We start from the raw sequence: 57671 nt of genomic DNA, 5'->3' as shown, positions 1-57671 counted from the left end.
GAAACGGCCCACTTCGGTGGGCCGTTTGCTTTGCGGATTTCTGATGATGGGTAAGCACTGGGCCAGCAGGCAGATAGCAAAAGACCCAAACAGTGTTTGGGTCTTTTGTTGATGTCGGTGCAGGTAAAAACTACTCCTGCTCCTTGTCACGCTCCAGTGCCCGCTCCACCAGCGGCTCTGGCAGGCTCTTGGTCACCTCCACCCCCAGCTCGCGGAAACGCTCGACCTGCGCAATCAGGTTGCCACGGCCGTTGACCAGCCGTCCCATTGCCTTGTCGTAGCTCTCCTGCGCCTTGTGCAGGCTGCCGCCCATCTGCTGCATCTCCTCCACAAACAGCCGCAGCTTTTCGTAGAGACGACTGGCCCGCTCGGCAATCTGGCGGGCATTCTGGTTCTGCCGCTCGTAGCGCCACAGGTTTTCGATGGTGCGCAGCGCCACCATCAGGTTGGTGGGGCTCACCAGCAGGATGTTGTTGTCGAGGCCGTAACGCACCAGCGAGGGATCGGCTTCCATGGCAGTGAGGAAGGCGGGCTCCACCGCCACGAACATCAGCACATAGTCGAGGGTACGCACCCCGGGCAGCTGCTGGTAATCCTTGCGGCCCAGCTCGCGGATATGGTTGCGCACCGAGGCGACGTGCTCCTTGAGCGCCACCGCCTTCTCCAGCTCGTCATCGGCGTTGTACCAGCGTTCGTAGGCGGTCAGCGACACCTTGGCGTCGATGATGATGTCTTTTTCCTGCGGCAGGTGGACAATAACGTCGGGCTGGTAGCGCTTGCCCTTCTCCACCTCGATATTGACCTGGGTGTGGTACTCGTGGCCCTCGCGCAGACCGCACTCGCTGAGGATCCGCGCCAGCACCACTTCACCCCAGTTGCCCTGCTGCTTGCTGTCGCCCTTGAGGGCGCGAGTCAGCGCCGCCGCCTCTTCGGTCATGCGGGCATTGAGCTCGGCAAGGCGCTCCAGCTCGAACTTGAGGCTGTGGCGCTGAGCCGTCTCTTGGGCGTGGGTCTCCCCCACCTGACGACGAAAGCCCTCGAGCTGCTCTTTGAGCGGGGTGAGCAGCAGATCGAGGCTATTCTGGTTCAATTCGCGGAAGTTGCCAGAGTTTTGCTCGAAGATCCGGTTGGCGAGATTCTCGAACTGCTGGCTGAGGCGCTGCTCCGCCTCCTGTTGCAGTTGCAGCTTCTCGGCGGCGGCCAGCCGTTCGCTGCGCAGGGTCGCTTCCGCATCCTTGAGGCGGGCGGTGAGCTTGATCAGCAGTGTCTGCTGCTGATCAAGCTTCTGCTGGCCCTGCATCCGCTCATCCTGCAACTCGTCGAAGCGATCCTGCAGCGCTTGATAACGCTCCTGCGCCAGCATCAGCTCCTGAGCCTGCGCCGTGGCTGCTCGCCGCCCGATCAGCCAGCCAAGCCCGAGGGCCAGCACGGCGGCGGGCAGCAAGATCCCCCAGAGCCCGGGGTCGATCATTTGCGGCTCCGCTGACGCAGGAAGAGTTCGAGATAGCGGTTAACCAAAATCCAGATCACCACGTAGATGAGGTAGGCGGCCAGCACCACCCACTTGTGGGTGTTGACGCCGGTATCGAGCTCGGCGAACTCGATATCCTTGATGCGGCAGTAGGCCCACATCAGAAGGGGAAAGACATAGAGCAGGGACGCACGCCAGAGAAATAGCCACATATGATTTCATTCAACCACGTAAAAAGACCCGCCTAGCTTACACAAGGGCAACTGCGCTTGCGATCCTGACGGCCGCTATTCTCTGGCCTGCTTCCCGAAACTTCGATAAAATTAACCCCTAATAGGTATCAGGGGCGAGCATGACTCACTATTTCCTCCGTTGGCTGACACAAGGTTGGCAAGCTTCCCGCAAGCCCGCCGTGGTTTGCCATGAAGCGCGCCCGCCATGGGCCATCGAGGAGTCCCAGTACCTCTCCCTCTGCACCCGCTGTGGCGAGTGTTTCAAGGCCTGCCCGCGCGGTCTGCTCAAACCGGCCACCCAGGAGGAGTACGAGGGGAGCCCCATCGCCGGTACGCCGGTACTCGATCTCGCCTGTGGCCAGTGCAGCTACTGCGGCAGCTGCGCCAGAGCCTGTCCCACCGGCGCCCTCGACCTGCAACTGGGCCGTCAGGTGCAGACCCGGGTGCAGATTGAAGAGAGTTGTCAGGCACGGCAGGGCTTCTACTGCCTGCTCTGTGAAGATGCCTGCCCGCAACAGGCGATCAAGGCCACGGCCGATGGCATCAACGTCAATATGGATGCCTGCAATGGCTGCGGTGCCTGTGGCCTCGCCTGCCTGCACGGCGCCATTACCCTGATCCGCCAGCCAGGCAGTCGTTAAAAACCACCTGCGTACAAAAGCAAAAGGGGCCATCAGGCCCCTTTCACATCTTGTTCGTTATCCCGCGCCCCGTCAGGCCATGGTCACAATAGTCTCTTGCTCGATACCCAGCAGGTGGCAGAGACGATTGGGATCGCGCACCGCATCGGCCAGAGTGTACTCACCCAGCACTTCGAGGAAGGCGTTCATGGCGCGGCGCAGAATGCCCTGAATGCGGCAACCACCGGAGAGACGGCAGTTCTCGCGCTTGCAATCGACCGGACAGAGCACATGCTCCATGTCCATCACCACATCCCGCAAATTGATGGAGACCGCCGAGCGACCGAGGCGGATGCCACCATGCTTGCCGCGTACCGTCTCAATGTACCCCTTGATGCCAAGCTGGTGCACAATTTTGACCACGTGGTTGCGAGAGATGCCGAAGGTATCGGCCACTTCGGTAATGGTCGACAGACGATCCCCCGGCTGAACCGCCAGGAAGGTCAGGGTACGCAGGGCGTAGTCGGTAAATCGTGTCAGTTGCATGGTCGCACTTGCCTCTTACTACAAGCCAGGAATCAGGACGACAACATTGAGCTAAGAGGCAGGAGACAACCGGTTTGCCTCTGTTTGCCCATTGGTTCGCCAGAGGGGGGCCTGTCTCTTAATCTGAGTTGCGGAGTGACAGGTTAAGAGCAGCACAACCGGGTGTCGATGAAGATGCACATAAATCGACACTTTCTTTGATTGATCGCAAACTTGCCGGGTTAGCCCGGCGTTTGCCCACTTTATGGCTGGTAAATCTCCCGAATAGTTCCCCTTACCAAGCCCCTTCGACCAGCAGCCATATGGCCTGCGAACAGCCCCTCAATCGACAGTCAAGGAGGTGGTTCAGTGGGGTTGTTTCAGCCAGTTTTTCAGGGCAACCGAGGGGATGGAGCTCTCGGAGGCGACAGCAAATGCGCCCCAGTCCACCGCGCACTGCAACGCATCCTTGATCGCCATGCCCCGCGCCAGACCGTGGATCAATCCACCAGCGAAAGCATCCCCTGCCCCCGTGGTATCGACCACCGAAACAGGACGGGCGGCAACCCTAATCTGCTCATCGCCGTGGATGGCCACTGCGCCCGCCTTTCCTTCGGTCAGCACCAGCCATTCGAGCTGCTCCCCCGCCAGCTGGCGGGCATGTTGCCAGGGGTCGCTCACCTCGCCGAGATCGGAGCGGGAAGCCACCAGCACATGGCAGGGACGGCGCGCTTGGCCGCCCTTGGGATACTGGGCCACCACGAAGCTCTTGCCGAGCATCTGGCGCATGTAGCTGATGATGGCGGTGCCGGGATAGTTCACATAGAGGCAATCCACCCCATCAAGAGACAGATCGCCAGGCAGATCGGGACGCCGCGGGCGGCGCAGTATGGTACGCTCGCCGGTGGAGTCCACCAGGATCAGCAGCTCGCCGGTCTCGCCGCCAAAGCGCTCCACATGGCTGCAATCCAACCCGTAACCGGCCGCCTGCTCCAGCAGCCAGTCGCCGGTCTCGTCCAGCCCGATACGGGAAGCAATGGTCACCTCGTGGCCCGCCCACACCAGCCCGATGCCGGTGTTGGCGGCGCCACCGCCGAGCCTGCGCCCCTGATCCACATATTGCAGCCGGGCCCCCGCCACCAGAGGTTCGGAGAGGGAGAGCACATGATCACAGTTGAGATTGGCAAGCAGCAGAATGCGGGACATAGAGACCTCGGACGATGGAGATAGCCCAAAAGAGACAGGCTGAACCCCGAGTAGAGCCCAGCCTGACAGAAGAGACAACCGGCAGCGATCGGGAATCCGATCGGGATCAATAGATGGGCAGCTCCACCCCGGCCAGCAGCTCGTCGATGCGCGCCTGGGTCGGCTGCTGCATCACGCTCTGGATCACCTCCTTGGTGAGGTGGGGCGAGAAGGAGCTGATGAAGTCATACATGTAGTTCTGCAGCAGGATGCTCTTGCTGAAACAGATCTGCGCCGGACAGGGTTTGAACAGGTGCTCCAGATTGATGGAGACCAGCCCGGGGCTGTCGGTGTCGTTGGCCACCAGCGAGGAGATGATGCCGATGCCAAAGCCCAGCTCCACGTAGCGCTTGATCACCCCGGCGTCCATCACCGTCATGTAGTAGCTCGGGGTGAGACCGGCGGCATGGAACACCTCGTCCTGCACCTGACGGCCAGTGGCGCCACTCTCGTAGCTGAGGATCGGGTAGTGGCAGAGCTGCTCCAGGGTCGGCTTCTTCACCTTGGCCAACGGGTGATCCTGCGGCACCACCAGCGAGAGAGTCCAGAGGTAGGCGGGCAGCGCAATCAGCTCCTTGTCGAAGCCAATCTCGTGGGCAACGATGGAGAAATCGGAGTAACCCTTGCTGATCTGCTCCTTGCTCGCCGACATTACCGGATGGAGGTGGAACGAGATCTTGGGATACTTCTTGGTGAAGTAGGTGACCGACTTGGGCAGCAGGTAGCGGGCGATGGTGTGGGTGGTGTGAATATTGAGGGTGCCCACGGTCGGGTCCAGATACTCGCGGGAGATCGCCTTGATCTTGCTCTCGATATTGAGCATCGCCTCGGCACACTTGATGATCTCCTCCCCCACCGGCGTAATGCGGTGCAAATGCTTGCCACGGCGCTCGAAGATCCGCACTCCCAGCTCGCTCTCCAGCAGGCCAATCTGTTTGCTGACCCCCGGCTGACTGGTGAAGAGCGCATCAGAAGCCACGGACACATTGAGGTTGTGGTCCCGGATCGCGATCAAATACTTCAATTGCTGTAGTTTCAAGGCGTCACACTCTCACACTGGTTTGGCTCAGACAGGTTTGGCTCAGGCCGGGACGGCAATCAAGCCAGACAAACAGGCCGCCACATGGGCGGCCAGTGTACCATCCGATCCCGACATCTCAGCGCTTGATCCTTCATTTTGCTACAAAATCTAGCATCCGAAGGGGTGGCTGACAAACCGGGCTCAGGCCGCGCCAGCCCGCAGCGGCAGGATCCCCAGAAACTGCAGCAGCCACTGCATCATGGTCGCCGAATCCACCTCACCCTCCAGCGAGGAGAGGCTGCTCTGGTAGCGCTCGTCGGGCAACAGGCCACGGCGCCGCTCGATCAGCGCCCGGTTGTACTCCACCGAGAACTCAGGATGCCCCTGAATGGCGACGATGTGATCACCCTGCAAAAACATGAAGTTGGGACAAAAGTCGTTGCCCGCCAGTCGGGTTGCCCCCGGCGGCAGCAGGGCCACCTGATCCTGATGGCTGGCCAGAATGCGGATCTGATCTCGCGCCGGCGCCATCCAGGGCTCATCTGCCAGCATGGGGTGCACCGACACTCCCAGCCCCCACCCCTTGGTAGACTTCACCACCTCGCCGCCCAGCGCCTGGGCGATCACCTGATGACCGAAGCAGACACCGGCCAGCTTGACGTCGGCATCGTGCGCCTGGCGGATCCACGCCCGCAGTGCCTGAATCCAGGGAATATCGCTGTAAGCATCGTGGCGCGAGCCGGTGATGAGCCAGGCATCGCACTCGTGCAGATCCTCCGGCAGCTCCCCATCGAGAGCCGACCAGACCCGAAATTCCAGTTCGGGGGCCAGGGCCGCAAAGCCCCTGATAAACATCTCGGAGTAAACGGGGCCAAAACGATCCGCCAGATCGGGATCGAGCCGGTCACAATCGAGAATTCCCAATCGCATCTGTTGTTCCTTTACAGAGTTCGCCCCCGCCAATCATCGACCGGCGGGGGCAAGAGGTTAGGCCATGAGCACGCGCCAGCGCGTCACTTCATGGTCGGCATGGAGAACTCGGCACCACTGCGCAGGCTCTGGGGCCAGCGCGCCGTCACCGTCTTCATCCGGGTATAAAAGCGAACCCCGTCCGGCCCGTGCATGTTGAGCGGCCCGAAGATGGAGCGCTTCCAGCCGCCAAAGCTGTGAAACGCCATCGGCACCGGAATGGGAACGTTCACCCCTACCATACCGACCTGCACCCGCGCCGTGAAGTCCCGCGCGGTATCGCCGTCACAGGTAAAGATGGCGGTGCCGTTGCCGTACTCGTGCTCGTTGATGAGGCGCAACGCCGTCTCGTAGTCCGGCACCCGTACGATGGAGAGCACAGGGCCGAAGATCTCCTCGCGGTAGATACGCATCTCTGGCGTCACCTCGTCAAACAGGCAGCCCCCGATAAAGTAACCCTCGTCGTGGCTCAGCGTACGGCCATCGACCCGCAGCGCGGCCCCTTCGGCCACACCCTGATCCACGTAGCCGCGCACCTTGGCCAGATGCTCCTTGCTGATGAGCGGCCCCATCTCGTTCTCCGGGCTCTGGCCCAACCCCGGGCCCACCCGCAGTTTTTCCACCAGTGGCGTCAGCTTGGCCACCAGGGCATCGGCGGTCTCGTCACCCACCACCACGGCTACCGAGATCGCCATGCAGCGCTCGCCCGCTGCCCCATAAGCAGCCCCCATCAGGGCGGAGACCGCCTGATCGAGGTCCGCATCCGGCATCACCACCATGTGGTTCTTGGCACCGCCCAGCGCCTGCACTCGCTTGCCATGGGCCGAGGCGGTGGCATAGATGTACTGGGCAATAGGGGTGGAGCCGACAAACGAGACGGCACCGACCCGCGGATCGGTCAGCAGCACGTCCACCACCTCCTTGTCACCGTTCACCACGTTGAGCACGCCGTCCGGCAGACCGGCCTCCTTGAGCAGCTCGGCCATCCGCAGCGAGAGGGAGGGATCCTTCTCGGAGGGCTTGAGAATGAAGGTGTTGCCGCAGGCGATGGCGACCGGGAACATCCAGAGCGGCACCATGGCCGGGAAGTTGAACGGGGTGATGCCGGCGCAGACCCCCACCGGCTGCATCATGGAGTAGCTGTCTACCCCGCGGCCGACGTTGAGGGAGTGCTCCCCCTTGAGCAGATGGGGAATGCCGCAGGCAAACTCCACCACCTCCAGCCCGCGGGTCAACTCCCCCTGCGCATCGGAGAAGACCTTGCCGTGCTCGCGACTGATGAGCTGGGCCAGCTCGTCCCTGTGCTGCTCCATCAACTCCTTGAAGCGGAAAAAGACCCGGGCCCGCACCAGCGGCGGGGTTTGTGACCAGTCGACAAAGGCGCGCTCGGCGATGGCGATCGCCTCCTGACACTCGGCGGCGCTGGAAAGCCCCACGTTCCCCTGCTGCTTGCCGCAGGCGGGATTGAAGATGGCCCCTTGCCGCTCGCTGCGACTCTCCTGCGGCTGGCCGTTGATGAAGTTGCTGACCCTGTATGTCATGTATCCTCCGTGATAACTGATGCAGTAAATGCGTTGAGCAAATCAACGCAAGGCCCCGCCAGTGCGGGGTCATCAAATGGGTTAAGGTTGGGCCTGCAGGGCATCCTGCAGCAGGGTGAAGAGATCGTCGATCTGGCTGCGCTCGATAATGAGAGGTGGCGACAGAGCGATGATGTCGCCGGTCACCCGGATCAGAGCCCCCTTCTCGAAGCAGCGCACGAACACCTCGTAGGCGCGTTTGCCCGGTGCATCCGGCATCGATTCCAGCTCGATCCCCGCCACCAGCCCGTAGTTGCGTACATCCTTCACATGCTTGCAGCCCTTCAGCGAATGGGCCGCCTCCTCCCAGTAGCCAGCCAGATCGGCGGCGCGGCTGAGCAGGTTCTCGTTGCGATAGATCTCGAGGGTCGCGAGCCCTGCAGCCGCAGCCACCGGATGGCCGGAGTAGGTGTAGCCGTGGAACAGCTCGATGGCCCCCTTTCCTGCCGCCATCATGTCGTCATAAATGTGCTTCTGCACCAGCACCGCGCCCATGGGGATGGCACCGTTGGTCAGCCCCTTGGCGCAAGTGATCATGTCGGGAATGACATCGAACTCCTGCGCGGCGAAGGGGGAGCCAAGGCGACCGAAACCGGTGATCACCTCGTCAAAAATCAGCAGGATGCCGTGCTTGGTACAGATCTCGCGCAGCCGCTTGAGGTAGCCTTTGGGCGGCATCAGCACACCGGTGCTGCCGGCGATGGGCTCGACGATCACCGCCGCGATATTGCTGGCATCGTGCAGAAAGACGATCTTCTCCAGCTCGTCGGCCAGCGCCACATCCTCCTCGGGCAGCCCTTTGGTAAACGCATTTTTGGCGATGTTGAGGGTATGCGGCAGATGATCCACCCCGGTCAGCAGGGAGCCGAACCACTTGCGGTTGCCGGGAATGCCCCCCACCGAGATGCCGCCAAAGCCGACCCCGTGATAGCCACGCTCGCGGCCAATCAGCCGGGTGCGGGTGCCCTGACCGCGCGCCCGCTGCCAGGCCAGCGCGATTTTGAGCGCGGTATCGACCGACTCTGAGCCGGAGTTGGTGTAGAAGACATGGCCAAAGCCCTTGGGAGCGATCTCCACCAGCTTGTTGGCCAGCTCGAACGGCAGCGGGTGGCCCATCTGGAAAGTGGGGGCAAAATCGAGGTGGGAAATCTGCTGGGAGACCGCCTCGGCAATCTCGCGCCGACCATGGCCCGCGTTGCAACACCAGAGTCCGGCTGTGCCATCCAGTATCTTGCGGCCATCCTCTGAGTGATAATACATCCCCTCTGCCGACTTCAGGATACGCGGCGCCGCCTTGAACTGCTGGTTGGCGGTGAACGGCATCCAGAACGCGGACATGTCGGAGGGCGTATTGATGTCGCTGATCGGTTTCATGGTCACCTCATCCTTAAGGTGTTTAGCAACTATCGGCCAATGCCTATTAAATTAAACACCTGAATCCATAAAAAAGGGCCCGTTATCGCCCTGTCTGGTGCCACCCCTAGCTAGACGCATCAGCAGGGTGGTATAAGATATTTAACACAATTTTAATAATAGTAAACAGTCAAGGAGTGTCTATAGATGGATATCGGTCACCGCCTCAAGGCGGTTCGCACCAAGGCAGCCCTCTCCCAGCGCGAGCTGGCCAAGCGCTCCGGTGTGACCAACGGATTTATCTCCCAGATCGAGAAAAATCAGGTGAGCCCCTCTGTCGCCTCCCTGCGCAAGGTGCTGGAAGGGATCCCCATGTCGCTGGCCAGCTTCTTCACCGAAGAGACCGAAATGGGCACCGAAGTGATCTTCCGCGCCGCCGATATGCCGGATCTCGGCACGCATCCCATCAGCTACCGGCTGGTCGGGCACAGCCGTGCCAACCGCGCCATCGGCATGTTGCAGGAGGTGCTGCCACCGGGCGCCGACACCGGCGACGACATGCTGAGCCACGAGGGTGAAGAGTGCGGCATCGTCATCAAGGGCGAGGTTGAAGTGACCGTGGGCGAGCAGATCTACCTGCTGGGCGCCGGGGATGGCTACTACTTCGACAGCCGCACCCCCCACCGTTTTCGCAATAGCGGCGAGCAGGAGTGCGTGCTGATCTCGGCCAACACCCCCGCCAGTTTCTGACATTCAGACGCGCATCGGCAGGGGAGCAATGTTTAATGAATTGTTACAAGATGGATTTACAAGCGGCAGGATGTTTAGCATATTGATACGCGGAAACTGACTTTTGCCGGTTCAAGGAGTGAACATGAGTGACCTGACCCTGGCCCAGTGGCAACACAAGGCCGCCCATCTGACCCGGCCCTCGCAAGCCTTTATCAACGGCAGCTATCGGGATGCCGTCAATGGCGCCACCTTCGATTGCATCAACCCGGCCAACGGCAAGCTGCTGACCAAGGTGGCGGCCTGCGATGCCGCCGATGCCGAACTGGCGGTGCAGGCCGCTCGTGCCGCTTTCGAGGACAAACGCTGGTGCGGGCTGGCCCCGAAACAGCGCAAGCAGATCATGCAGCGTTTCGCCGAACTGATGCGCCTCAACAAGGTGGAGCTGGCGCTACTGGAATCGCTCGACATGGGCAAACCCATCGGCGATGCCATGGGCTATGACGCCCCCGCCGCCGCCAACTGCATCGCCTGGAATGCCGAAGCGATCGACAAGATCTACGATCAGGTCGCCCCGGTCGAGGAGTCCGCCCTGGCGCTGGTGACCCGCGAAGCCCTCGGGGTCGTCGCCGCCATCGTTCCCTGGAACTTCCCGCTGGTGATGGCCTGCTGGAAGCTGGGCCCGGCGCTCGCTACCGGCAACTCGGTCATTCTCAAGCCTTCCGAAAAATCCCCCCTGACCGCCCTGCGTATCGCGGGTCTGGCCAAGGAGGCAGGCATTCCGGACGGTGTGTTCAACGTGCTGCCGGGCTTTGGCCATACCGTGGGCGAGGCGCTGGCCATGCACATGGACGTGGATTGCATCACTTTCACCGGCTCCACCAAGATCGGTAAACATCTGGTGGAGTGCTCCGGCAAGTCCAACCTCAAGCGCGCCTTTATGGAGTGCGGCGGCAAGAGCCCCAACATCATACTGGCGGATGCGCCGGATCTGGACGCCGCGGCCAAGAGCGCCGCTGGCGCCATCTTCTACAACCAGGGCGAGGTGTGTACCGCCGCCTCTCGCCTGCTGGTGCAAAACAGCATCAAACCGCAATTTATGGAGCGACTGCTGGCCCATGCCCGCGAGTGGATCTCGAGCAACCCGCTCGACCCTGCGACCCGCATCGGCGCCATGGTGGATCACATCCAGATGGAGCAGGTGCTGCGCTATATCGAGATTGGCAAGCAGGAGGGGGCCAAACTGCTGCTGGGGGGCAACCGCACCAATATGGATAGTGGCGGCTTCTATATCGAACCCACGATTTTCGATGAAGTCACTCCGCAGATGCGTATCTTCCGCGAGGAGATCTTCGGCCCTGTGCTGGCGGTGACCGGCTTCGATACACTGGAAGAGGCCATTGCGCTGGGCAATGACACCGACTACGGCCTGGCGGCGGCGATCTGGACGGCTGATCTCAACAAGGCGGTGAAAGGTTCCCGCGCCCTGCGCGCCGGTACCGTGTTCGTCAACAACTGGGACGGCGGTGACATGACCATGCCATTTGGCGGCTTCAAACAGTCCGGTAACGGTCGCGACAAGTCACTTCATGCGCTGGAGAAGTACACCGAGCTGAAAAGCACCTGGATTCAGCTGGAATAACACGACAAAGCAGCACTATCGGATCAAAAAGGGGGAGAAATCCCCCTTTTGCATTTTTGGCCTTCCATCACCGGGCTCAATCCTTATAATGATAAAAAAGCCAACATGTTAAATATAAAGACAAAAATGCTATTTTTTCTGGGAAGCGTACTTTTTCTGGTGATCGGTTTGCCCCTGCTGTTCTTCGTGCTGGGGCACGGCGAGGCCTACGTGACCTGGGGCCCCTGGATCTCCGCCATCGCCCTGATGTTGTGGCTGTTGATGGACGTCGACAAGATCCGCCGTGGTAAAGGCTGACCTGCCAGCCACACTCCTCCTATCCCTCAAACTTCGTTTATTCGCTTCTTTCCCCGCAAAAGGATCGCTACACTGATTTTTTGCGATGTTTTCCCGCATCCAACGCTTCAGTAAAGGTCATCCGCATGCCGCAACAGATCCAGCGTCAGGGCGTCATCTACGCCCTGTGCGCCTATACCCTTTGGGGCATAGCCCCCATCTATTTCAAGACCATCTCTGCCGTCCCGGCCGCCGAGATCCTGACCCACCGGATGATCTGGTCCTGCGTGCTGCTGATGGTACTCACCCTGGCAGGGCGCCAGTGGCACAAGGTGCAGGCGGTGCTGCGCCAGCCAAAAGTGTTGCTCACCCTGGCGTTTACCTCGGTCACCGTCGGCGGCAACTGGTTGCTGTTCATCTGGGCCATCAACAACGGCCATATGCTGGATGCCAGCCTCGGCTACTACATCAACCCGCTGTTCAACGTGCTGCTGGGAATGGTGTTTCTGAGCGAGAAGCTGCGCCGCCTGCAGTGGTGGGCGGTGGCGCTGGCCTTTGCCGGGGTGGCGATCCAGCTTATCGCCTTTGGCTCCTTGCCCTGGATTGCGCTGGTGCTGGCGTCGAGTTTCGCCATCTATGGGCTGGTGCGCAAAAAACTGGCCCTCGATGCTCTCACCGGTCTGCTGATCGAAACCATGATCATGCTGCCGCCAGCGGCCATCTATCTGTGGGGCTTTGCCGACAGCCCCACCAGCCATCTCACCCAGAACGACTGGCACCTCAACCTGCTGCTGATCGCCGCAGGCGCCGTCACCACGGCCCCCCTGCTCTGCTTCACCGCAGCCGCGACCCGGCTCAAGCTCTCCACTCTGGGCTTCTTCCAGTACATAGGCCCCAGCCTGATGTTTATCCTCGCAGTCACCCTCTATGGGGAAGCGCTGGCGATGGACAAACTGCTCACCTTCGCCTGCATCTGGAGCGCGCTGGTACTGTTCAGTCTGGATGGGCTGCGCAACGGCAACACCAAGTCTGCACCAACCAAAGAGTAAACCCTGTCATCCTGCCCCGGCCGTCGTGCCGGGGCAAACCTCGGCAGCAGAACTTTTCTCGTCATCTCACGCCAGTCACGATTGAATCACCTTCCTGATAATGAAGCTATGCTATCCATGGACAACACCGCATGGAGGCATCATGTTCAGGCAAATTCACGACCGTTCACTGCTATTTAGCCAGCTGCTTGGGGTGCTGGTCATTATCGTGCTGATATCAATCAGCTTTTTTGGTCTCTATTCGCTCAGGAGTGCAGCCGACCAGATGGGACAAGGCAAGGATGTGGTCGCCGATATCCTGCCACCTCCGCTCTACCTCATCGAATCCCAACTGCAGGTCTATACCCTGCTCCATGCCAAACCGGAGGAGCGGGAGGGGTTGCTACAGACTCTCGCTCGCCTGCAAAAGGAGTTCGAAGAGCGCAACCGCTTCTGGCAGGAGAGCAACCTGAACGAGCAACTCAAACGGCTGCTATTGGGGGAACAGAAACAGCAGGGGGAGCTGTTCTGGCAGTTACTCAACGACAAGTTTGTCCCCGCCATCAAGGTGGGGGATCTGGCGCAGGCGGGTGCGATTGCTGCACGCCTGCGAACCCTCTATAACGCCCACCGGATCGGAGTGGATGCTACCGTCATCAGCGGCAACCAGTATGCCGCCGAGCAGATGGCCCATCTCGCCAGTACAACCCGGCTCTGCTATGGCCTCTTGCTGTGCGCAGCTCTACTGGGCGGCGGACTCATCTTCTGGCTGGGGCGACCCACCCAGCAGCGCCTGATGGCCGCCGGCAAGGCCACCGCCGCCATTGCCGAAGGGGAATTGAACCGTCCCATGCCGGAACCTGGCCTCGATGCCATCGGCGAGCTAATCCGCCAGATCGGAACCATGCGCGATCAGCTTGCCACCCTGGTCGAGTCGCTGCAGCGCAGCGCCAGCACTCTCGATGATCGTGCCACCAACCTGACGTCGATGGCACAACGGTACACCGATGACAGCCAGGCGCAGGTCGGAGCAGCTCAACATATCGAACAGGCTATCGAACAGCTCACTCACTCCATCGAGCAGGCGGGTAAACAACTCCATCAAGTGGGGGACCGAACCCTCCAGTCAGCCGAGCGGGCACAAGAAGCATCGCGCGCCATGCGCACCGTGGAGCAGGTGATCGAGGAGCAAGCCACTGGAGTAAAGCGGGTATCCAGCACCATTTCAGATCTGGCTGGCCTTTCGCAGCAGATTGCCGGGCTGGCTGGCGCCATTCACGATATTGCGGAGCAGACCAATCTGCTGGCGCTCAACGCCGCGATTGAAGCAGCCCGGGCAGGCGAACAGGGGCGCGGTTTTGCCGTCGTGGCCGATGAAGTCCGCTCGCTGGCGACCCGCACCGGCAGCGCCACCACCGAGATCAACACCATCATCGGCAAGATCCAGGATGTCAGCCTGCGCGCCGCCAGCGAGATGGATACCGAGCTGGCCCGGGTCGAACAGGCGGTCACTCACACGATGACAGCGCGCCAGAGCGTCGCCCGGATCGCGCAGAGCTGCGAGGAGATCAACCAGCGCATCGCTCAGGTCGATCAGTTGATGAGCGATGAGACCCGGCTGATACAAGGGATCCACCATCAGGTCGGCGAGATGTCGCGGTTGGCGGCCGAAGTAAATCAGAGCGCCAGCCACGCCGCCGAAGAGGCGACCATGGTCGCCCAGCACGCCCGCATCCTGACCAGGCAGACTCACCACTTCCATCTCGACACCACCCGCCATTGATCCCCGGCGCTGACGGGAGTCAGCGCCCCCTTTTTCTCTGCATTGACTAAATGGGTAGCATTGGACTCCACGAGGGAATAGGATCCGCCCCTCTGAAAACCAACTGCAAGGATCAACAGACATGAATCGAAAATGGTCGCTCCCCATCGTGGCAATCGCGGGGGGAGCGTTACTCTGGCTTGGCAACACCTTTGGTATGAAATGGGCTCTGATGGCCCTGATCGGATTCGGCTTCGGCTTCACTCTCTCCTTCAGCCGTTTCGGCATCGTATTCGGTTGGCGCGAAATGCTGACCAAGCGCAACAGCTACTATGTGCGGGTTCACCTGCTCACCATTGCCATCGAAATTCTGCTGTTCACCACCTTCCTCTCCTTTAGTCACGCCCTGTTTGGCGATGCCATGGTGGGTAACGTGATGGCTATCGGCATTCCTTTCATCGTCGGTGCCTTCCTGTTCGGCATCGGCATGCAGCTGGCAGGCGTCTGTGCCACCGGCACTCTTTATTGCTGCGGCGAGGGACAACCCCGCTTCTGGCTGGTGCTGATCTGCTACGGCATCGGCACCCTTATCAGCAACCAGTTCCGCCCCGAACTGGAGGCCACCTTCTCCAGCCATGTGGTGCTGGCCAAGGATTTGACCGGCAATATCTGGAGCGGCATGCTGCTCAACCTGGCGCTCGTCGCCGCGCTGTTCCTGCTGTTTCGCAACAGTGAACTCAAGCGTACCGGCGAACTCAAGCCCCTCTTCAGCGGCGGCAATCTGTTCTGGCGCGATGGCCGCTTCACCGTGCTGACCGGCGGCATCATCATCGCCCTGCTCAACTCGTCCGTGGTCGCTCTGCACGGCTCGGCCTGGACCATCACCGGCGCCGTCTATGACATGGCGCTGCGCGGTGCCTCCCTGTTTGGCCTGTTCGAGGGCAACCCCAAGCTGGCCCAGCCACTCTTTATCAACCCCATGGTCGGCATGTTCTGGCTCGGCATTCTGGGGGCCATGCTGGCGCGCTGCATCAGCGGGGGTGGTAACTTCGCCCCGATGCGGATCGGCAACAGTCTGGCCTCCATCATCGGCGGTCTGCTGATGGGGATGGGCGCCATGTACGCCGCCTGCAACCTCGGCGGCTTCTTCGATGGCACTGCGTCCGGCAGCCTACACGGCTGGGTCTGGATGTTGATGGCCCTGGCTGGCAGCCTGATCGGCATTCGCCTGCGCCCGCTGTTCGGGCTCTGAGGCTCGATATCGTAAACACCCCATAAGAAACGGGAGGCCAAGCCTCCCGTTTTTACATTTATTGCTCCCGTCGCTCTGCTTATTGGACAGGCTGGGAAACCCCTTCCAAATGAATTTCCACCCGGCGATCCGGTGCCAGACAGGCGATCAGCTCTTGCTTGGAGCGGCTGGCACAGCTGTTGCCAGTGACCGGATTGGACTTGCCACGCCCCTCGACCCGTACCTTGTCGGCATACAAGCCTTTGGATACCAGATAGCTGGCCACGCTCTGAGCCCGCTTCTCGGAGAGGGCCAGGTTGTAGTTGTCGGAACCGATGCGGTCGGTATAACCGATGACAGTTGCGACACCATCTTTCGGATTGGCCGCCACAATCTGGCTGAACAGGGCATCGAGCGCCTGATTGGCAGCCGGTTTCAGGGTCGCCTTGTTGAACTCGAACAGCACATCGGAACTCAGACTGAAGGTCTTGGGCTCAACCACGGCTACAGGTGCCGGTTCGGCTGCCGGAGCGGGCGCCGGTGCAGCGACCTCGCCACCTTGCTGACCGAAGCGATAGAGCATCCCGAACGAGATCAGGCCGTTATCCATCTCGATACCGGAACGATCGAGAGAGGCATCTCCCAGCGGCGTGGTGTACTGGTACTCCAGACGGGCAGCCCAGTCACGATCGATGGCGTATTCGGCACCCAGCGCACCAACGAAGGCGGCGCCATGCTTCTTGCCGGTCTCGCTGGTATTGGCGAAGCTGATCTCGCTATCCGTCCAGGCATAAGCACCGCCCAGTCGGCCATAAAGATCGAGCACGTTCGTTGCCGGGAAGCTGATCTTCATGGTGGCCTGAATCATCTGGCTCTTGGCTTCGGTCTTGAGGGTATTGGCGCCAGTGCCCGAAGTGGTGTCGTATTTGCCAAGCCAGTCATAACCCAGCTCGAAACCCAGGTTGGGGTTGAGCTGGTAACCGGCGAACAGGCCCAGACCCAGATCATCCGTGTTCTCGCTGGTATTACCCAACGTCTGGGCAATCGACTCGGCATACTGGTTGTGGTCAACGCCATAGTAATTGGACCAACCGGCCTTGCCACCGACATACCAGGTATTGTCCTGAGCGGCGGCCTGTACGGCTCCGGCCGCCAGCAAACCACTGACCAATACGGCAAGCATGGATTTATTCATATTTTCGCCTCTGCAATAAGTCGTTATGGGCGCCTGAGTGCGCACTTTCCCTGTGTGAAGCCGTCAGGCGGCCTCTCCGCTATTCAGGGTATCCCATCCGAACGCAGCCTCAAATGACCAAGCCATCAGGAGTGTGAGCTTGCCAGCAATATCCGGCGTAAAAATCACCTGTGTACCTATTCACACTGTTTTGCCAGTTAAACCATGACTTTGCGTCGTACGGAGTGGACCTATCCACACGCAGCAATAAAAAAGGGAGGCATAACGCCTCCCTCCCGGTGAGTTGTTGCAGCCCCCTTGCTCAACTAGCCAGGAATAAACGGTAGGCGGGGTCGTCGCTCACCTCTTTCCAGCCGTAACCAATCTCGCGCAGGTAGTCGTGGAAGGCGGCCACGTCTTCGTCCGGCAGCTCGAAAGCGCAGAGCACGCGGCCGTAGTCGGCACCGTGGTTGCGGTAGTGGAACAGGCTGATGTTCCAGCGACAGCCCAGGGTCTCGAGGAAGCGCATCAGGGCACCCGGCTGCTCCGGGAACTTGAAGCTGTAGAGCCGTTCACCGAGGGGCCGGGCCGGGCGGCCGCCAATCATGTAACGCACGTGGTTCTTGGCCAGCTCGCTCTCGGTCATGTTGACCACCGGATAGCCGTTGCCGCCGAGCTGATCGATGATCTGGCCCAGCTCTTCATCACCACCGGTGAGACGCACCGAGACGAACAGCGACGCCTGCTCGGCATCGGCGTAGCGATAGTTGAACTCGGTCACCATGCGCGGGCCAAGCTGACGACAAAAGTCGAGGAAGGCCCCCTTGCGCTCGGGGATGGTCACCGCCAGCATGCCCTCGCGCTTCTCGCCGATCTCGCAGCGCTCCGACACGTAGCGCAGGCTGTGGAAGTTGACGTTGGCGCCGGAGAGAATGGCCGCCATCCGCCCCCCTTTGACCTGCTCCCGCTCGCTGTAGGCCTTGAGGCCCGCCAACGACAGGGCGCCTGACGGCTCGGCAATGGCGCGGCAGTCGTCGAAGATATCTTTCAGCGCGGCGCAGATCTGGTCGTTGGAGACGGTCACCACCTCGTCCAGATACTGGTTGCACAGGCGGAAAGTCTCCTCGCCGATGCGCTTGACCGCCACCCCGTCGGCAAACAGCGAGACCCGCTCCAGATTGACCGGCTCGCCTGCCGCCAGCGCGGCCTTGAGGCAGGCGGAGCCCTCCGCCTCCACCCCGATCACCTTCACATCCGGCAACAGCTGTTTGATATAGACCGCCACCCCGGCGGCCAACCCGCCGCCCCCCACCGGCACGAACACGTGGGTGAGGTGGGTATCCTGCTCCAGCAGCTCCTTGCCGATAGTGCCCTGCCCGGCGATCACCTCGACGTCGTCAAACGGCGGGATCAGGGTGTAGCCCTCCAGCTCGGAGAGGCGGCGACTCTCGCCATAGGCCTCGTCGAAGCTGTTGCCGAACAGCATGACGTTGCCGCCCTGCCGGCGCACCGCGTCGATCTTGATGTCCGGCGTGGTCTTGGGCATCACGATGATCGCCTTGATGCCGAGTTTGGCGGCCGACAGAGCGACCCCCTGTGCGTGGTTGCCGGCAGAGGCGGCGATGACGCCGCGCGCCTTCTGCTCCTCGGTCAGGGTAGCGATCTTGTGGTAGGCGCCGCGCAGCTTGAAGGAGTGGACCGGTTGCAGATCCTCCCGCTTCAGGCTGACATGATTGCCGAGCCGCTCGGAGAGTTTCTTCAGGGTTTGCAAGGGGGTGACCCGCGCCGCCTCATAGACGGGAGAGAGCAACACCTTGCGTAGATAATCCGCCGCAGAGACCATGATTTATTCCCCCAGCATCGAGCGATCGCGCACCGCGCCCTTGTCGGCGCTGGTGGCGAACATGGCGTAGGCGCGCAGGGCAAAGGAGACCTGACGCTGGCGGTCGAGCGGCTTCCAGCCACGGGCCTCGACGGCGACGCGGCGGGCGGCCAGCACGCTGTCAGCCACCTCCAGCACCATGCTGCGAGCCGGGATGTCGATGTTGATGATGTCGCCATCCTCCACCAGACCGATAGTGCCGCCAGAGGCCGCCTCCGGCGAAACGTGACCGATGGAGAGACCCGAGGTGCCGCCGGAGAAGCGGCCGTCGGTGATCAGGGCGCACGCCTTGCCCAATCCCATGGATTTCAGATAGGTGGTGGGGTAGAGCATCTCCTGCATGCCGGGGCCCCCTTTCGGCCCTTCATAGCGGATCACCACTACTTCACCTGCTTTCACTGTGCCGTCGAGGATGCCGTTCACCGCACTCTCCTGACTCTCGAATACCCGGGCCGGGCCACGGAAGGTGAGGTTCTCCTCATCCACCCCGGCAGTCTTGACGATGGCGCCGTTGACCGCGAGGTTGCCGGAGAGCACTGCGAGACCGCCCTCCTGGCTGTAGGCGTTATCCAGCGAGCGGATACACCCTTCGGCTCTGTCCAGATCCAGCTCCGGCCAGCGACAATCCTGACTGAACGCCTTGGTGGTGCGGATGCCGGCCGGGCCGGCACGGTAGAAGTCCACCACCTCCTGACTCGGCTGACGGCTGACATCATATTCATTGAGCTGTTCGACGAGGGAACAACCCAGCACGGTACGGGTATCCCCATGCACCAGGCCCGCTTTTTCCAGCTGGCCCAGAATGGCGACCACGCCACCGGCGCGGTGCACATCTTCCATATGGTACTTCTGGGTGGAGGGCGCCACCTTGCAGAGCTGGGGCACCTTGCGCGACATGCGGTCGATATCGGCCATGGTGAAGTCGACACCGGCCTCCTGCGCCGCCGCCAACAGGTGCAGCACGGTATTGGTGGAGCCGCCCATGGCGATATCGAGCGCCATGGCGTTCTCGAACGCCGCCTTGGTGGCGATATTGCGTGGGAGGGCACTCGCATCATCCTGCTCATACCAGCGCTTGGCCAGAGTCACGATGCGCTGACCCGCCAGCTTGAACAGCTGCTCGCGGTCGCTGTGGGTCGCCAGCATGGAGCCGTTGCCCGGCTGGGAGAGGCCAAGCGCCTCGGTCAGACAGTTCATGGAGTTGGCGGTAAACATGCCGGAGCAGGAGCCGCAGGTGGGGCAGGCACTGCGCTCCACCTGCTCGCTCTGGGAGTCCGACACCTTGGGGTCGGCGCCCTGGATCATGGCGTCCACCAGATCCAGCTTAATGATCTGGTCGGAGAGCTTGGTCTTGCCCGCTTCCATGGGGCCGCCGGAGACGAAGATCACCGGAATGTTGATGCGCAGGGCCGCCATCAGCATCCCCGGGGTGATCTTGTCGCAGTTGGAGATGCAGACCATGGCATCGGCGCAGTGGGCGTTGACCATATACTCCACCGAGTCGGCAATCAGCTCGCGCGACGGTAGGGAATAGAGCATGCCGCCGTGGCCCATGGCGATGCCGTCATCTACGGCGATGGTGTTGAACTCTTTGGCAACGCCACCCGCAGCTTCGATTTCGCGCGCCACCAGCTGGCCCAGATCCTTGAGGTGGACGTGACCCGGCACAAACTGGGTAAAGGAGTTGACCACGGCGATGATGGGTTTGCCGAAATCCTGATCGGTCATTCCGGTGGCACGCCACAGGGCGCGGGCCCCGGCCATGTTACGTCCGTGGGTGGTGGTGGCGGATCTCAACTTCGGCATGTCTCTACTCCCTGAATGCCCATATGGGCTCGATGCGTTATGCGGTGATGATACGAGTGGATCGGAATCGATCCTGGTGAAGGCTCCTCTGGGAAGCTCTCACCGGAAGCGACTCGGGGAGGCACAGTGCCTCCCCTCTCTTATCAGTCTTTGACGGGCGTCAGCCAACCCCACTTGTCCTCGGTCTTGCCATTGAACAGGCCGAAAAAGGCGTTCTGCAACTGCTCGGTCACCGGGCCACGGCTGCCAGCACCCACCTTCATCCGATCGACGGAGCGCACCGGGGTCACCTCGGCGGCGGTGCCGGTCATAAAGATCTCGTCCGCCACATAGAGCGCCTCTCGGGGCAACGCCTGCTCGCGCACCTCGTAACCCAGATCACGGGCCAGCGTCATGATGGTGTCACGGGTGATGCCGGGCAGGATGGCAGCGGTAGCGGGCGGGGTAAACAACACGCCGTTCTTCACCAGGAACAGGTTCTCCCCCGCCCCTTCGCTCAGATAGCCGTTCACATCCAGCGCCAGCCCCTCGGCGAAGCCGTTGCGCTTGGCCTCGCGGCTGATCAGCTGGGATGACAAATAGTTGCCGCCCGCCTTGGCACCGGTGGGAATGGTGTTGGGGGCGAGCCGGTTCCAGGAGGTGACGCAGACATCCACCCCGTTTTTCAGTCCCTCTTCCCCCAGATAGGCGCCCCACGGCAGAGCGGCGACCATCAGGTCAGCCTTGGCATCCAGCGGTGGATGCAGCCCCAGCCCCACATTGCCGACAAAGGCCAGCGGGCGCAGATAGCCGCTCTTCAGGCCGTTCTCGCGCACCACGGTGCGGCAGGCTTCATTCACGTCGGACTCGCTGTAGGGGACGTCCATCCAGTAGATTTTGGCGGAGTCGAACAGGCGGCGGGTGTGCTCCTGCAGACGGAAGATGCAGGTGCCTTTGGGGGTATCGTAGGCGCGCACCCCCTCGAACACCGAGGAGCCGTAGTGCAGAGCGTGACTCATGACGTGCACCTGGGCATCTTGCCAGGGTACCAGTGTGCCGTTGAACCAGATGTACTTGGGTTGAGAGGCAGATTGGGAAGGCTGTGACATTGGCTTGGCTCCTTAAGCTCTGATCCGGGGTTGCTGTTCCAGTGCATCGACCCGGGAAACGTCCACCAGCTTCACCAGCTGGCTCCACAACTGCTGGATGGGACGCACCGACTCGACAGTAACCGTGATCCGCAGCTGTTGGCAATCCTGCTCCATGTTGAGGGCGCAGAGATTGAAACCGCGGTGACGCACCACCCGCAGCACCCGCTCCATCACTTCGGGTCTGGGCTGGGCGTGGATATGCAGGGTGTGCTGTGCAAATGCAGGCTGTGCAAGGGGGTGCGGGTTCATGGGCGTTGCTCCATCATCTGGTGGTTGGCGACTCCCGGCGGAACCAGGGGCCAGACGTTTTCTTCCTCTGAAATAGCCACATGCAGCAGGTAGGCACTCTCGCTTGCCAGCAGGCGATCGAGGGCGCCGACTATCTGCTCCTTGCATGTGATGGTCTCACCCGGAATGCCGAAAGCGGCAGCCAGGGCGACGAAATCGGGGTTGTCGGAGAGGATGGTCTCGCTATAGCGGCCGTCGAAAAACAGCTCCTGCCACTGGCGCACCATGCCGAGACGCTGATTATCCAGCAGCACCATCTTCACCTTGAGCTGGGCGCGGCGGATGGTGCCAAGCTCCTGCACATTCATCATGAAAGAGCCATCACCGCTCACCAGTACCACTTCATCCTCCGGGCGCGACATCTTCGCGCCGATGGCGGCAGGCAGGCCGAAACCCATGGTGCCGAGACCTGCGCTGGAGAGGTGGTTACGCGGGCTGGTGAAGCGCATGTGCTGGGCCACCCACATCTGGTGCTGGCCCACGTCGCAGGCCACCACGCTGCTCTCCGGCAACTTGGCAGAAAGCTGCTTGAGCAGGGCCGGGGCGTAGATGGCCTGACCCGGGTGGTCGTAGCGGAACGCATACTCGCGGGCCATGGCGGCACAGTGCTCACGCCAGGGGACGATGTCGAGAGTCATGGCGAGGCGCGGCAGCACCTGTTTGAGATCCGCGGTGATCCCCACCTCGGCGGCACGGCGCTTGCCGAACTCGGCGGCATCCACATCGAGATGGATCACCTTCGCCTCGGGGGCGAACTCCTCAAGCTTGCCGGTCACCCTGTCGTCGAAACGGGCGCCCACCACCAGCAGCAGATCGCACTGCTGCACCGCATAGTTGGCCGCCTTGGTGCCGTGCATGCCGAGCATGCCGAGATAAACGGGGCTGTCGGGGTCGAGCGCGCCGATCCCCTTGAGGGTGGTGACCGCTGGCATGCCGGTTGCGGCAGCAAAATCGCGCAACTGCTGCTCGGCATTGGCCATGCCCACTCCACCACCGACGTAGAGCACCGGACGCTCGGCTGCGGCCAGCAGGGTGCGGGCTGCGGCCAGATCCGAGGGGTTGAGCACCTCCGGCTCTTCCACTGCAAACAGCGGGCTCTGGGCAGGCACCGCGGCCAGTTGCACATCCTTGGGGAGATCGATCAGCACAGGGCCGGGGCGACCTTCGGTGGCGATGGCGAAAGCTTCTGCCAGCACACGCCCCAGATCGGCGGCATCGGTCACCATGAAGGAGTGCTTGGTACAGGAGAGGGACATGCCGAGCACGTCGACCTCCTGAAACGCATCGGTGCCGATGGCGGAACAGGGCACCTGACCACTGATGGCCACCAGCGGCACCGAATCGAGCAGCGCCTCCGCCAGACCGGTCACCAGATTGGTGGCGCCGGGGCCGGAGGTCGCGATGCAGACTCCCACCTGACCGGAGGCGCGGGCATAACCGACCGCGGCCATGGCGGCGCCCTGCTCATGGCGGCAGAGCTGATGGGCCAGACCACCGTCATACAGGGCATCGTAGACCGGCATGATGGCCCCGCCCGGGTAACCAAACACCTGGGTCACACCCTGTTTCTTGAGAGCCTGTACCAAAAACTGCGCGCCGTTCATGTGGAAAATCCTGTCCTTTGGTCGAAAAAAAACCCCCGAGCTGTAAGGCTCGGGGGTCGCTTGTTTCGTTCTGTCCGGTGGTGGGTCTATCCCTTGTTCCGTGCAGCTAAACGAGCCCCGAGCGGTGAGATAATAATCACCACTAGGACCACAATAATGCTGACGAAACGGGAGGCCATGTTCATAGTTACAACCGGAAATCCTGTGAAATTGGGGCGGTTTCTACCGCGAATGGCTATTAGAACTAGCACGGTGATTTTTATTGGGCAAGCCTTTTTTCTGTGACAACCCACTGATTTTGGCTATTCCCCAGCCGGAACTCTGGAATAAAAAACCAACAACAAGCAGTTAGTCAGAACATATATCAACTCAAGGACGGGATTTATGTCATTAGCTGTGGTTTATAGCCGTGCCAGCCTCGGGATCGCGGCCCCGCAAGTTACAGTGGAAGTTCACCTCTCCAACGGCCTGCCCGCCTTCAACATGGTCGGCCTGCCGGAAACCTCGGTGAAGGAGTCGCGAGATCGGGTGCGCAGCGCCCTGCTCAACGGCAATTTCGAGTTCCCGAGCAAACACATCACCGTCAATCTGGCCCCCGCCGATCTGCCCAAGGAGGGAGGCCGCTTCGATCTGGCTATCGCTATCGGCATTCTCGCCGCTTCCAAGCAGATACCGGCAAAATATCTGCTCGATCACGAATTTTTAGGGGAATTGGCCCTGACCGGAGAGATCCGCCCCGTACTCGGGGTACTGCCTGCCGTACTCGCCTGCCGGGATGCGGGACGCACCCTGCTGGTGCCGCGGGAGAACGGCCCGGAAGCCTCCCTCATTCAGGATGCCGAGGTGCGCACCGCCCACCAGCTGCTGGCAGTCACCGCCTGGCTGGCAGGACAATACGAACTGCCACTGCCGAATCCCCAAAGCGCGGAGAGCCTGCCCGATGTGCCAGACCTGCAGGATGTGATTGGCCAGTCACAGGCCAAGCGGGCGCTGGAGATCGCCGCCGCCGGCAGCCACAACCTGCTGTTCATCGGCCCACCCGGCACCGGCAAGAGCATGCTGGCGAGCCGATTGCCCGGCATTCTGCCGCCGCTCAGCGAGCAGGAGGCGCAGCAGACCGCCGCCATCCACTCCATCGGCGGCCTCACTCCGCGCGCCGGTCACTGGCACCACAGACCCTATCGCACGCCCCACCACAGTGCCTCCGCAGTAGCGCTGGTGGGCGGCGGCAGCCACCCAAGGCCCGGCGAAATATCGTTGGCCCACAACGGGGTGCTGTTTCTGGATGAATTGCCCGAGTTCGAGCGCAAGGTGCTCGACTCCCTGCGCGAGCCGCTGGAGACGGGCCACATCACCATCAGCCGTGCCGCCCGTCAGGTAGACTTTCCCGCTCGCTTCCAGCTGGTCGGCGCCATGAATCCCAGCCCCTGCGGCCACTATGGCGATGGCCAGACCCGCTCCAGCCCGGATCAGATCTTGCGCTACCTCGGCAAGCTCTCCGGCCCCTTTCTCGACCGCTTCGATCTGACTGTGGAAGTGCCGCTGCTACCCAAGGGGAGCCTGACCGGCAAGGCGGAGCGGGGGGAGTCTAGTCAGCAGATCCGCGATCGGGTACTGGCGGCGCGAGAGCGCATGCTGAGCCGTAACGGCAAGCTCAACAACCTGCTGGATAGCCGTGAGATAGAGGATATTTGCCGCTTATCACCGCAAGATGCCGAATTTTTGGAGAACGCCATCCAGAAGCTGGGGCTCAGCATCCGGGCCTGGCATCGCATCCTGCGGGTGTCACGCACCATCGCCGATCTGGCCGGGCAACCCGCCATCGGCAAGGAGCATCTTATCGAGGCGCTCGGTTATCGCGCCATGGACAGGCTGCTGTCGCGACTGCGCAGCAGCTGACAGAAGGGAAAGGGTGAGTCCAACCCCGTAAAGGCTCTGAATGGTCTCGCAGGCAATCGGCTGATATTATGGCCACAGATCTGACCACTTGATGGCCCTTTATCGACAGCAAGACGGACCCGACTCATGCCCAACAAGCTGACAGAGCGACTGCGCGGCAGTCTCTCCACCCTGCTCTATTTTTTCAACACCCTCTTCTGGTTTGTCCCCATCTTCTCGCTGGGTCTGCTCAAGCTCCTGCTCCCCCTCAAGGGGTGGCGCACCCTCTGCAACTGGCTGCTCGATGGCTGTGCCAGCTGCTGGATCGGTTTCAACAATCTGATCCAGAAAACCATCATCAAAACGCCTTTCGAGGTGGTCGGAGTGGACAAAGGGCGCCGGAATGAGTGGTATATGGTGATTGCCAACCATCAATCCTGGGTCGACATACTGGTATTGCAGCGGGTTTTTAACCAAAAAATCCCCTTCCTGAAGTTTTTCCTCAAGAAAGAGCTTATTTGGGTACCTTTTCTCGGCCTGGCATGGTGGGCGCTCGACTTCCCCTTCATGCGGCGATATTCCAGGAAATTTCTGGAAAAGCATCCCCATCTGAAGGGAAAAGACATAGAAACAACTCGTAAAGCCTGTGCCAGGTTCCGCCACATTCCGGTGAGTGTGATGAACTTCGTCGAAGGCACCCGCTTCACCAAGGGCAAACATCAGAAGCAGGGTTCGCCCTATCGTCACCTGCTCCAACCGAAAGCAGGCGGCATCGCCTTTACCCTGGCAGCCATGGGTGACCAGTTGCATCAACTGGTGGATGTCACCATCGCCTATCCGGACGGCATCCCCAGCTACTGGGACTTCATGTGTGGCCGGGTCGGGCAAATCAAGGTTCAGGTCCGCTATTTGCCGATCGACCGCAAGCTGGTGGGGGATTACTTCAATGACCCCGAGTTCCAACAAGAGTTTCAACAGTGGTTGAACGGGATCTGGCACGAAAAGGACCAGACCCTAAGCCAACTGCTGGCAACCAAGGCGCAGTAAACATTCATGCTATCCCTGCTTCCCGGCCCGCTGGTGCTGATCATCAGCGCGGGCCTGACCATCCTTTTCACCGCCTTGTGCGCCAGTCTGATCCTGCTGGTGTCGCTGGCCAAACTGTTGCTGCCGATCCCGGCCTTTAGCCGCGCCTGCAGCCGGCTCAACAACCGCTTCATGCGCCTGTGGCTGGCCTGCAATGCGCTGGTGATCCGCCTCACCACCCGTATTGACTGGCAGGTGGAGGACAACACCCGACTGCGCAAGGATGGCTGGTATCTCATCATCAGCAACCATATGAGCTGGACCGATATCGTGGTGCTCGGCCACCTGTTCCGCGATAGGCTGCCGGTGCCCAAGTTCTTCATGAAGCACGAGCTGATCTACATCCCGCTGCTGGGGCTCGCCTGCTGGGGGCTCGATATGCCCTTTATGCGCCGTTATTCGAGAGAGTTTCTGTTAAGAAATCCCCATCTGCGCGGCAAGGATATCGAGACCACCCGCAACGCCTGCGAGAAGTTTCGCCACATCCCCACTACCGTCATCAACTTCGTGGAAGGGACCCGTTTCACCGAGCAGAAACGGGATGCCGCCCGCTCCCGCTATCGCCACCTGATGCCGCCCAAAGCGGCGGGACTGGCCTTTACGCTGGCCGCCATGGGCGAACAGTTCGACAGCCTGATCAACGTCACCATCCGCTATCCGGACAACGCCGAGACCCCGTTCAAGGACTTCCTGATGGGACGGGTAAAACGCATTCAGGTGCGGATTGAGGAGCTGCCGGTGAATGAACAACTGATAGGAGATTACTTCAACGACAAGCAGTTCAAACGCGGTTTTCAGGAGTGGCTAAACCAGCGCTGGCAGGAGAAGGACGAGGTGCTGGAGGGGTGGCAGAGCGGTCAGGCGCCGCTGCCGGTTGCCGCCACATCCGGGGAGGAATCCAAAGAGAGCGCAGAAGCCAACTCGGCCAACTGATCTTCGGAAAAGACCACAATCCCGTGGCGGCGCAGCAGGGCGGTGGTCTTGCCCTCGCCAGCCACAGAAACACCTTCGAAGCGGCCGTTATAGATACGGCCGCTGCCACATGAGGGGCTCCCCTCTTTCAGCAGGGCGAAGCGAATGCCCTGCGTCTGACAGATTTCCAGCGCCAGCTCGGCGCCGCGATCAAACTCGGCAGTCACATCCAGTCCGCTCGCCGTCACTACGCGCTCGCCCTGCCGCTCGGCAGGAAGGCGCGGGATCGGCAGACCGCCCGCCACTTCGGGGCAGAAGGCCAGCGCCCGTCCTTCGGCTCCCAGCGCACTCAGCCAGTCGCTGACGATTCCCTTGCTCTGACCGTCGTAACGCACCGGCTGACCCAGCAAGCAGGCACTCACCAGCACCTTGTGCACGCCGGTCTCACTCATGCTTCCGCTCCATGCATCACCTGATCGAACATCACGCAGCAGGGACTCTCCAACCGGTAGAGAATAGCGGGGCGCTGTTTGCCGGTGCGCTTGCGGCCGGTGTCTACAAGAATGTCGGCGCGATGGATCCGCTTGCGAAATGCCGCCGTATTCATGGGTGTTTGCAGGATGATTTCGAAGGCGCGCTGCACCTCTGAGAGGGTGAACTCGGGCCCCAGCAGTTGCAGCGGCAGGGTGCTGTAGCGGCTCTTGATCCGCAGCCGCTCCAGCCCCTTGGCGATAAGCTGAACATGGTCGAAGGCGAGGCTCAGCCCCGGCAGGTTGGCGAGTGGATGCCAGCAGCCGTGGATCGCTTCCACTTCCGGATCCACAAGGCAGAGATAGACCAGGGTCGTGGACCAGCCGCGGGGATCCCGCTCCAGATTGCCGAGGGTGCAGACCTGCTCGCTGTAGCAGTCACCCAGACCCCACTCCACCAGCAGGCGGCGCTGGGCGGCATCCAGATCCCGATCCCGGGTCTCGTCGATGCGCAGCGCAGGCAGTTGCCAGCAGTGGGCAAAGGGGGGGCGATCGCGGGTCTCGAGCAGCAGCTCGAGCCGCTCCTCATGCAACCGCAGCACCACCATATCCAGACTCATTCTCAGCATGCCGATCGCCCTGCTCGCCTTCCATTAATGTTTGGTAGATAATATCACACGAATAGTATGTGCAGGAGCCAATCATGGGAACCGTCGCCAGCCTGGATATTGATGCGCAGAAGGGCTTTACCCCCCTCTGCCCGAACGAACTGCCCGTTGCGGGCGGTAATGATATTGTGGCTGCGCTCAACGCTCAGGCCACCCTCGCCACGCTGCGGATCGGCAGCAAGGACTCTCACCCCGCCAATGCCGACTGGGCCGTTTCTGACCCCGCCGGCATGCTGCTGCCGCTGGATCTGCCCAACGCCGACCTCACCTGGCCGGTGCACTGCGTACCGGGCAGCAAGGGCTTTGAGCTGCTCGACGGCCTGCCCGCCCCCATCGACTATGACTTCTTCATCTGGAAGGGGGTCGAACCGGATCTCCATCCCTACGGCACCTGCTTCCACGACCTGGCAGAACGGCGCAGCACCGGACTCATCGAATTCCTGCAAGCCCGCAAGGTCGATACCGTACTGGTCGGCGGCCTCGCCACTGACTACTGTGTCAAAACCAGCGTGCTGCAACTGCGTCGCGCCGGTTTCCGGGTGATCGTCCATCTCGATGCCTGCCGTGGCATCGCCCCCGAGACGGTTGCCAGCGCCCACACCCAGATGATCGAGGCAGGGGCCGAACTGGCCCAGACCCTGATCGATGTACAACGCCTGCTGGACGCCTGATATGCCACCGATTCTTACCAGCCTGCTCGATACCGACGCCTGCACGTTACATATGCGGCAGGGGAGCTCCATCGTGCTCACCAGTCTGCGAGGAGCCTGATATGCCCCCAATCCTCACCAGCCTGCTCGACACCGATGCCTACAAACTGCATATGCAGCAGGCGGTGTTCCATCGCTATCCGGATGCCGAGGTGGTGGCCGAGTTTCACAGCCGCAATGAAGAGGATCTGCTGCCCATGATGGGGCAGATCGAGGAGCAACTGCGCCTCGCCGGTTCCCTGCGACTGACCAAGCCAGAGCTCGATTTTCTGGCCGAACGCCCCTTCTTCACCCCTGACTACCTCGACCACCTGCGCCGCAAGCCGCTCGATGCCTCCCTGCTCAAGGTGTTCGAGCAGGATGGCCGCATCAATGTGCGGGTCGAGGGCCCCTGGCAGGATGTGATCCTGTGGGAGATCCCGGTGCTCGCCATCATCAGCGAGATGCGCAACCGCTTCCGCTACCCCCAGTTCGGCGTCAGCCATGCGCTGGAGCGGCTCGATCAGAAGATCGACAAGCTGGAGAAGGAGCTGAGCAGCGATGAGATGAGCGAGTTCAACCTCATCGACTTCGGCACCCGCCGCCGCTTCTCCCACGCGGTACAGGATGCGGTAGTGGGTCGCCTCAAGGAGCGGCTGCCGGCGTTTCGCGGCACCAGCAACTACATGCTGGCCCAGAAGTACAAGCTGCCCGCGGTCGGCACCCAGGCCCATGAGTGGTTTCAGGCGCACCAGCAGCTCGGCTTCCCGCTGGAGCACAGCCAGCGCGCTGCCCTCACCAGCTGGCTGGACGAGTTCACCGACCATCTCGGCATCGCCCTGACCGACTGCATCACCATGGATGCCTTCCTGCGGGACTTCGACTTTGAGCTGGCCAGCAGCTACCAGGGCTTGCGTCACGACTCCGGCGATCCCGTGGTGTGGGGCGAGAAGGCGATCAGCCACTATCAGCGGCTCGGCATCGACCCCACCGACAAGACCCTGGTCTTCTCCGACGGGCTCAACCTCGACAAAGCGGTGCAGCTGTTCCGCCACTTCCGCGGCCGCATCAACACCAGCTTCGGCATCGGCACCAAGCTCACCTGCGATCTGCCCGGCGTCAGCCCGATGAACATCGTCTTCAAGCTGATCGAGTGCAATGGCGGCCCGGTTGCCAAGATCTCCGACAGCCCGGGCAAGACCCTCTGCCGGGATGCGGAGTTTATCCGCAACCTCAAACAGGCGTTCCACGTCGGGGTCTGATCTTCCCGAACACCAGAAAACAAAAAGCCCGCCGGTTCACACCGGCGGGCTTTTTTATCGACTCAAGGGGTATCAGTCTTTCTTGGCCAGCAGGAACTGCACCAGCTTGTTGAACTGCTCTTGAGAGGTGATGGATTCAATCTTCACCATGTACTTGCCGTTCACCAGGAAGGCCGGTACACCGCGAATGTTGTAGCTCTCGGTGTTGCGATCGAACTGGGAGACCATGCCGGAGACGGCGAAGCTGTCGACGGCACCGTCGAACTCTTCAGCCGGTACGCCGTTGTCCACGAAGATCTTCTTCACATCGTCACGGCTCATCGGCGGCTGACGCTGGGTGTGGATCTTGGTGAAGATGGCCGGAGTCAGCTTGGCTTCGGCGTTGAGCAGGCTGGCAACGGCATAGGCACGCTGCATCTCCGGGCCCATCTCGCGGCCGAGGAAGGCAACCGGGTTCTTCTTGAGGGGCACACCCTCTGGCAACCCGGCCTTCAACTGTTCAACGATCGGTTCGAAGGTAGCGCAGTGCGGGCAGTAGTAGGAGAAAAACTCCATCACTTCCGGCTGGGCACTGCCAGTCTGTTTGACCACATCGTAGTTGACGCCTTCCTTAAACTCGGGGGCGGCGTGAACCATGGGGATCATCAGCATGGCAGCAAGGAAAAATAGAACTTTTTTCATGATGTTTCCTGTTAAGGGATCACTGTGAGGCACGCCCGGCGAACCGAAGCAGTGCCAAGCCTATTGTTTCGCCATGCTGACGTCAATGGTCAGAGCCGGAGATCGAGTCCCCCTTGCCGCACAAGATCCCTTCTATTTCACCAGTTTGGCATCAGACTCAACGGCGGCGCCTTGAGTGCCTCCAGCTGATCGTGCAGGATCGCTATCTGTTGACGCCAGTAGTGATCGGTATTGAACCAGGGGAAGTGACGGGGGAAAGCGGGATCTTCCCAGCGCCGTGCCAGCCACGCCATGTAGTGAACGATGCGCATCGCCCGCAGCGGCTCGATCAGCGCCAGCTCCCGCGAGTCGAACTCCATAAACTCCTCGTAGCCCGCCAGCAGGGTATCGAGCTGGATCTGCTGCTCGTGGTGCTCGCCGCTCAGCATCATCCAGAGATCCTGAATTGCGGGGCCGGTGCGGCAATCATCGAGATCGACAAACATGGGGCCATCGCGCCAGAGGATGTTGCCCGGGTGGCAGTCGCCATGCAGGGAGATCTGCGCCACATCGAGGGTCATGGCGTCGCTGACATGCTTGATCAGCTCGTCCAGCACCCCGAAGAATTGCTTCGCCAGCCCGCTTGGCAGCCACTCGCCAGACGCCAGCAGCTGACGCGGTTCGTGCAGCATGCTCTCCACATCGAGCCGCACCCGATGATGAAACGGCTTGCTGGCGCCGATCTGATGAATGCGGCCGAGGAAACGCCCCACCCACTCCAGTTGATCGAGATTATCCACTTCGAACTGGCGGCCACCGACGCTTTGCCAGATGGCAAAGGGGTAGCCCTCGTGCTCCAGCAGGGTCTCGCCCGCGAAGGCGAGCGGCGCGGCGACCGGGATCTCAGCCTCTGCGAGACGGGTGGCAAACTCGTGCTCCTCGAGGATCTGGGCCCGGCTCCAGCGGCCGGGACGGTAGAACTTCACCACATAGCGGCGACGATCCTCATCCTGAAACTGATAGACCCGGTTTTCGTAGCTGTTGAGCTCGATAAGGCCGGAGTCGAGCCGCAGGCCACTGAGATCGAGCGCATCCATGATGAGGTCGGGATTGAGGTCGGAATAGTTGAAACGCATGTCATCCACCATAAGAAAGGGGCGCCGTTGCGCCCCATTCTATCACTACTGCCCGCCATTGCCGTGCTCGCTGGTGACCGGACTGGTGTCACGCCCGGCCCGCAGCCACACGCAGTTACAACCGGCTGATAAACTTGCTGCCCTGGCGCAGGTTGCCCTTGCTGTCATCGGGCGCCGCCCCCTCCCGTTTCAGCACGAACTGGATATCCAGCGCCGGCCGTTTCAGGTTGTAGGGATCGACCGCCAGACTGACCGGCAGGGTGTAGATCTCACCCGCCTTCAGGGTCACTTTACGGGGGCCGAACCACTGATACTCAGGCAAGCCCTCCACATCCAGCTGGTAGGTCTGGGACTGCAGGGTCTTGTTGAGGATCTTGAGGGTGTAGGTGTTCTCAATCAGCCCCTCGCTGTTTTCACGGAACAGCTGGTTGCGATCCCGCAGGATATCGAGCCCCATCGGCATGATGGACATGGCGTTGTAGACAAATACCCCCAGCATCACCGCCATCACCAGCCCGTAACCAATCAGCTTGGGCCGCGCCACATGGGTCGAGTCGTTGGCCAGCTTGTGCTCTGTGGTGTAGCTGATGAGCCCTTTCGGGTAGCCCATCCGCTCCATGGTTTGGTCGCAGGCATCGACGCAGGCGCCGCAGTTGATGCACTCGTACTGCAGGCCGTCGCGGATATCGATACCGGTCGGGCAGACCTGCACGCAGAGATCGCAGTCGATACAGTCGCCCAGCCCCATCGCCTTGGGATCTGCCTTGCGGGAGCGGGCGCCACGGGTCTCGCCACGCTTGGTGTCATAGCCGACGATGAAGGTGTCCTTGTCGAACATGGCGGACTGGAAGCGGGCATAGGGGCACATGTGGATACACATGATGGCGCGCATCCAGCCTGCATTGCCGTAGGTGATGATGGTGAAGAAGATCACCCAGAACAGCACCCATCCGCTGGCCTGCAGAGTGAAGAGGTCTGGCACCAGTTCAATCACATCCTGGAAGTAGGCGACGAAGGTCAGACCGGTCACCAGCGAGATCGCCAGCCAGGCCAGATGCTTGGCCCCCTTGCGGGCCAGCTTCTCGCCGCTCCAGGGCGCCTCGTCCAGCTTGCGCCGTTTGTTGGCGGGCCCTTCCAGCTTCTCTTCAAACCAGATGAACATGAAGGTCCAGACCGTCTGTGGGCAGAGATAGCCACACCAGACCCGACCGAGGAAGGTGGTAATAAAGAAGAGTCCGAAGGCGGCGATCATGAAGAGCCAGGCGAGCAGGGTCAGATCCTGCGGCCAGATGGTGGCGCCAAAGATATGGAACTGCTGGTGACCGAGGTCGAACAGCACCGCCTGTCGCCCGTCGTAACGCAGCCAGGGCAGCAGCACGAACAGCGCCACAAAGAACCAGCCCATGGCCTTGCGCATCCGCTGCCAATACCCTTTCTGGGCCCGCACATAGATGCGGTTGCCCGGGTTGAATCTGTCGTCGCTGGCTTTGAACGTATTGGGGTTGAAGGTCCCGGTTACGCCCTTGTCGGTGACGTCCTTGATATCGATTTTATCGTGGTCGGCCATTGCAAGACATCGCTCCCTTATTTGTTATGGAGCGGATTATATCTTAAACAGCATGCTAATTGTGTGGATTAGATGTATCTAATATTGGGGTTGGATCGCAATTTTCGGCAACAAAAAAGCGCATCACCACGAGGTGATGCGCTTCCGCTAAAGATTCACTTGATTCCGCGAGCCTTGAGCAACGCCTCTTTGAAATCGGGCACATGATCCTTGGCCAGACCGGGGATCATCGCCTGCTTGTCGGATTCCCGCATTTTGAGGTGATAGATCAGCATGTCGTCGGTCAGCTCGGACAGAGGCCCTTCAAATCCCGCTTCTTGGGCCAGTTTGGCAACAAACTGCACCAGGCTGAGATCCTGTTCCTTGATCCAGGCAGGCTGCAACAACTCCAGCAGCTCTTCGATACGATGACATTGCATAGACAACCTCTTTAATCTGTCACGTTAAATTCAGGCAACCTTACCCATCAAGGCTACTTCGATTCGATCCCGCCCATTATGCTTGGCCTGATAGAGTGCCGCATCCGCTTTTTGGATCAAATCGGCGATTTTCATGCTGTTGTCCGGTATCAGTGTCGCAACACCAAAACTACATGTGACCCGACCGGAGACCAGTGACTTCTGGTGCGGGATGGCCAGCTCCTTGAGCGCCTGCCGCACATTGTCGGCCACCTGCAGTGCCCCCTGCATGCCGGTGCAGGGCAGCAGCAAGGCAAACTCTTCGCCACCGTAACGGGCCGCCAGATCGTCCTCGCGCCGCTCCACCTCGGCCAGCAGCCCCGCCACCTGTTGCAAGCAGTCATCCCCCAGCTGATGGCCGTAGAGATCGTTGAACTGCTTGAAGTAATCCACATCCACCAGCACCAGCGACAACGGCGCCCGGGCGCGGTGACAGCGCCGCCAGGCCCGCTCCAGAGAGTCGTCGAGATGGGCGCGGTTGGCGATGCCGGTCAGGCCGTCGAGGCGGGAGGTGAGACGCAAATGCTCGGAGACCGCCTTCAGCTCGGCCACCAGCTCGGCGTTGGAGAAACGGTGATGGAGCGAGGCGATCTGATCCCGCCGCATCCGGCGCAACAGGGTCGGCAGAAAGACAAACAGATAGCCCGCCAGCATGCAGGAGACAATCCGCTCCTGCTCGTTGCCATTGCCAAGCTCGAACAGCATCGCCATGCCCAGCGGCAGGGCAGAACCATAGAGGGTACGGCGGCTGCCAAACAGCATGATGGCGCTGCCGGTAAGAATGAGGCTGGAGAGCATCATCATGGCGGCCCGGTAGGTATCGGGCAGCTTGTCCATGTAGAGCAGCACCCCGAGGGCCCAGATGATGGAGGTGATGGTGGCTCCGATAAAGAGCTCCCGCTCCAGCACCGGCAACGGCGTCTGGTGCAGGCGGGCTCGGCGCCAGCGCAAGTGCCAGCCCCGACCCAGCAGCCACAAGAAAGTGCCTGCCAGCCAACCGAGCGCTTCGATGGCGGGTAAATAGTCGTGAAACAGCAGACTCCAGCCAAATGCCAACACGCCCAAACAGGGGAGACTGAACGATGCATGGGTATAGAGCTGGGCCATAATGGCCTGCTTAACCTGGCGTGTCACACTCTGGGTCAACTGAGTACTCCTGTACAAGAGCCGAGCAGTCTACCATTACCCCCTGACCCGCAACAATAAAGCGCCGCTTATTAAGAAGTTAATCAATCAATATCGATTTCTTCTGCGCTGGCAGGTGAGTCTTTGCTCACCCCTTCTCCAATTCGTCGAGGATCGGGCACTCGGGATTTTCATCCCCGTGACAGCAGCAAACCAACCCTTCCAGGGAGGTAAGCATGGCCTGCAAACCGGCAATGCGGGCCCGCAGATCGACGATCTTCTCCTGCGCCAGCTTCTTCACCTGGGCGCTGGTTCTGTGTTCGTCCCGATAGAGCGCCAGCAGTTCCTGACACTCCTCCAGATTGAAGCCGGTCTCCCGCGCCCGCTTGACGAAACGCAGCTCGCGCAACGCCCCCTCGGTGTAACTCCGATAGCCGTTGTCACTGCGTACCGGGGCTGTGATGAGGCCAATGCTCTCGTAATAACGGATGGTCTTGGCGGTCAGCCCTGTGGCCTTGGCAACCTTGCTGATGTTCATTTATGCCTCCTTACTGATCGGGTTGGATGCTGGCCCGTGCGCCGCCCTGGGCTGCCAGCGTTTCAATAACAGGGAATTGCTCAAAACGGTAATGCTGCTCAGGGCCATGGCCGCCCCCGCCAGCTCGGGGCTGAGGTAGCCCAGCGCCGCCAGCGGAATGCCGATGATGTTGAACACGAAGGCCCAGAACAGATTCTGCTGTATGGTGCGCCAGGTCGCCGCCGAGATGTCGATGGCATCGGCCACCAGCCGCGGGTCGGATCGCATCAGGGTGATGGCGGCGGTCTCCATCGCCACATCGGAGCCGGAGCCCATGGCGATGCCGACGTCCGCCGCCGCCAGCGCCGGGGCATCGTTTACCCCGTCCCCCACCATGGCCACCAGCCCGCGGGTTTGCGCCCGCAGCGCCGCGACCTTCTCCACCTTGCCGGCTGGCAGTACGGAGTCGAAGGCCCCGTCCAGCCCCAGCTTGGCGGCGATATGGGCCACCGGCGCCGGTGCATCGCCGCTCACCAGCCAGCTGGCGATGCCGCGCTGGCGCAGGGTGGCGATGGCATCCGGACTCTCGGGGCGCAGGGTATCGGCCAGCGCCGCAATGCCCGCTACCACGCCGTCGATGGCCACCCAGACCCGGGTCGCGCCGTCGGCAGGCTGTTTATCCTGCGCGGGCACCTCAATACCGAGCTGGGCCAGCAAAGAGCCATTGCCGATGGCGACCGTATGACCGGCGACCTGACCGACAATACCGGCACCGACCCGCACCTCCACCGCCTCCGGCTGGGGCAGCGTAACCTCCTTGTCGACCGCCTCGCGCATGGCCAGCGCCAGCGGGTGTTCGCTCGCCTGCTGCAGGGCGGCGGCGAGGCGGAGTTGCTCGTCGTTGCCGCTCCAGCTCGCCAGCACGGGCCTGCCCTGAGTGAGCGTGCCGGTCTTGTCGAAGATAAGCGCCTTGATGGCGTGGGCCTTCTGCAGGGTATCTACATCCTTGATCAGGATGCCGTGACGGGCCGCCACCCCGGTGCCGGTGACGATGGCGGCAGGGGTCGCCAGCCCCAGCGCGCAGGGACAGGCGATCACCAGTACCGCCACCGCAGCCAGCAGCGCCTGAGCGAAGTCGTTGCTGATGGCGTACCACACCAGCAGGGTGAACAGGGCGATGGTCATCACCACCGGCACGAACACGGCGGAGACCTTGTCCACCAGCTGCTGCAGCGGTGCCTTGCCCATCTGGGCACTCTCCACCAGCGCGATGATCTTGCTGAGGCTGGAATCCTCCCCCACCGTAGTGGCTTCGATCTCCAGCACGCCAGAGCGGTTGATGGCACCGCCCAGCACCTTGTCGCCCACACTGCGCGGCACCGGCAGGCTCTCACCGGTGAGGATCGATTCGTCCAGCTCGCTGGCGCCGCTCACGATTCTGCCATCGACCGGCACCCGCTCACCCACCAGCACCCGCAGCCGATCGCCACGCAGCACCTCGTCGATGGCGACGCTCTGCCAGCTCTCGCCACGCCAGACGGTGGCTGTTTCCGGCCGCAGCGCCATCAGTTCGCGAATGGCGGACTGGGTGCTGCGGCGGGCTCTCGCCTCCAGCAGTTTTCCCAACGAAATCAGGGTAATGATGATGGCGCTAGCTTCGAAGTAGAGCTTGCCGCTGGCGGCCATCCCCAACGTCAGCAGCAGATAGAGGCTGTAGAAGTAGGCCGCACTGGTGCCGGTGGCCACCAGTACATCCATATTGGCTGCGCGGTTCTTGATGGCGAGCCAGGCGCCGCGATAGAAACGGGCCCCGATCCAGAACTGCACCGGGGTGGCGAGCACCAGCTCCAGCCAGGCGGGCAGATGCCAGGGGAACAGTCCAGCCATGGCCAGCATCCCCACCAGCAGCGGCAAGGTGAGCAAAGCCGAGACGATGACCCGGGTTTGCGCCTGACGGGCAGTGGCGGCCTCCTGCGCTTCCCGCTCCAGCAACTGCTGGCGGCGGCCGCTGGCCGAGCCTTGCGCCAGCTGGGCGCCAAAGCCGAGCGCCTCGAGCTGCTCGCGCAAAGCGGCCGGGGTCTGCATCCCGGGGACCAGCACGATCCGGGCCTGTTCGATGGAGAAATTGACCTCGGCCGAGATAACGCCGGGCAGCGCGGCCAGCATCTTGTTCAGTCGAGCCGAACAACCTGCACAAGTCATACCGGTAATTTGAAACAAAAAGGTCTCGCTGCCGTAGTCGTAACCCTGACTCTTGATGCTGTCGAGCACCACTGGCAGACGGTCGGGGCTGGCCAGCTCGATGGCCGCCTGCTCCAGCGCGAAGTTGACGGTGGCCGATACCCCGTCGAGTTTGTTGAGGCTGGTCGCGATGCGGCCTGCGCAGTTGGCGCAGCTCATGCCGCTGAGCGGCAACTGCAGATGAATGGGTGATTGAAGATGAGTGGTCATGTTGTTCCTCCCCGGAACCCGTCGGCACCACAAAACGCCGACTGGCAAACCCTAACCTTTACTGTAAGGGCAACCTCAAGCCACATGATCCACTTTTTGCAGATGAAAAAACGGCGCCCGTTTGCTGCCAGAGAACAAACGGGCGCCGCATTCAGCTATTGCGCGGTGTGAGCGGAACTCAGATACCGTACTGAGCGCGGTAAGCCTTCATGGCCGCCAGTTGCGCTGCCAGCTCCGGCTGTTCGGCCTGCTTCTCTTCCAGATACTGGATCAAGTCGCTCATCTGGATGATGGCGATGATGTGGGCGCCGTAGTCACGCTCCACTTCCTGAATGGCGGAGAGCTCGCCCTTGCCCTTCTCCTGACGGTCCAGCGCGATCAGCACGCCCGCCAGCGAGGCGCCGTTGGCCTGGATCAGATCCATGGATTCGCGGATGGCGGTACCGGCGGTGATGACGTCGTCCACCAGCATGATCCGCCCCTTGAGCGGGCTGCCCACCAGATTGCCGCCCTCGCCGTGATCCTTGGCCTCCTTGCGGTTGAAGCACCAGGGCACGTCCACATCGTGCTGCTCCACCAGCTGCACGGCGGTAGCGGAGGCGATGGGGATCCCCTTGTAGGCCGGGCCAAACAGCACATCAAACTCGATACCGGCATCCATCAGAGCGGCGGCATAGAAGCGGCCGAGACGGGCCAGATCGCGGCCGCTGTTGAACAGACCGGCGTTGAAGAAGTAGGGGCTTTTACGACCGGATTTCAGGGTAAATTCACCGAATTTGAGGACCTGTTTCTCCAGGGCGAACTCGATAAATTGACGCTGGTAGGCTTTCATTCTGGCTCCTTGCTTGGCTTGTCGTTGTCTTGTGTGGGGGTATAAAAAAACGCGGTCAATGCCGCGTTTTTAAAATCAGGAGAGCGACTGCTTCTGCAGCGCAATGATGTCGGCGATGCCGCCCTTGGCGAGCGCCAGCATATCCAGCAGCTCTTCATGGGTGAAGGGCTCGGCCTCCGCGGTGCCCTGCACCTCGATGATGCGACCATCTTCGGTCATCACCACGTTCATGTCGGTCTCGGCGGCGGAGTCTTCGATGTACTCCAGATCGCAGATGGCTTCGCCCTGATACATGCCGACGGAGACGGCGGCGATCATCTGCTTGAGCGGGCTCTGCTTGATCATGCCCTTCTCGACCATCCAGTTCAGCGCATCCACCAGCGCCACGCAGGCACCGGTAATGGAAGCGGTGCGAGTGCCGCCATCGGCTTGCAGCACATCACAGTCAACTGTGATGGAGTGCTCGCCCAGCGCAGTCAGGTCTACCGCCGCGCGCAGGGAGCGGGCGATAAGACGGGAGATCTCCAGAGTACGGCCACTCTGCTTGCCGGAGGCCGCTTCGCGGTTCATCCGGGAGTGGGTGGAGCGCGGCAGCATGCCGTATTCGGCAGTCACCCAGCCCTGGTTCTTCCCTTTCAGGAAGCGCGGAACGCTGGTGTCGACGCTGGCGGTGCAGAGCACGCGAGTGTTACCGAACTCCACCAGCACTGAGCCTTCTGCATGTTTGGTGAAATTGCGGGTAATGGTAACCGGGCGAAGTTGCGCGGCACTGCGATCGCTTGGACGTGACATGGAACGGACCTCTGGGCTGGCTCAAATTGGCGGGGGATTATAAGTGATCCCGCCCCAAATATCAGCCGCTAAAACCACGGCATCGGCTGACGAGCAGGGCCGGGCTGAGTATACTGGCCGCACACTTCATCAAGCCCGGAACAATCAATGATTCACAGCATGACCGCCTACGCCCGCAAGGAACTCAAGGGCGACTGGGGCACAGCCGTTTGGGAAATTCGTTCGGTCAACCAGCGTTATCTGGAGACCTACATTCGCCTGCCGGAGCAACTGCGCAGCCTGGAGCCGGTTCTGCGTGAGCGTTTCCGCGCCAAGCTGCAGCGCGGCAAGGTGGAGTGCAACCTGCGCTTCGAGGCCGCTCAGGCCGCAGCCAGCCAGCTCCATATCAATGAAGAGCTGGCCAAGCTCATCATCGACAGCGCCAGCTGGGTAATGAAAGAGGCGGGTCAGGGCCAGCTCAATCCGGTCGACGTGCTGCGCTGGCCGGGCGTCATGGCTGCCGCCGAGCAGGACATGGACGCGGTCGCCACCGAGCTGCTCGGCGGGTTTGACCAGACCATGGAAGATTTCCTCGCCTCCCGCGCCAGCGAAGGGGCCAACCTCAAGGCGCTGATCGAACAGCGTCTGGCTGGAATTCAGGTGGAAGTGAAGAAGGTGCGCGTCCACCTGCCGCAGATCATCGAGTGGCAGCGCCAGAAGCTCACCGACCGTCTGGCCGAAGCCAAGGTGGAGCTGGATCCGGCCCGCATCGAGCAGGAGATCGTGCTGCTGGCCCAGAAGATCGACGTGGCCGAAGAGCTGGATCGTCTGGAGATGCACATCAGCGAAACCAACAAAATCATGAAGAAGGGTGGCGCCTGCGGCCGTCGTCTCGACTTTATGATGCAGGAGTTCAACCGCGAGTCGAACACCCTCGGCTCCAAGTCCATCAACGCCGAAGTGACCCAGTCCGCCGTCGAGCTGAAAGTCCTTATCGAGCAGATGCGCGAGCAGATCCAGAACATCGAATGATGGGTCGCTGACTATCCGGTTGTTGTCTGCAAAAGAGCCCTTGATTCCTCAAGGGCTCTTTTATTTTCCGGCCATCGCACCTGTCGCCCGCCGCCGGTGAGTCAACGGCTGGGGAGCCCCTAGCCTATCGGCATCACCAGCGCCGGTTGGTGAGGGTCGCTCAGCCGTTCGGCCAGATAGTCCACCAGCAGCCGCACCTTGGGGGAGAGGTGGCGGTTGTGGGGATAGAGGGCCCAGATCCCCTCCGCCGGCGCTCGCAGTTCGGGCAGCAGCTCGATCAGCTCCCCCCGGGCCAGATGGTCGCTCACGTAGTAGTCCGGCAGCTGGATGATGCCGATCCCCTTGAGAGCCGCATCCAGCAGGGCGTGACCGCTGTTGCACTGCAACAGGCCGCGCACCCGCACGCTGTGGGGGCGGCCATCCAGAGTGAAGTGCCACTCGTCGCTGTTGCCCACCAGACAGGTGTGGCGGGTCAGCTCGGAGAGACTGTTGGGAATACCGTGGCGGGCGGTGTAGGCCGGTGAGGCGCAGACATAGGGCACCCGCTGTGCCAGCTTGCGCGCCACCAGCGTCGAATCCTTGAGATGGCCGAGCCGCAGCGCCAGATCGTAACCCTCATGCACCAGATCCAGCAGCTGGTTGGTGAGGTTGAGGGTCACCTCCAGCTGGGGGAAACGCACCATGAAGTCGTTCACCAGCGGGGCGATGCGGCTCTCGCCGTAAGAGACGGGCGCCGTGATGCGCAGCGACCCTTGCGGCACCGCCTGATGGCGCCCCACCGCCAACTCCGCCTCGTAGAGGTTGTCCAGCAGCTGACGGCAGTGGCGATAGTAGATCTCGCCAAGCTCGGTGAGCCGCACCTGACGGGTGGTGCGCAGCAGCAACTTGGCCTGCAGCCGATCCTCCAGCTGTGCCACCTGACGGCTGACTTGCGCCACCGACACTCCCAGCTTGCGCGCAGCCGGGGTAAAGCCCCCCTGCTCCGCCACGCTGACAAATTCACAGATCCCTTCCCAGCCGAACATTATTACCTGTGTGTAAAAGTGATTTGAGATTTGCCCTCATTATCACCAAATCGGCGGGAAACTACACTGAATGCCCGAACTCATCTCTGTTCACCCTGCTCAACAAGAAGGATGTCATTCATGGCACAGGTTCAAAGCATCAAGTGTAAAGCCGCCATCGCCTGGGGCCCGGGTCAGCCCCTCTCCATCGAAGAAGTAGAAGTCATGCCGCCGCAAGCGGGCGAGGTGCGGGTGCGCATCGTCGCGACCGGCGTCTGTCACACCGATGCCTTCACCCTCTCCGGTGAAGATCCGGAAGGGGTCTTCCCCTGCATCCTCGGCCACGAGGGGGGCGGCATCGTCGAATCCGTCGGCGAAGGCGTCACCAGCGTCAAGGTGGGCGATCACGTGATCCCGCTCTACACCCCCGAGTGCGGCGAGTGCAAGTTCTGCAAATCCGGCAAGACCAACCTATGCCAGAAGATCCGCGCCACTCAGGGCAAGGGGCTGATGCCGGACGGCACCACCCGTTTCTCGAAAGATGGCCAGCCCATCTATCACTACATGGGCACCTCCACCTTCAGCGAATACACGGTACTGCCGGAGATCTCCATCGCCAAGGTGGACCCGGCCGCCCCGCTGGAGGAGGTCTGCCTGCTCGGCTGCGGCGTCACCACCGGCATCGGCGCCGTGATGAACACCGCCAAGGTGAAGGAGGGTGAGAGCGTCGCCATCTTCGGTCTGGGGGGCATCGGCCTCTCGGCGGTGATCGGGGCTCGTCTGGCCAAGGCCGGTCGCATCATCGCCATCGACATCAACGAGAGCAAGTTCGAACTGGCCCGCAAGCTGGGCGCCACCGACTGCATCAACCCGAACGACTACGACAAACCGATTCAGGAGGTGATCGTCGAGCTGACCGACGGCGGCGTCGACTTCTCCTTCGAGTGCATCGGCAACGTCAAGGTGATGCGTGCGGCGCTGGAGTGCTGCCACAAGGGTTGGGGTGAGTCGGTCATCATCGGCGTCGCCGGAGCGGGTCAGGAGATCAGCACCCGTCCGTTCCAACTGGTGACCGGTCGGGTCTGGCGCGGCAGCGCCTTCGGCGGGGTACGCGGTCGCAGCGAACTGCCGAGCTATGTGCAGCGCTACATGCAGGGCGAGTTCCGCCTCGATGACTTCATCACCCACACCATGCCGCTGGAGCAGATCAACGAGGCATTTGATCTGATGCATGAAGGCAAGAGCATCCGCACCGTCATCCACTACTGAGCATGATCGCCCCGCCCGCCATCGTGGGCGGGGTACAGGAGTCCTTCGATGAATCTGGAGATTATCAGCAGCAACAAGAGCTTCGGCGGCTGGCATAAGCGCTATCGCCACCACGCCAGCGTGCTCGGCTGCGAGATGAGTTTTGCCATCTATCTGCCGCCCCAGGCCCTCACCGGCCAGAAGGTGCCCGTGCTCTACTGGCTCAGCGGCCTCACCTGCACCGATGAGAACCTCATGCAGAAGGCGGGTGCCCAGCGCATCGCCGCCGAGCTTGGCATCGCCCTGGTGGCACCGGACACCAGCCCCCGCGGCGACGGCGTAGCGGACGATCCCGGTTATGACCTCGGCATGGGCGCAGGTTTTTACGTCAATGCCAGCCAGAGCCCCTGGCAGGCGCACTACCAGATGTATGACTACGTCACCCGCGAGCTGCCTGACTTGATAGAGACCCACTTCCCGGTCTCGACTCGGCGCGCCATCAGCGGCCACTCCATGGGCGGTCACGGGGCGCTGATCGCCGCGCTGCGGGAGCCGGGTCGCTACCGCTCGGTCTCGGCGTTCAGCCCGATCTGCCACCCGAGCCGCTGCCCCTGGGGCCAGAAGGCGCTCGGGGCGTATCTCGGCAGCAATCCCTTGTTGTGGCAGGAGTGGGATGCCTGCCAACTGCTGCGCCACCAGCCAGTCACGCCGCTGCCAACCTTGGTGGATGTGGGGCTCGATGATCCCTTCCTCGCCGAGCAGCTGCATATCGATGCGCTGGCCGAGGTGGCCGCCAGCAAGGAGTGGCCGCTGGAGCTCAACCGCCACGAGGGCTATGACCACAGCTACTACTTCGTGGCGAGCTTTATCGAGGCGCACCTGCGCTTTCACGCCAACCACCTCTGATCAAACAGGCCCATAACGGGCCTGTTTCAGTTGTGGTGATCGGTTGGCTTCAGCTGCCCGCTCGGGTCACTCCGCCGGAGCCCACGATCTGCTGCTCCACCTCGGGGTCACCCCAGTAGGTGATGTTGCCAGTGCCTGCGATGCCGATCTTGAGCGTCTGCTGGGCCCGCACCTCCACATCACCGCTGCCGGCGATATTGACCTCGACCTCGTTGCCACGCATTTCGCTGCCCAGCACATCGCCAGCACCGGCAATGTTCAGCTCGATGCTGGCGGCAGAGCCGCTCCCCAGATCCAGGCTGCCTGCACCAGCGATATTGCCTTTCAATCGCTGTACCTCCAGCTGGCTGGCGACGATACCACCTGTTCCCGCCACTGACAGCTCCAGCGCCTCACCCTTGAAACCGCTCAGATCGCCGTTGCCGGTACCTGCCAGCGCCATTTCACTGAGCTCTGGCAGGGTGATGGTGATCTCCAGCGGTTCGGTAGGCCGCAGCTGGTAACCCTCCTTTACCTCGATCTCCAGCTTGCTGCCGCGCTCGGTCAGCTCCAGATAGGGCAAGAGATTTGCCTGCCCCTTGATGAGGATGCCGCGCTGCTCCCCTGCCACCAGATGGAGGGTAGCTGGAGTTCCCGCCAGCACCCGGGTCACCCGCTCGCCCAGCGCCTGCTGGCGCTCGACCGGGACACCTTCCCCCTTGATCTCGGTGTCGGCAAAGACGTTGCAACCTCCCATCACCAACGCCACCAAGACGCCAATCATCCACCGCATAACTGTTCTCCTTTTTATTTATTGATAAGCCACCTGACTGGCCCTGTTCGAAACCACAAAAATAGAGGCCGTATGAAACCACAGTTAGCAATGGCCATGCCAGACCATAACTATATGATTTTCAATAAAAATAAAATCAACAGTAAGATGTGATACGCACAAAAAGATCCATTTAGACCACCATTTGGCGAATTTGACCCCCCCCTAACAGGCAGGTGGAGAGCTGGCTGGCGGGTCGTCCTGCCGGTCACTATGCTGACAGCCCGTGGAAGTTTTTGATTGCCCTGCCGGTCTGTTGAGCCAATAGTGGTACTTCGTGCGTACCAAGCTCTCCATTGCGGTAATCTCATTACCACTGTCTTGTCAGTCTTCACTGCCAACAAGGAGTCAGAGCGTGACCCAAGCAAGCCCTCTCTATTCCACTGCCACCGGTCTGCCGGAGCCGACTCGCACCCCGTTGCTGACCGGCAGCGATCCCGAGCAGAAACGGCGCGAGCTGCTCACCTACTTCTGCCAGACCTTCGATCTCTACGACTCGCTGTTCGACTGTCTGGCCGATGAGCGGGCCTGGTTCAACAAGGCGATCCCGCTACGCCACCCGCTCATCTTCTACTACGGCCACACCGCCGCCTTCTTTATCAACAAGCTGCTGGCGGCACGCCTGATCGATCAGCGGCTGGATGCCCGCATCGAGGCCATGGTTGCCATCGGGGTGGACGAGATGAGCTGGGATGATCTGGACGAGACCCACTACGACTGGCCCAAGGTCAGCGAGCTGCGCAGCTATCGGGCCAAAGTCCGTTCGCTGGTGTGCGACTTCATTCGCCAGATGCCGCTCACCCTGCCCATCGACTGGCAGAGTCCGGCCTGGGTGATCCTGATGGGGATAGAGCACGAGCGCATCCACCTCGAGACCTCCAGTGTGCTGATCCGCCAGTTGCCGCTCGCCTGGGTGCGGCCGCAGCCTTATTGGCCCGCCTGTACCGAAGCCCGCCACCGCATTGAGCAGGTGCCCACCAACAGCCTGCTGCCGGTGGCCGGCGGCAAGGTGCGCCTTGGCAAGCGGGACGCCACCTACGGCTGGGACAACGAATATGGCGAGCGCCATATCGAGCTGGCCCCGTTTCAGGCCAGCCGCATGCTGGTGAGCAATGCCGAGTACCTCGCCTTCGTCCAGGCGGGCGGCTATAGCGAGCAACAGTGGTGGGATGAGGAGGGGTGGGGCTGGTGTCAGTACGCCAAGGCGCAGATGCCCACCTTCTGGGTGGGTGACCCCGCCGAGCCCGAACAATTGCAGCTGCGGCTGATGACCGAGCAGGTCGCCATGCCCTGGGACTGGCCAGTCGAGGTGAATCAGCTGGAGGCGGCTGCCTTCTGTCGCTGGAAGGCGGCCCGGACCGGGCTCCCCATCCAGCTGCCGAGCGAGGCAGAGTGGCAGCTGCTGCGCGAGCAGCTACCCGGCGATCAGCCGGACTGGACGGAGGCACCCGGCAATATCAATCTGGCCCGTTTCGCCTCCTCCTGCCCGGTGGATGCCTGCCCGCAAGGGGAGTTCTTCGATCTGGTGGGCAATGTCTGGCAGTGGACCAGCACCGCCATCGATGGCTTCGACGGCTTTAAAATCCACCCGCTCTACGACGACTTCTCCACCCCCACCTTTGATGGCAAGCACACCCTGATCAAGGGCGGCAGCTGGATCAGCACAGGTAACGAAGCGCTCAAATCATCCCGTTACGCCTTCCGGCGTCACTTCTTCCAGCATGCGGGTTTCCGCTATCTGGTCTCCCGTTATCAGGAACCCGTTATCGTGAATCCCTATGAAACCGACACGCTGGTCGCTCAGTACCTCGACTTCCAGTACGGCCCGAGCCACTTCGGGGTAGCCAACTACGCCAAGACGCTTGCTGATCTTGCTGGCGAGCTCTGCAGCAACCACCAGCGGGCGCTGGATATCGGCTGCGCCACCGGCCGCGCCAGCTTCGAACTGGCCCGCCACTTCCAGCATGTGGACGGGGTGGACTACTCGGCCCGCTTCATCGATGTGGCGCTGGCCCTCGCCAGTCAGAACAGCTTCCGCTACGCCATTCCGCTGGAGGGTGAACTGGTGGAGTATTGCGAGGCACGCCTGTCGAGCCACGGGCTGGGGGCAAGTCAGGCTGAGCGCATCCACTTCAGTCAGGGGGATGCCTGCAACCTCAAGCCCAAATATGACCACTACGATCTGGTGCTCGCCTCCAACCTGATCGACCGGCTGCGGGAGCCCGCCCGCTTCCTGCGGGATATCGCCCCGCGGCTGCGCAGCGGTGGCCTGCTGGTGCTCACCAGCCCCTATACCTGGCTGGCGGAATATACCCCGCCCGCCAACTGGCTCGGCGGCATTCGCGAAAACGGCGAGGCGCTCACCACCTATCAGGCGCTGCAACGGCTGCTGGCGGCTGAGTTCGAGGAGCACTGCCCGCCGCGGGATGTGCCCTTCGTCATCCGCGAGACCGCCCGCAAATACCAGCACACGGTGGCGCAGCTGACCGTCTGGCGCAAACGCTAATCCGCCGATCGGCTTATAGATGAAAAGAGGGAGGCCAACGGGCCTCCCTCTTGTTATGGCAGCAGAAACGGCGCGAGTATCAATGCCCCTGCTCGTGATAGCGGCGCGCCAGCACGGCGCAGACCATCAGCTGGATCTGGTGGAAGATCATCAGCGGCAGCACCATCACCCCGACGCTGGCGGCCGGGAACATGACGTTGGCCATCGGCACCCCGTTGGCGAGGCTCTTCTTGGAGCCGCAGAAAACGATGGTGATCTCGTCCGCCTTGTCGAAGCCGAGACGACGGCTGATCCAGACGTTCCAGCAGAGCACCAGCGCCAGCAAGACGCAGCTCAGCAGCACGATACTGGCCAGATCGTACCAGCCGACCTGGTGCCAAATCCCCTGCACCACCGCCTCGCTGAAGGCGACGTAGACCACCAGCAGGATGGAGCTCTGATCCAGCTTGCCGATGAGCGGGCGGTGGCTATCGACCCAGCGACCGATGAGCGGGCGCGACAGGTGGCCTACCACGAACGGCAGCATCAGCTGCATCATGATGGACTGAATGGAGTGCCAGGTGTCGATCCCCTCCCCCTGCACGTGGATCATCATCCCCACCAGCACCGGCGAGAGGAAGATCCCGAGGATGCTGGAGGCCGAGGCGCTGCACACCGCCGCCGACACATTGCCCCCCGCCATCGAGGTGAAGGCAATGGCCGACTGCACGGTGGCTGGCAAAGCGCAGAGATAGAGGAAGCCGAGGTAGATGGCCGAGCTCAGCCAGCCCGGTACCAGCGGGGTGAGCAGCAGCCCGAGCAGCGGAAACAGCACGAAGGTGCTGAGCATCACCACCAGATGGAGCCGCCAGTGACCGAGGCCCGCCAGCAGGTTCTGGCGCGACAGCTTGGCGCCATGCATGAAGAACAGGAGCGCCACCGCCAGCTTGGTCAGCAGACCGAACCAGACGGCTACCTGCCCCTCGCAGGGAAAGAGGGAGGCCAGGGTGACCACCGCAATCAGCACAACAGTAAAGGGATCCAGACGCACGAAAGGTCTCCATCAGAAGGGCATCCTGCTGCCGTGGCGACAGTCAGGATTGGGGAGGACAAGAAACAGAGCGGGAGATGTCTGGCACCTCCCGCTAAAACGAACCTCCAGCTTACCCCGATAACGGAGAGGCGCAAAGTTGAGCGGCGAATAATTGTTCATCAATGCTTAACGCCTTCGCCATATCGAGTAGCAAAAGTTGACGATAAACCGGCCCTGACAGCTCCCAAACGGCTAAAAATGGATAAAAAAACGGGCGACCAAGGCCGCCCGTTCCGTTTTTTCACTCAGCCGATCAGCGCTGGCTTGCCAGCGTGCCGTTGCCGGTTTTCTTCTCATTGCCGGCGAGCTTGCCGGCCTGCCGCTTCTCGAAGCGGGAGATCCACCAGTAGGCCAGCGCCGAGAAGACCGCGGTCATAAAGACGTTGATGAAGAAGGCGCGCACCAGATCCACCCCGGCCGGGAAGGCGGAGGCACTCATGCTCACCACGAAGATGGCGATCAGCACCGACACCACGCCCATCCCGAACTTGCGCGACCCCATGCGGAAGTCACGGGGGATGTCGTCATGTTTCCAGCGAAACACGAAGTAGGCCACCATGATGAAGATCGGCGGCAGCATGGCGGTACCGGCGGTGAGGTTGATGGCAGTGTTCATCATCTGCTGCACCGACTCGGAGCCGAAGCCGTTGACCACCAGCATCGCGAACACGAAGACAAACTGCCACCAGGCGGCGCGCACCGGCACGCCGTGCTCGTTGAGCTGGGTGGTTTTCTCGCCGTAAACCCCCTTCGGGATCTCGGAGAAGTGGATCTTCACCGGCGCCGAGGTCCACATCATCATGGAGCCGAACATGGCGATAAACAGCACCACGCCGACGAAGCGGCCAACCAGCGCCTCGGAGAGACCGAAGTACTGCGCCATGCCGGTGAAGATCTCCACCATGCCGCCGGCATAGGTGAGGCTCTCGCGCGGCACGAACACGTTAACCAGCAGGGAACCGACCGCATACATGGCACCGATGACAATACCGGCACTGATGATCACCTTGATGAAGGACTTCTGGCCCCCCTTCACGTCATTGAGGTAGGCCGCCGCCGTCTCGGCACCGCCCGCCGCCTGAAAGATCCAGCACATGATACCGAGCGTCGCCCAGTTGACGGTGGGAGTCATCGCCGCCAGCGTGATGGGCTGGGCCGGCACATGATCGCCACTCAGAGCCATCAGGGCGCCCAGCACATAGATGGCGAACAGGGCAAATACCCCGTAGGCCACGATCTCGGCAATTTTGCCGAGCCAGCTCGCCCCCTTGGTGGAGATATGGGTCGCCGCCGCAAACAGCACGATGGAGATGATCGAGGTGACCATGGGGGAGAAACTGTACTCATAGCCCAGCATGGCGTAGGAGGCGTAGGCGATGACGTTGGGCAGCAATGAGACGAACCAGAACAGGTTCACGAACCAGTAAAGAAAAGAGCCCAGATAGGCCATCCGGGTGCCGAGCGGTTTTTTCAGCCAGTCGTACATCCCCGACTCGGAGTTTTTATTGGCCGAGACGAACTCGGCGATGATGAAGACGAACGGGATGAAGTAGACGATGGTCGCCAGCAGGAAGATGGGGGCGGAGCTGAGCCCCAGCTCGATGTTGTTGTTGACGATGTTGCGCACGTTGAACACGGCGGCAAAGGTCATCGACAACAGGGCAAACTTGCCTATGGTGCCGCGTACGGATTCAGACATGGTGTCCTCCAGTGGACTTGCGCTCCCTGCGGGTAACGCTGTAACTCTGTGATGTGTTCGGCAAGGGTCTGTCGGCCCCGCCCTTTACTCTCTTGTTATGATCGGGCCGCGTGGACGACCTCGTTGGTGAACCGGTACCGTCTCCCGCACCGGCTCGCAATACCATTCAGACGATCGGAGTGCCCGGCGCCATCGGCACCCGCGGTTGCAACAGCACGCTCTGGCTCTCGTCCGGGGTCTCGGCGCAGAGCAACATGCACTCGGAACGCTCACCGCGCATCCTGGTGGGCTTGAGGTTGGTCAGTACCACCACCTCGCTGCCCATCAGCTCCTCTTCGCTGTAGTAGGGCACCAGACTGGTGACGGTCTGCAGCGGCCGCTCGCCACCCACGTCGATCTGGACGATGTAGAGTTTGTCGGCACCGGGGTGGCGCACCACCTCCAACACCTTGCCCACCTTCATCTCGACCCGTTTGAATTCGGCAAACTCGATCGTCTCGCTCATGCTCTTTTCCTTTTCTGGTTCAACGGTTTGCGGGTGGCCAACGGCCACCCGGTTTTATTCGGATTCAATGCAGTGGCTATGGCGTCTGCATGGCAACCTGCGCTGTCGGCTGGGCCTCTTTCGCGCGTGCTTCGGCGCTAAGGGAGACTTCGTATCTGTTGTATTTCCACCAGGCGAAGCCGAGGAAAATCACGATCCCGCCGACGTTGTAGAAGATGATGGTCATGATGTCGGCGCCGGTCGGGAAGGTGGAGGCGAGGAAGCCCACCGAGAAGATGGCGATCAGCACCGAGACCACGGCGATGCCGGTGGTGCGCGAACCCATCCTGAAATCCCGCGGCAGGTGATCGAGCTTCAGACGCAGATTGAGGTAGGCCAGCATGATGAACAGCGGCGGCAGCATGGAAGCGGCGGCGGTCATGTTGATAACGGTGTTCATCAGATCCTGCGCGGTGTTGGAGCCCAGAGTCGGGATCACCATCAGCGGCAGCACGATAAGGTACTGGATCCAGGCTGCACGGGCGGGCACGCCGTTCTCGTTCAGCTCGACGGTTTTCTTGCCGAAGATACCGGCCGGGATTTCGGAGAAGAAGATCTTCACCGGGGTCGCCGTCCACATCAGCAGGGAGCCGAACATGGCGGTGAAGGAGACCAGCCCGACGAAGCGGTTCATCAGGCTCTCCGGCAAACCGAAGTAAGCCGCCAGCCCCTCGAACACCTGCACCGAGCCGCCGGTGTATTTCAGTGTGTCGCTGTGGACGAAGACGTTGATCAACAGCGATGCGATGGAGTAGAGCACCCCGATAAAGATCCCGGCGACGATGATCACCTTCACGAAGGATTTGGAGCCCCCTTTCACGTCATTGACGTAGACCGCCACTGACTCGGCGCCACCGGCTGCCATAAAGATCCAGGTAGTGATGCCGAGGAAGGCCCAGCTGAAGTCGGGGACCATGGCCTCTACCGTGATGGGGTCAGCCGGTTGCACGCCGCCCACCAGTGCCGCACCTGCCAGCAGTATGTAGGAGAGGGTCAGCAGCAGCATCAGGGACGAGGTCACCGAGGTGATGGGGCCGAGCATCTTGGCGCCGTTGGTGGAGACGTAGGTGGCAAAGGCGAACAGCACCATGCTCAATGCCGTGGTCGCCACCGGAGTGAGAATGTACTCGTAGCCGAGGAAGGCATAGGAGGCGTAGGCGATGACCCGCGGCAGTAGCGAGGTGAAGAAGAAGAGGTTCACGAACCAATAGGTGTAGGCGGAGATAAAGGCCCAGCGCCCGCCGAGGGAACTCTTCACCCAGGCATAGACGCCCGCTTCGGAGTTCTTATTCAGTGACACAAATTCCGCAATGATCAGGCAAAACGGAATGAAGTAAAAAATGGTGGCCAGAAAGAACATCGGGGCCGAGGCCAGACCGATCTCGATGTTGTTGTTGATGACGTTGTTGAAGCTGAATACCGCCGCGAAGGTGAGCGACAGCAGACCAAACTTGCCTATCGTGTTGCGTTTGGAATCAGACATGGTGCATCTCCAGACCTGTAGTTATCTCGCGAAAGGGCGGGGTATGGGTTGTAGGGTGAACCCCGCCCTTCCGGCTTTGTCAGTGCAGAACCGGCGGCTTGTTATTTGTTCTTGAAGTAGCCGCCTTCGACGGTGACCTTGATGATCACCTTGCGCACCGGGCTGTCGCCGACGAATCGGTAGGCCTCGTCGTTCTCGAAGATCACCACCTGACCATTGCCGACCTGCTGGCGCTCACGCACCTCGCCTGCCAACCACTCGCGGTCGGTGGTGTCGTCATAGGCCTGCTCGACCGCCAGCTCCGATTTGGGGGCCCACTCCACCGTCTCTGCTCCTTCCAGGTAGTAGTGGACGTCGAAGTAGCGGCGCTGCCCCTCGAACAGTGAGGTGGCCGGGCTGGCCCCCTCCTGCAAGCGGTAGGTGAGGGAGTCACCGATGGAGTGGCAGATGCCGGGCTTGAGGTTCGGCAGGTTGTTGATGGCCTCCACGCAGCGGCCCCACTTCTTGCCCTCCCGGTAGATGTTTTTGAACAGGGTCAGGTTGTCCAGGGTGATCATGCGAGGTTCCTCCCGCCGTTGATGGTGAGATCGAGCCCGGCCAGCGCAGCCGGATTGAGGTTGCCACGGGCAATGGGCAGCAGGGTCAGGCCGAAGCTGAACGGCTCGAAGCGCACCCGCCAGGAGTCCAGCACCTCGGAGCCCCAGGAGTTGGAACCGAGCCCCAGCACCTTGTGATCCAGATTGAGGGTGAGATAACCACTTGGCTCCAGCTCGTTGATGTGTTGCGCCGCGTGGATATGCTCCCAGCTGTAGGGCCAGACGCTCAGGTTGATGGGGGCATCAGGCCGCACGTAGAGACCGGCGCCGTGACGGTTGGTCAGGGTCGCCCAGCGCACCTGCTGGCGGTTGCCGTTGTCCTGCGGGAAGGGGTAGTGCTCCCACATCTCGCTGACTGTGCTCTGGAAGCTGTCGATCCAGTTGCTCTGGCGGCTGTCCTGATAGTTCTCGCCCGGACCCATGCCGTAGTAGTGCACCCGGTCGAGATCCTGGCGAATACCCAGCTCGAAGCCGATCTTGGGAATGATGTCGTCATAACCGCCGTAGGGCTGGCCGGAGAGCGCCACGTGCAGCTGACCGTTCGGGCTCAGGGTGTAGACGTAGCGACAGCGCATACCGAAGTCGAACACCGGCGGCGCGATCAGGCTCTCGACCGTCACCTCGACCGCCTCACCCAGCTGGCGCCAGCTCAGAGTGCGGAAGTGCTCCTGCATGATCTGCAGGTGGTTCGGGTGCCACAGGCTCTCGTACTCCTGCTTGTGGTTGTCGATCATCGGCTTGAAGAAGGTGAGGCGCGGCGAGCGCTCAATCAGCTCATTTCCATCCTGCAGCCAGCTCACCAGCTTGCCGTCGAGGCGTGAGAAACGCAGGGCAAAGCCGCTGCCGCTCAAGGTCAGCGCGAGGCGCTCATCAGCGATATCCAACGGAGTAGCGTTGGGATTGGCAAAGGGCTGCAGCTGGCGAGTCGACTCTTTCAGCTGGAACTGGTACTGGCCCAGCTGGTGCTCCGCCGCGCTGTAACGGGTGGCGGTGGCCTTGATGACCCGCAGCTGGACGAAGGTTTCCCGCCCATCGAGCGTGGGCAGCTCGAGTTGCAACTCGGTGATGGCACCGGGAGCCACCCCTTCCAACCGGATTTGCTGGCTGGCCAGCAGCTCGCCCTCGGCCTTCACCTCGACCAGCAGGCGGATATCGTCGAGAGTGGAGAACCAGTAGCGGTTTTCCACTTCCAGGTTGCCGCTCGCCAGATCCAGCGCGCGCACCTTGACCGGGCAGATCACCTGCTTGTATTCGCGCAGGCCCGGCCCCGGGGTCTGATCCGGATAGATGAGGCCATCCATGCAGAAGTTGTAGTTGTTGGGGTAGTCGCCGTAGTCGCCGCCGTACTTGTAGACGGCACGCCCCTGCTCGTCCTGATCCAGAATGCCGTGATCGCACCACTCCCAGATGTAGTGGCCCTGAATGTGGGGATGGCGGTCGAACACCTGCTGATATTCGCTGAGGCCACCCGGGCCGTTACCCATGGCGTGGGCGTATTCGCAGAGGATGCGCGGCTTCTCCATCGGGAACTCGCCGAAGCAGTTCATCTGGGAGACGCGCGAATACATGGTGCTCACCACATCCACCACCTCGGCATCGCGATCCTCTTCGTAGTGCACCAGCCGGGTCGGGTCGATCGCCTTGCAGCGCTGGTACATGGCTCTGATGTTGCAGCCGTAGCCGGACTCGTTGCCGAGCGACCAGATGATGATGGAGGGGTGATTCTTCTGGGCGTGAACATGGCGCTCGATGCGATCCACGAACACCGGCTCCCAGAAGGGATCGTCGGTGATGCGGCTGAGATCGCCAACGTTGGCAAAACCGTGGGTCTCCACGTCGGTCTCCGCCATCACGAACAGGCCGTACTGGTCGCACAGCTCATAGAAGCGCGGGTCATTCGGGTAGTGGGCGGTGCGCACCGAGTTGAGGTTGTGCTGCTTCATCAGCACGATATCGCGCTCCACCCGATCCATGCCGACCGCGCGGCTCTTGAGGTGGTCGTTGTCGTGGCGGTTCACCCCGTGCAGCTTGAGGTAGTGGCCGTTGACGTAGAAGAGGCCATCCTTGACCTTGATTTCACGCACCCCGACCCGCTGCGGGATCACTTCCAGCAGCTCACCCTGACCATTGTAGAGGGAGAGTTGCAGCTGATAGAGGTAAGGGTCTTCGGCGCTCCACAGATGGGGGGTGGCCAGATCCAGCATGAAGCGGCAGTCACACTTGCCATCGATGGCGAGATGGTCGAGTGAGCCGCTGGCGATCTCGCGGCCCTGATCCAGCAGCGACCAGACCAGACGGTGATCACGGGCGGGCGCCCCCAGATTTTCCAGCTGGAGATCGCAGCTCAGGGTTGCGCTTTGATTGTCATCGGCCAGCGCGGTGCGGATGAAGAAGTCCTGCACATGGGCGGCCGGTTTGCCCACCAGATAGACGTCGCGGAAGATCCCCGCCATCCACCACATGTCCTGATCTTCGATATAGGTGGAGTCGGCCCACTGCATCACCCGCACTGACAGCAGGTTCTCGCCAACCTTGGCGTAGGCACTGATATCGAACTCGGCGGTGAGACGACTGCCCTTGCTGAAGCCGACGTAGTGGCCGTTCACATAGACCTCGAAGTAGGTCTCCACCCCGTCAAACTTGATGATCACCTGCTCGCCGTCCCAGGCAGGGCTCAGCGTGAAGCTGCGCTGATAGGCGCCGGTGGGGTTGTTGGTCGGCACGAAGGGCACATCGATGGGGAAGGGAAAACCTTCGTCGGTGTACTGCAGCTGGCCATGCCCTTCCATCTGCCACATGTTGGGCACGGTGATCTGGCCCCACTCGCTCATGGGGCTGTGATAGAAGGCCTCTGGTACCTGCAGGGGGTGGTCGAAGTAGTGGAACTGCCACTGGCCGCCAAGGCTCAGAAAACGGCGGCTCAGCTCGCGCTGCATGGTAGCCGCCAGCCCGTGGTCGGCATAAGAGAAGAAGTAGGCGCGCGGGGCCAGCCTGTTTTCACCTACGAATTGGACGTTTTCCCAGTTATTCACATGTCCTCCCGGAACAAGGCAACGTTAACTGGGTAAACTCTAGATAAAAATTTACTAAATATCAGCTTTGAATTGGTAAAGTTTTAACCTGATCACAATGAACAGATGGTTTTGTGAGCGAGATCAGAAGCGGGAGATAAAGGAGGGCAAGATATGGATGAGTGGCATAGATATTGATAGCCGTTGGCTGAACTGCAATAAAATCAACTACAAAACAATACGATATGACGTCACGGGATGATATGGGAAATAAGTTTACTTGGGAGAGGAGTCGCACCACCGCAAGATGGCGCGACTAAAAAGCAGAATGTTTTACTAAAATCAGCGAGTGGTGCCACGCAGGGTCAACTTGCTCGGTACCAACACCCGGAGTGGAATATCCCGCTCATCTCGCAGCCGCTCAACCAGTAAATTGACCCCCTGGGAGCCCATCAACTCGGAGTGGATCCGCACCGTGGAGAGCGGCGGGAAGGTGAACTTGGCGGTCGGGATATCGTTGACGCTGATAAGCTCGATCTGCTGGGGAATCGCCAGTCCCTTCTCATGAATGGCACGCAACACACCAATCGCGATGGAGTCGGAGGCGACAAACAGCGCCTTGGGCCAATCCCCTGCCAGCATCTCCTTCGCCAACTGGTAGCCGGAAGCGCTGGAGAAGTCCCCACGATAGAGATCGCTCTCCTGCACCACCCCCAGCCGCTGGCCATAATCCCGGAAGGCCAGTTCACGCAGATCCGGATTCTCATCCTGGCCACCGATATAACCGATACGCTGGTGCCCCTGCGCGATGAAGTAATCGACGACCTGCTGGCTGATCAGGGCGAGATCCACATCAACCGAGTCGAACTCTCCCTGTGAACGGCAGTCGACAAACACCAGCTGGCTGGAACAAGCCCTGAGTTGGGCTAGGCGCTCGGCTGTGAGGGTGCCGACCACCAGAATGCCATCCACGGTGCTCAGTTCGCGCCCTTCACCACAGTTGTAGAGATGGGTCAGCTCGATATTGAGGCGGGCACTCTGGGTCTCGATACCATAACGGATGGCGAGATAGTAAGGGTCGTTGACCTCGGTACTCTGGGGATAGGCATAGACCACCAGAAAGTGCAGCTTGCTCTTGTGTACCCCCTTGCGGGCGCTGCTGGTCTTGTACTCCAGCCGTTCGGCAATCTCGAAGATCCGCTGCTTGGTCTCTTCCTTGACGCTCAGGCTGGGATCCTCGTTCAGTACCCGGGATACCGTGGCGAGAGAAACCCCCGCTTCCTGTGCAATTTCCTTCAACGTAGCCATCAATACCTCGCTGGCAGCATCACGTGTTAATCGGTAACGGCTAAAGAGTAACGGGCAATCCCTTGATAGCCCAGCACTTTTACTAAAATGCCGGCGGCATGACAGATTTTTGGAACGCAGAAATGCAAAAAGGCCTCCCGAATGGGAGGCCTCTTCTAAATAGGTGCCTGACAGTGTCCTACTCTCGCATGGCGAATGCCACACTACCATCGGCGCTACCGCGTTTCACTTCTGAGTTCGGCATGGGATCAGGTGGTTCCACGGCGCTATTGCCGTCAGGCAAAAGCTTTTAAAGCTAACTTGAAAATGGTGCTGATACCCAGAATCGAACTGGGGACCTCATCCTTACCAAGGATGCGCTCTACCGACTGAGCCATATCAGCACACTAACCGGTAAAGA

Annotated in this window: 50 protein-coding genes, 1 tRNA gene and 1 rRNA gene; 16 read left to right on the top strand and 36 right to left on the bottom strand. The window is 61.2% G+C overall.

Going from position 1 to position 57671, the window contains the following annotated elements:
- Positions 1 to 130: 130 nt before the first annotated feature.
- Positions 131 to 1471 (bottom strand): DNA recombination protein RmuC, encoded by a 1341-nt coding sequence (rmuC, locus tag AB5Y83_RS14930; RefSeq protein ID WP_368175431.1) that lies wholly within the window; start codon positions 1469 to 1471, stop codon positions 131 to 133.
- Positions 1468 to 1683: a hypothetical protein gene (locus AB5Y83_RS14925; RefSeq protein ID WP_021231493.1), complete on the bottom strand. Its 216-nt coding sequence runs from the start codon at positions 1681 to 1683 to the stop codon at positions 1468 to 1470. The genes rmuC and AB5Y83_RS14925 overlap by 4 nt, the downstream gene beginning before the upstream one ends.
- Before the next feature lie 140 nt (positions 1684 to 1823).
- Here AB5Y83_RS14925 and AB5Y83_RS14920 point away from each other — a divergent pair, with 140 nt between their 5' ends.
- Positions 1824 to 2345, top strand: a complete 522-nt coding sequence (locus AB5Y83_RS14920) for a ferredoxin-type protein NapF (protein ID WP_005339657.1) — start codon at positions 1824 to 1826, stop codon at positions 2343 to 2345.
- Positions 2346 to 2417: 72 nt separating this feature from the next.
- On the opposite strand, the gene AB5Y83_RS14915 is transcribed toward AB5Y83_RS14920, so the two are convergent.
- The 6 genes from AB5Y83_RS14915 to AB5Y83_RS14890 form a co-directional block, all read right to left on the bottom strand.
- Positions 2418 to 2870, bottom strand: coding sequence for an Rrf2 family transcriptional regulator (locus AB5Y83_RS14915; RefSeq protein ID WP_005339654.1), 453 nt, complete (start codon positions 2868 to 2870; stop codon positions 2418 to 2420).
- A gap of 345 nt (positions 2871 to 3215) precedes the next feature.
- On the bottom strand, positions 3216 to 4055 hold the full coding sequence (locus AB5Y83_RS14910; RefSeq protein WP_368175430.1) for a PfkB family carbohydrate kinase: 840 nt from the start codon (positions 4053 to 4055) through the stop codon (positions 3216 to 3218).
- Between the two features lie 106 nt (positions 4056 to 4161).
- Positions 4162 to 5133 carry a LysR substrate-binding domain-containing protein gene (locus tag AB5Y83_RS14905; protein WP_071913734.1) on the bottom strand — a complete coding sequence of 324 codons (972 nt, stop codon included), beginning with the start codon at positions 5131 to 5133 and terminating at the stop codon, positions 4162 to 4164.
- Between the two features lie 183 nt (positions 5134 to 5316).
- Entirely contained in the window at positions 5317 to 6045 is a 729-nt protein-coding gene (locus tag AB5Y83_RS14900) for a glutamine amidotransferase (protein WP_005357481.1), read from the bottom strand.
- A gap of 83 nt (positions 6046 to 6128) precedes the next feature.
- Positions 6129 to 7625, bottom strand: a complete 1497-nt coding sequence (locus AB5Y83_RS14895) for a CoA-acylating methylmalonate-semialdehyde dehydrogenase (protein WP_368175429.1) — start codon at positions 7623 to 7625, stop codon at positions 6129 to 6131.
- 81 nt (positions 7626 to 7706) lie between these two features.
- Positions 7707 to 9038 (bottom strand): aspartate aminotransferase family protein, encoded by a 1332-nt coding sequence (locus tag AB5Y83_RS14890; protein WP_005357473.1) that lies wholly within the window; start codon positions 9036 to 9038, stop codon positions 7707 to 7709.
- A 186-nt stretch (positions 9039 to 9224) separates the two neighbouring features.
- On the opposite strand from AB5Y83_RS14890, the gene AB5Y83_RS14885 reads away from it, so the two are divergent.
- From AB5Y83_RS14885 to AB5Y83_RS14860, 6 genes are all read left to right on the top strand, one after another.
- The gene (locus tag AB5Y83_RS14885) at positions 9225 to 9767 is read left to right on the top strand and encodes a cupin domain-containing protein (protein ID WP_005339643.1); all 543 of its coding nucleotides are present in this window, start codon (positions 9225 to 9227) and stop codon (positions 9765 to 9767) included.
- A gap of 124 nt (positions 9768 to 9891) precedes the next feature.
- Positions 9892 to 11388, top strand: a complete 1497-nt coding sequence (locus AB5Y83_RS14880) for an aldehyde dehydrogenase (protein ID WP_368175428.1) — start codon at positions 9892 to 9894, stop codon at positions 11386 to 11388.
- A gap of 126 nt (positions 11389 to 11514) precedes the next feature.
- Complete coding sequence (locus AB5Y83_RS14875; protein WP_005341999.1) at positions 11515 to 11685, top strand: hypothetical protein; 171 nt, start codon at positions 11515 to 11517, stop codon at positions 11683 to 11685.
- A gap of 125 nt (positions 11686 to 11810) precedes the next feature.
- A complete protein-coding gene (gene rarD, locus AB5Y83_RS14870; protein WP_368175427.1) occupies positions 11811 to 12713 on the top strand; it encodes an EamA family transporter RarD in 903 nt (300 codons plus the stop codon).
- Between the two features lie 142 nt (positions 12714 to 12855).
- A complete protein-coding gene (locus AB5Y83_RS14865; protein WP_368175426.1) occupies positions 12856 to 14475 on the top strand; it encodes a methyl-accepting chemotaxis protein in 1620 nt (539 codons plus the stop codon).
- Between the two features lie 121 nt (positions 14476 to 14596).
- A complete protein-coding gene (locus tag AB5Y83_RS14860; protein ID WP_236322643.1) occupies positions 14597 to 15706 on the top strand; it encodes a YeeE/YedE thiosulfate transporter family protein in 1110 nt (369 codons plus the stop codon).
- Between the two features lie 79 nt (positions 15707 to 15785).
- Here the strand turns inward: AB5Y83_RS14860 and ompA are convergent, their stop codons facing one another.
- The 6 genes from ompA to ilvG all read right to left on the bottom strand — a co-directional run bounded on the left by ompA (position 15786) and on the right by ilvG (position 23569).
- On the bottom strand, positions 15786 to 16880 hold the full coding sequence (gene ompA / locus AB5Y83_RS14855) for a porin OmpA (protein WP_236322644.1): 1095 nt from the start codon (positions 16878 to 16880) through the stop codon (positions 15786 to 15788).
- 301 nt (positions 16881 to 17181) lie between these two features.
- On the bottom strand, positions 17182 to 18702 hold the full coding sequence (ilvA, locus tag AB5Y83_RS14850) for a threonine ammonia-lyase, biosynthetic (protein ID WP_167570662.1): 1521 nt from the start codon (positions 18700 to 18702) through the stop codon (positions 17182 to 17184).
- 3 nt (positions 18703 to 18705) lie between these two features.
- Positions 18706 to 20547, bottom strand: coding sequence for a dihydroxy-acid dehydratase (gene ilvD / locus AB5Y83_RS14845; protein WP_368175425.1), 1842 nt, complete (start codon positions 20545 to 20547; stop codon positions 18706 to 18708).
- A gap of 143 nt (positions 20548 to 20690) precedes the next feature.
- Complete coding sequence (locus AB5Y83_RS14840; RefSeq protein WP_368175424.1) at positions 20691 to 21635, bottom strand: branched-chain amino acid transaminase; 945 nt, start codon at positions 21633 to 21635, stop codon at positions 20691 to 20693.
- Between the two features lie 12 nt (positions 21636 to 21647).
- Complete coding sequence (ilvM, locus tag AB5Y83_RS14835; RefSeq protein WP_064337574.1) at positions 21648 to 21926, bottom strand: acetolactate synthase 2 small subunit; 279 nt, start codon at positions 21924 to 21926, stop codon at positions 21648 to 21650.
- Positions 21923 to 23569, bottom strand: coding sequence for an acetolactate synthase 2 catalytic subunit (ilvG, locus tag AB5Y83_RS14830; RefSeq protein WP_368175423.1), 1647 nt, complete (start codon positions 23567 to 23569; stop codon positions 21923 to 21925). The genes ilvM and ilvG overlap by 4 nt, the downstream gene beginning before the upstream one ends.
- A 384-nt stretch (positions 23570 to 23953) precedes the next feature.
- Here ilvG and AB5Y83_RS14825 point away from each other — a divergent pair, with 384 nt between their 5' ends.
- The 3 genes from AB5Y83_RS14825 to AB5Y83_RS14815 all read left to right on the top strand — a co-directional run bounded on the left by AB5Y83_RS14825 (position 23954) and on the right by AB5Y83_RS14815 (position 27466).
- On the top strand, positions 23954 to 25468 hold the full coding sequence (locus AB5Y83_RS14825; protein WP_139741315.1) for a YifB family Mg chelatase-like AAA ATPase: 1515 nt from the start codon (positions 23954 to 23956) through the stop codon (positions 25466 to 25468).
- Positions 25469 to 25594: 126 nt separating this feature from the next.
- Complete coding sequence (locus AB5Y83_RS14820) at positions 25595 to 26494, top strand: acyltransferase (protein ID WP_005356150.1); 900 nt, start codon at positions 25595 to 25597, stop codon at positions 26492 to 26494.
- A 6-nt stretch (positions 26495 to 26500) separates the two neighbouring features.
- Complete coding sequence (locus AB5Y83_RS14815; RefSeq protein ID WP_368175422.1) at positions 26501 to 27466, top strand: acyltransferase; 966 nt, start codon at positions 26501 to 26503, stop codon at positions 27464 to 27466.
- Here the strand turns inward: AB5Y83_RS14815 and AB5Y83_RS14810 are convergent.
- Positions 27391 to 27897 carry a DUF523 domain-containing protein gene (locus AB5Y83_RS14810; RefSeq protein ID WP_368175421.1) on the bottom strand — a complete coding sequence of 169 codons (507 nt, stop codon included), beginning with the start codon at positions 27895 to 27897 and terminating at the stop codon, positions 27391 to 27393. The two genes, AB5Y83_RS14815 and AB5Y83_RS14810, sit on opposite strands and share 76 nt — an antisense overlap.
- Entirely contained in the window at positions 27894 to 28544 is a 651-nt protein-coding gene (locus AB5Y83_RS14805) for a DNA mismatch repair protein MutT (RefSeq protein WP_236269061.1), read from the bottom strand. Before AB5Y83_RS14805 ends, AB5Y83_RS14810 begins: the two co-directional genes overlap by 4 nt.
- A 74-nt stretch (positions 28545 to 28618) precedes the next feature.
- On the opposite strand from AB5Y83_RS14805, the gene AB5Y83_RS14800 reads away from it, so the two are divergent.
- Both AB5Y83_RS14800 and pncB read left to right on the top strand, forming a co-directional pair.
- Entirely contained in the window at positions 28619 to 29254 is a 636-nt protein-coding gene (locus AB5Y83_RS14800; protein ID WP_368175420.1) for a nicotinamidase, read from the top strand.
- 101 nt (positions 29255 to 29355) lie between these two features.
- Positions 29356 to 30534, top strand: a complete 1179-nt coding sequence (gene pncB, locus AB5Y83_RS14795; RefSeq protein WP_005339605.1) for a nicotinate phosphoribosyltransferase — start codon at positions 29356 to 29358, stop codon at positions 30532 to 30534.
- Positions 30535 to 30606: 72 nt separating this feature from the next.
- Here pncB and AB5Y83_RS14790 read toward each other — a convergent pair whose 3' ends face one another.
- The 9 genes from AB5Y83_RS14790 to rph form a co-directional block, all read right to left on the bottom strand.
- A complete protein-coding gene (locus tag AB5Y83_RS14790; RefSeq protein WP_005339604.1) occupies positions 30607 to 31215 on the bottom strand; it encodes a thiol:disulfide interchange protein DsbA/DsbL in 609 nt (202 codons plus the stop codon).
- Positions 31216 to 31352: 137 nt separating this feature from the next.
- Entirely contained in the window at positions 31353 to 32342 is a 990-nt protein-coding gene (locus AB5Y83_RS14785) for a serine/threonine protein kinase (protein WP_368175419.1), read from the bottom strand.
- Between the two features lie 103 nt (positions 32343 to 32445).
- Positions 32446 to 33897, bottom strand: coding sequence for a cytochrome c oxidase accessory protein CcoG (gene ccoG / locus AB5Y83_RS14780; protein WP_368175418.1), 1452 nt, complete (start codon positions 33895 to 33897; stop codon positions 32446 to 32448).
- Between the two features lie 155 nt (positions 33898 to 34052).
- Positions 34053 to 34316: a YihD family protein gene (locus AB5Y83_RS14775; RefSeq protein ID WP_005339598.1), complete on the bottom strand. Its 264-nt coding sequence runs from the start codon at positions 34314 to 34316 to the stop codon at positions 34053 to 34055.
- Positions 34317 to 34346: 30 nt separating this feature from the next.
- Positions 34347 to 35501 carry a GGDEF domain-containing protein gene (locus tag AB5Y83_RS14770; protein WP_005339596.1) on the bottom strand — a complete coding sequence of 385 codons (1155 nt, stop codon included), beginning with the start codon at positions 35499 to 35501 and terminating at the stop codon, positions 34347 to 34349.
- A gap of 127 nt (positions 35502 to 35628) precedes the next feature.
- A complete protein-coding gene (gene cueR, locus AB5Y83_RS14765) occupies positions 35629 to 36018 on the bottom strand; it encodes a Cu(I)-responsive transcriptional regulator (RefSeq protein WP_005356117.1) in 390 nt (129 codons plus the stop codon).
- On the bottom strand, positions 36019 to 38448 hold the full coding sequence (locus AB5Y83_RS14760; RefSeq protein WP_368175417.1) for a heavy metal translocating P-type ATPase: 2430 nt from the start codon (positions 38446 to 38448) through the stop codon (positions 36019 to 36021).
- A 178-nt stretch (positions 38449 to 38626) separates the two neighbouring features.
- Complete coding sequence (gene pyrE / locus AB5Y83_RS14755) at positions 38627 to 39280, bottom strand: orotate phosphoribosyltransferase (RefSeq protein ID WP_010676102.1); 654 nt, start codon at positions 39278 to 39280, stop codon at positions 38627 to 38629.
- A 75-nt stretch (positions 39281 to 39355) separates the two neighbouring features.
- Entirely contained in the window at positions 39356 to 40072 is a 717-nt protein-coding gene (rph, locus tag AB5Y83_RS14750) for a ribonuclease PH (RefSeq protein WP_368175416.1), read from the bottom strand.
- 147 nt (positions 40073 to 40219) lie between these two features.
- On the opposite strand from rph, the gene AB5Y83_RS14745 reads away from it, so the two are divergent.
- Entirely contained in the window at positions 40220 to 41083 is an 864-nt protein-coding gene (locus AB5Y83_RS14745; RefSeq protein WP_042031958.1) for a YicC/YloC family endoribonuclease, read from the top strand.
- A 119-nt stretch (positions 41084 to 41202) separates the two neighbouring features.
- On the opposite strand, the gene AB5Y83_RS14740 is transcribed toward AB5Y83_RS14745, so the two are convergent.
- A complete protein-coding gene (locus AB5Y83_RS14740; protein WP_041209462.1) occupies positions 41203 to 42108 on the bottom strand; it encodes a LysR substrate-binding domain-containing protein in 906 nt (301 codons plus the stop codon).
- A gap of 120 nt (positions 42109 to 42228) precedes the next feature.
- Here AB5Y83_RS14740 and AB5Y83_RS14735 point away from each other — a divergent pair, with 120 nt between their 5' ends.
- Together AB5Y83_RS14735 and fghA are read left to right on the top strand one after the other, a co-directional pair.
- Positions 42229 to 43356 carry an S-(hydroxymethyl)glutathione dehydrogenase/class III alcohol dehydrogenase gene (locus AB5Y83_RS14735; RefSeq protein ID WP_058056263.1) on the top strand — a complete coding sequence of 376 codons (1128 nt, stop codon included), beginning with the start codon at positions 42229 to 42231 and terminating at the stop codon, positions 43354 to 43356.
- A gap of 48 nt (positions 43357 to 43404) precedes the next feature.
- Positions 43405 to 44241, top strand: a complete 837-nt coding sequence (fghA, locus tag AB5Y83_RS14730) for an S-formylglutathione hydrolase (RefSeq protein WP_368175415.1) — start codon at positions 43405 to 43407, stop codon at positions 44239 to 44241.
- Positions 44242 to 44290: 49 nt separating this feature from the next.
- Here the strand turns inward: fghA and AB5Y83_RS14725 are convergent, their stop codons facing one another.
- Positions 44291 to 45013: a head GIN domain-containing protein gene (locus AB5Y83_RS14725; RefSeq protein WP_115522876.1), complete on the bottom strand. Its 723-nt coding sequence runs from the start codon at positions 45011 to 45013 to the stop codon at positions 44291 to 44293.
- Positions 45014 to 45407: 394 nt separating this feature from the next.
- On the opposite strand from AB5Y83_RS14725, the gene ovoA reads away from it, so the two are divergent.
- Entirely contained in the window at positions 45408 to 47558 is a 2151-nt protein-coding gene (gene ovoA, locus AB5Y83_RS14720) for a 5-histidylcysteine sulfoxide synthase (RefSeq protein WP_368175414.1), read from the top strand.
- A gap of 79 nt (positions 47559 to 47637) precedes the next feature.
- Here the strand turns inward: ovoA and AB5Y83_RS14715 are convergent, their stop codons facing one another.
- From AB5Y83_RS14715 to AB5Y83_RS14675, 9 genes are all read right to left on the bottom strand, one after another.
- Positions 47638 to 48588 (bottom strand): bile acid:sodium symporter family protein, encoded by a 951-nt coding sequence (locus tag AB5Y83_RS14715; protein ID WP_368175413.1) that lies wholly within the window; start codon positions 48586 to 48588, stop codon positions 47638 to 47640.
- A 295-nt stretch (positions 48589 to 48883) separates the two neighbouring features.
- Positions 48884 to 50329 carry an amino acid permease gene (locus AB5Y83_RS14710; RefSeq protein WP_245132220.1) on the bottom strand — a complete coding sequence of 482 codons (1446 nt, stop codon included), beginning with the start codon at positions 50327 to 50329 and terminating at the stop codon, positions 48884 to 48886.
- Positions 50330 to 50495: 166 nt separating this feature from the next.
- Complete coding sequence (locus AB5Y83_RS14705) at positions 50496 to 50834, bottom strand: tRNA-binding protein (RefSeq protein WP_026080427.1); 339 nt, start codon at positions 50832 to 50834, stop codon at positions 50496 to 50498.
- Positions 50835 to 50910: 76 nt separating this feature from the next.
- A complete protein-coding gene (locus AB5Y83_RS14700) occupies positions 50911 to 52356 on the bottom strand; it encodes an amino acid permease (RefSeq protein WP_245132218.1) in 1446 nt (481 codons plus the stop codon).
- A 101-nt stretch (positions 52357 to 52457) separates the two neighbouring features.
- Positions 52458 to 52913: a beta-galactosidase subunit beta gene (locus AB5Y83_RS14695; protein ID WP_194759672.1), complete on the bottom strand. Its 456-nt coding sequence runs from the start codon at positions 52911 to 52913 to the stop codon at positions 52458 to 52460.
- On the bottom strand, positions 52910 to 55984 hold the full coding sequence (gene ebgA / locus AB5Y83_RS14690; protein WP_368175412.1) for a beta-galactosidase subunit alpha: 3075 nt from the start codon (positions 55982 to 55984) through the stop codon (positions 52910 to 52912). The genes AB5Y83_RS14695 and ebgA overlap by 4 nt, the downstream gene beginning before the upstream one ends.
- 321 nt (positions 55985 to 56305) lie before the next feature.
- Entirely contained in the window at positions 56306 to 57271 is a 966-nt protein-coding gene (gene ebgR / locus AB5Y83_RS14685; RefSeq protein WP_368175411.1) for a transcriptional regulator EbgR, read from the bottom strand.
- Between the two features lie 165 nt (positions 57272 to 57436).
- Positions 57437 to 57551 (bottom strand): 5S ribosomal RNA (gene rrf / locus AB5Y83_RS14680).
- Positions 57552 to 57578: 27 nt separating this feature from the next.
- Positions 57579 to 57654: transfer RNA gene (locus tag AB5Y83_RS14675), tRNA-Thr, on the bottom strand.
- Between the last annotated feature and the right edge of the window lie 17 nt (positions 57655 to 57671).

This window comes from Aeromonas sp. R5-4, assembly GCF_040908215.1.
Taxonomy (GTDB): domain Bacteria; phylum Pseudomonadota; class Gammaproteobacteria; order Enterobacterales; family Aeromonadaceae; genus Aeromonas; species Aeromonas veronii.
This window is presented reverse-complemented; position numbering and strand designations above follow the sequence as displayed.

Excerpts from the sequence above, each read along its gene's own strand:
- rmuC (WP_368175431.1), bottom strand. The coding sequence starts at position 1,471 with ATGATCGACCCCGGGCTCTGGGGGATCTTGCTGCCCGCCGCCGTGCTG.
- AB5Y83_RS14925 (WP_021231493.1), bottom strand. The coding sequence starts at position 1,683 with ATGTGGCTATTTCTCTGGCGTGCGTCCCTGCTCTATGTCTTTCCCCTT.
- AB5Y83_RS14920 (WP_005339657.1), top strand. The coding sequence starts at position 1,824 with ATGACTCACTATTTCCTCCGTTGGCTGACACAAGGTTGGCAAGCTTCC.
- AB5Y83_RS14915 (WP_005339654.1), bottom strand. The coding sequence starts at position 2,870 with ATGCAACTGACACGATTTACCGACTACGCCCTGCGTACCCTGACCTTC.
- AB5Y83_RS14910 (WP_368175430.1), bottom strand. The coding sequence starts at position 4,055 with ATGTCCCGCATTCTGCTGCTTGCCAATCTCAACTGTGATCATGTGCTC.
- AB5Y83_RS14900 (WP_005357481.1), bottom strand. The coding sequence starts at position 6,045 with ATGCGATTGGGAATTCTCGATTGTGACCGGCTCGATCCCGATCTGGCG.
- AB5Y83_RS14895 (WP_368175429.1), bottom strand. The coding sequence starts at position 7,625 with ATGACATACAGGGTCAGCAACTTCATCAACGGCCAGCCGCAGGAGAGT.
- AB5Y83_RS14890 (WP_005357473.1), bottom strand. The coding sequence starts at position 9,038 with ATGAAACCGATCAGCGACATCAATACGCCCTCCGACATGTCCGCGTTC.
- AB5Y83_RS14885 (WP_005339643.1), top strand. The coding sequence starts at position 9,225 with ATGGATATCGGTCACCGCCTCAAGGCGGTTCGCACCAAGGCAGCCCTC.
- AB5Y83_RS14880 (WP_368175428.1), top strand. The coding sequence starts at position 9,892 with ATGAGTGACCTGACCCTGGCCCAGTGGCAACACAAGGCCGCCCATCTG.
- AB5Y83_RS14875 (WP_005341999.1), top strand. The coding sequence starts at position 11,515 with ATGCTATTTTTTCTGGGAAGCGTACTTTTTCTGGTGATCGGTTTGCCC.
- rarD (WP_368175427.1), top strand. The coding sequence starts at position 11,811 with ATGCCGCAACAGATCCAGCGTCAGGGCGTCATCTACGCCCTGTGCGCC.
- AB5Y83_RS14865 (WP_368175426.1), top strand. The coding sequence starts at position 12,856 with ATGTTCAGGCAAATTCACGACCGTTCACTGCTATTTAGCCAGCTGCTT.
- AB5Y83_RS14860 (WP_236322643.1), top strand. The coding sequence starts at position 14,597 with ATGAATCGAAAATGGTCGCTCCCCATCGTGGCAATCGCGGGGGGAGCG.
- ompA (WP_236322644.1), bottom strand. The coding sequence starts at position 16,880 with ATGAATAAATCCATGCTTGCCGTATTGGTCAGTGGTTTGCTGGCGGCC.
- ilvA (WP_167570662.1), bottom strand. The coding sequence starts at position 18,702 with ATGGTCTCTGCGGCGGATTATCTACGCAAGGTGTTGCTCTCTCCCGTC.
- ilvD (WP_368175425.1), bottom strand. The coding sequence starts at position 20,547 with ATGCCGAAGTTGAGATCCGCCACCACCACCCACGGACGTAACATGGCC.
- AB5Y83_RS14840 (WP_368175424.1), bottom strand. The coding sequence starts at position 21,635 with ATGTCACAGCCTTCCCAATCTGCCTCTCAACCCAAGTACATCTGGTTC.
- ilvM (WP_064337574.1), bottom strand. The coding sequence starts at position 21,926 with ATGAACCCGCACCCCCTTGCACAGCCTGCATTTGCACAGCACACCCTG.
- ilvG (WP_368175423.1), bottom strand. The coding sequence starts at position 23,569 with ATGAACGGCGCGCAGTTTTTGGTACAGGCTCTCAAGAAACAGGGTGTG.
- AB5Y83_RS14825 (WP_139741315.1), top strand. The coding sequence starts at position 23,954 with ATGTCATTAGCTGTGGTTTATAGCCGTGCCAGCCTCGGGATCGCGGCC.
- AB5Y83_RS14820 (WP_005356150.1), top strand. The coding sequence starts at position 25,595 with ATGCCCAACAAGCTGACAGAGCGACTGCGCGGCAGTCTCTCCACCCTG.
- AB5Y83_RS14815 (WP_368175422.1), top strand. The coding sequence starts at position 26,501 with ATGCTATCCCTGCTTCCCGGCCCGCTGGTGCTGATCATCAGCGCGGGC.
- AB5Y83_RS14810 (WP_368175421.1), bottom strand. The coding sequence starts at position 27,897 with ATGAGTGAGACCGGCGTGCACAAGGTGCTGGTGAGTGCCTGCTTGCTG.
- AB5Y83_RS14805 (WP_236269061.1), bottom strand. The coding sequence starts at position 28,544 with ATGCTGAGAATGAGTCTGGATATGGTGGTGCTGCGGTTGCATGAGGAG.
- AB5Y83_RS14800 (WP_368175420.1), top strand. The coding sequence starts at position 28,619 with ATGGGAACCGTCGCCAGCCTGGATATTGATGCGCAGAAGGGCTTTACC.
- pncB (WP_005339605.1), top strand. The coding sequence starts at position 29,356 with ATGCCCCCAATCCTCACCAGCCTGCTCGACACCGATGCCTACAAACTG.
- AB5Y83_RS14790 (WP_005339604.1), bottom strand. The coding sequence starts at position 31,215 with ATGAAAAAAGTTCTATTTTTCCTTGCTGCCATGCTGATGATCCCCATG.
- AB5Y83_RS14785 (WP_368175419.1), bottom strand. The coding sequence starts at position 32,342 with ATGGTGGATGACATGCGTTTCAACTATTCCGACCTCAATCCCGACCTC.
- ccoG (WP_368175418.1), bottom strand. The coding sequence starts at position 33,897 with ATGGCCGACCACGATAAAATCGATATCAAGGACGTCACCGACAAGGGC.
- AB5Y83_RS14775 (WP_005339598.1), bottom strand. The coding sequence starts at position 34,316 with ATGCAATGTCATCGTATCGAAGAGCTGCTGGAGTTGTTGCAGCCTGCC.
- cueR (WP_005356117.1), bottom strand. The coding sequence starts at position 36,018 with ATGAACATCAGCAAGGTTGCCAAGGCCACAGGGCTGACCGCCAAGACC.
- AB5Y83_RS14760 (WP_368175417.1), bottom strand. The coding sequence starts at position 38,448 with ATGACCACTCATCTTCAATCACCCATTCATCTGCAGTTGCCGCTCAGC.
- pyrE (WP_010676102.1), bottom strand. The coding sequence starts at position 39,280 with ATGAAAGCCTACCAGCGTCAATTTATCGAGTTCGCCCTGGAGAAACAG.
- rph (WP_368175416.1), bottom strand. The coding sequence starts at position 40,072 with ATGTCACGTCCAAGCGATCGCAGTGCCGCGCAACTTCGCCCGGTTACC.
- AB5Y83_RS14745 (WP_042031958.1), top strand. The coding sequence starts at position 40,220 with ATGATTCACAGCATGACCGCCTACGCCCGCAAGGAACTCAAGGGCGAC.
- AB5Y83_RS14740 (WP_041209462.1), bottom strand. The coding sequence starts at position 42,108 with ATGTTCGGCTGGGAAGGGATCTGTGAATTTGTCAGCGTGGCGGAGCAG.
- AB5Y83_RS14735 (WP_058056263.1), top strand. The coding sequence starts at position 42,229 with ATGGCACAGGTTCAAAGCATCAAGTGTAAAGCCGCCATCGCCTGGGGC.
- fghA (WP_368175415.1), top strand. The coding sequence starts at position 43,405 with ATGAATCTGGAGATTATCAGCAGCAACAAGAGCTTCGGCGGCTGGCAT.
- AB5Y83_RS14725 (WP_115522876.1), bottom strand. The coding sequence starts at position 45,013 with ATGCGGTGGATGATTGGCGTCTTGGTGGCGTTGGTGATGGGAGGTTGC.
- AB5Y83_RS14710 (WP_245132220.1), bottom strand. The coding sequence starts at position 50,329 with ATGTCTGAATCCGTACGCGGCACCATAGGCAAGTTTGCCCTGTTGTCG.
- AB5Y83_RS14705 (WP_026080427.1), bottom strand. The coding sequence starts at position 50,834 with ATGAGCGAGACGATCGAGTTTGCCGAATTCAAACGGGTCGAGATGAAG.
- AB5Y83_RS14700 (WP_245132218.1), bottom strand. The coding sequence starts at position 52,356 with ATGTCTGATTCCAAACGCAACACGATAGGCAAGTTTGGTCTGCTGTCG.
- AB5Y83_RS14695 (WP_194759672.1), bottom strand. The coding sequence starts at position 52,913 with ATGATCACCCTGGACAACCTGACCCTGTTCAAAAACATCTACCGGGAG.
- ebgR (WP_368175411.1), bottom strand. The coding sequence starts at position 57,271 with ATGGCTACGTTGAAGGAAATTGCACAGGAAGCGGGGGTTTCTCTCGCC.